Raw genomic sequence first — 57,671 nt, forward strand, 5'->3', positions numbered from 1 at the left:
CTGCGTATTGGGATGGCAGGAATGCTGTAGGAGAGCGCGTAGCGAGTGGTATCTATTTCTACACGCTGCAGACGGCAGACTTTACTGCAACCCGACGGATGGTTATCCTCAAATAGAGGAGACAATAAACACGATTCACATAAACGCCTTGGTGTCACCATCAGGGCGTTTTTTCGGCACGTTTTGTTGTTTTGAAGGGGAATAAAATGATTCGGAATACTATATTGCTCATCATACTGCTTTGTGCTTTTGTCAGCGTAACCGATGCACAGAACTATTATCCCGCGGATGTCGGGAATACTTGGGTGTTGGAGAGTGAGGACGGTGCCGAACGTGTCACTTACGCAATTGAGGCCGCCGACGAATCCATTGACGGCGAAGAGGTCCGTATCCTTAAGCTTACAACAGAAGTCCTTGGTACAAGCACGATCAATACAAACACTTTCCTTGTGCAGGTGACAGAGAACGGAATGAAACTCCATAGAATTGTTGCAGAACTGGGTGATATTTTTGGTGTGGCGCGTGTGGATTTTTCACCGCCTGTCATCTTTTTCCCCGAAACGCTTCAACTTGGAGAGGTTTGGGAGACTCGTGGAGAAACAGAGGTAGATCTAATAGGTGCCGTTACGATTTCCAGTGTGAATGAAGTGGTCGCCGTTGAGAGCGTTATCACATCGGCAGGAACATTCAAGAACTGCTTAAAAATTCGGATGCGCACGAGAACGACTGCTGCGATAGGGACAAGTCGCTCCACAACCTACCAGTGGCTCGCACCAGACCTTGGACCCGTCAAGTTTGAAACAGATCAGGATATCGTCTTTAGATTGGTAAGTTCAAATCTGCTCGCGACCGAGGTGCCTTATGACGTGAATACTGATGGTGTTGTGAATGTCTTGGACCTCGTCTTTGTGGCTTCTCGCTTTGGAGAGGCAGATCCGAAGGCTGATGTAAATGGCGATGGCACCGTTAATATTCTTGATTTAACGCTTGTCGCACAGAATTTTGGAAATTAAGTCAGTAGTAAACAATCTCTAACGCAACGACTTTATCTGTCCCCAAGTGATTGTCAGTTTATCTTGTGGTTCGACAGGACTCGCGTTTAAGTCTGGAATACCGGGACCGGTGATGCGGACGTTATCGTAATGCACAACTTTGTCCTGATTACCCAATGCCACTGTTCCACTTTTGTACAGATTATTCTTTACGTTAATCATTTCTTTACCGTCATAGAAAACCTTGATGGTGGTCCCCTGAAAACTCAATTTGACTTTGTGCCACTTATCCACTTCTGGTTTATAAGCGGCTTCACCGTGGTTTACGAGTCCGGTATTAATGTCCCAGCCTGGATTGCTAAACAGATTCATCTTTGCCGATCCTGGGTATAGCCAGACAACGTAATGTGAACCTGTCTCAAGGTCAACGCGCCCGCGGATGCCACCTGGAAAGTTGGCGACCGCTGTGTGCCGTAAATCAACCTCTACGTCATAGTCTGTCCATTTGCTTGGATCACCGGCGTTTAGTCCTTCGCCGGTAAAATTAAACTGAGAGATTGCCTCGCTCCACACAAGCCCTTGTGGGTCAAAAGTGACAAAAGTTTCCCCTTTCTTTATACCCCAGAAAACCTTGCTATCTGGATTCTGAGGGGAGCGTTCCCATCCTACTGTATCGCCATCTTCAAAGTCATCAAGGATTTCTCCACTAAAGCTAACGGGAACCGATACAAAAATCAAGATTGAAATAGAAATAACAAGTTGAGTGAGCGAAAAATTTTTTGCACGTAACATCTCTATCTCCTTTAATGCTTTCATTATGTCAGGTTGGATTTTGTTGCATTTCGCCTGCGTCGAGTGTTATTGTATCCCATACATCCGCTTTGCCGGTCTGCAATCGCCATGAAAACGTGAGGGGTGAATCACCCCCGTTGTAGAAGACGACCTCTGCCTTCTTTTCTGTTCCGAGAATAGGTCGTACCAGAGAGAGAAGCGTCTGTGGATGGCTTTGCTGATCGCCGTGTCGAACTTCCAGAAGCGGTGTAACTTCACTCTGAACCTCACGCGTGCCGAGAAGCAGAGGACCATAACACGCTGTGACCGCGCCTTGCCCCCAATTCCGTCCGTGTCCCGCTGCAATTGAGCAGACTGCGCCGCCCATATCGGCGTGTTCCCGTCCACCTCGTAACACACGTCTTGCGATACGGAGGCGCGTCGCAGCACTTTGCAATGCTCGCATCGCATAAGCAATCTGTCCCGTAACTTGATAGGCGAGTGTTAAGGTCGCCGTTGAGGGTTCCTGAATCGGTTTCACAGATCCGTCATCTGACCATTCTCCCCAATATGCCATATCCGATCGCTTGCCGACACCGGGTTCCCGACGGCGTGTTTCTTGCGGGAAAATCAACGCCAGCAGCTCGGGCGGTTCATCAGGAAGTTCTACCAATCCTGCACGGATGTCCTCATCAAATTGGGTATCCTCGAATGTCCAACGGTAGTAACTCAGTGCTGCCGCTGCCGGATCGTTATATGGATCGCTCAACGAAGACACTAACGGTTCTACAATCCGTTTCGCCGCCGTTTTGAAAATCTCTTCTCCAGATAGCAGATAGAGATCGCCGAGTGCATAAATAGCACCAGAAGCCAGTAAGACTTCAATGCCAACGAGCGGGTCACCAGGGATGTGGTGCGTACTTGCGGTGAGTCGATTTAAATTCTTCTCATTGACGGCTGCTTCGTCGAGTCCCTCTCCGTCGTGCGTCCAGAGCAGTGGCATCGGGTCCGGTGCCGCAATAAGCTGCTCAGCGCGTTTGCTTCCATACCGTAACGCCCACGTCAGGTAACGTTCTTCACCCGTCACACGATATGCCGCGATTGCAATATGGATAAATCGGAAATGTTCCGCCATTTCATACGCGTTCTTTTCATCGTTCGCTACATCTCGACTACCAATGTTATAGCCGATGAACGTATCTCGGTCGTAATCATACCACGGCGGAATCTCTGGCACCCAATTCCCGATGTGTTCCGCCGCATCCGTCAAAAGCATGATCGCTTCTGTATCTTTCGGCATCAGACCGATGTAACGAGGCAAGAAAAGGAGAAATGGTTCCGGTCCGTGATGTGCTTCCGCCTTCGGTTCGTAGCCGTGAAGGCAATCGCGTTTCACCCAACCGAGCAGTGCTGCCTTCAGTGTATCAAAGTGCTGTAGCACGGTCGCATCACCCGTGATTAAATAGTGTGGAAACCACGCGAGCGCGTAGTTCGCTTCATCTTCGCCACCGTCGTTTGGACCGGGTGGATCGAGCAGCATGCTCTGTTTCAACCACCGTCCCATTTCGTTTCTAAGTGTACTGTATGCCTCGTAGCATTCGTGGATAATGCCGTTCATTGCTCTCTCCTACAGCAGTGATTTCACAAATTCGATGCTTCGTTTCGCTATCGTCTGTGGATCTGGATTGAAGTCGAAAACCTCTGTGGAGACATAGCCACTATAGTCAATCTCTTTCAGTGCCTCGATGATGGGTGGATAGTCTACGTTTCCAGAACCGGGCAGATAGCCGTTATCGTCGTTGGAGTGGAAATGCGCAACGTGCTTCGCGTGGTTACGGATCTGCGTCGGCATATCCAAACCCTCTTTTGCTGTGCTGCAGACATCCAGAATCATCTGGAAATTCGGGTGATTGACAGCGTTCACCATCTCAGCTGCTTTGTCGGGGTTCGTAATGAAGTTCGTCTGGTCGCTTGACAAGGGTTCCATGCACAACATCACGTCTCTTTCGCCTGCGAGTGCCGCGCTTTCTGAGAAAGTCGCACGCGCATATTCCCACGCCTCTTCAAATGAGAGCGGCTCCATCACGTTCCGTTGTTGTGGCGAACCGATCACCATCACTTTACCGCCTAAATCCGCACATAAGTTAATCAGTGCGAGGAAATAGTCCCGCGTTTCCTCACGAATCTCCGCCTCTGGGTGGTTAACATACAGTCCCGGTGGTGAGACAAGCAGCCAGTGGAGTCCGGCAATCTCTATCTTCGCACTTTCTGCTGCTTTGCGGATGCGTGTACGTTCGGCATCACTGATGTCTAAGACCGAGTCTGCTAAGGTGAACGGCGCGATCTCGACCGCCTCGTAACCGAGTTCAGCAGCATAAGTGAAAACATCTTCGATTTTCCAATTTTCAAACATTTCGTTGCATATTGCAATTTTCATTCTGTGTCCTACTTTCATTTTTCTTCTATTCTAAAGGGACGGTGCTTTTTTGTCAAATTTCGCTTCAGGTAGGAGGGAATTCCGATTCCCGACTCTCCTTCTAAAACGTGAGTGCAACCTACAAATGGATCTTTGGTATTGTTCAGAAACGTCGCACCGCCTCAAGGCTCCAGAACCGCGGTTCATTGACATAGCCAGTCAGATTGTTGAAGTCGATACCGCCAGTCGGAGATGTATCGTTGAGGATGTTGCGCCCGATAATTGCCACCTCTACGTCGGCGTGTGGGAGTAGACAGGCGAGCCGGACCCCGCCTTCCAAGAGCCAATCATCGGCATATTCCACAGAATCGTAGAGAAAGAACCGCACGCGGCTGCGATACGCCCAGTCCGTCGATGCGATGAGACGAACACCTGCCGGAAGTTCGAGCATATAGCGCAGCGTCACATCTGCGATCCAACCCGGTGCTTGTGGCAGACCGTTACCGTCGATGGAAAAAGTTCCCTCGGCAGTGCCGCGCGGATCCAATACCGTACACGGTGCTCCACAGCCTTGTATCGCCAAATTCGGATCGTCAATGCGTGTTTGATTGTAACTGAGTCCCGCTGAAACCTCCAGTGCCGTGATGGGTAAGAAAGCTAATTCCACCTCAACACCGCGCCCAATCGTACGCTCAGCGTTCACCAACCGATTGAAGTTTGTCTCTCCACCCACCGCAGTGAGCTGCTGGTCTTGCATGAAGTAGTGGAACGCTGCCATATTCAGGTGCAGCCGCTGCTCCCACAAACGTAACTTTGTGCCACCTTCAAACGAGAGAATGGTCTCTGTGTCCGCCACCGTAACGGTGTCCCCAAACAGTAAGCGTCCCTGAATGCTCGGTGCGCGGAATCCTCTCGCCGCACGTAGATATGTCTGCACGTTAGGAGACACGCTATAACGCAGACTCAGATCACCACTCCACACCGTATCCTCAGGATTCCGGTGGATAGGCGCGAGTGGACCTGCCCCCGTAACCGCAGGTGCTGCTTCTCGCCACGCTGTATAGTCCTTTACATCATGAGACAATCTCAGTCCGGCTCCCAACTCCAAATCCTCAAGCATTTGGAAGGTCAACGCCGCGAATGCCGCTTGTGCTGTGGCTTCCTGCTCTTGACGTGCTACGCCGTCCAATGCACCGCCAGCCAGCGTATTGTAGTTCAAATCTTCCATCTCTACGAACTCACGGAAATAGTACAATCCGAACTGATAGGTGAGACGACGCGCTGCCGGACTCATCAGGCGGACTTCTTGACTCAATTGGCTGAGTGAGGGAATACCGGACGCGGTTTCAGAAGGAAAGGGTATCTCGCCGGGACCACTCGGTGGACTGAACACTGCACCGTAACCGCCATCGATGTCGCCGCGCGAAAAATTAGTAAGGCGTTCCAATCCTGTCAGCGAAATTAGTTGGAAGTCTCCAATGTCGTAGCGCACTTCAGCAGCGAAGCCTTGTGTGCGCAGCGTTTGCTCGTTGCGTCCGTCGTGCGCGATTCGGTCACGGGCAAAATCTTTTACCAAACCGCCTTCACCCGGCGACAAGATATTCGCTCGAAACAGACGTGCAGTCCCGTCGAGATCGCGAGCGTGGAACTTGAGGCGTGCTTCCAATTCCGGCATAGGGGTCCACAACAACTGGATACGACCCGCCAGGTCGCGATGTCCGCCTAAAGCACTTTCCGCGCCTGCGTGTCCGTTGTTTACCCAGTCGTCCCGCCACTGCGCAAGTAGTGAGAGTCGAGCGGAGAGCACAGACGGAACGAGCGGACCTGAAATCGCCCCTTCAAAATTACTCGTGTTAAATCGTCCGTAACCCAACCTGCCGTATCCTTCCAGTGTCTGTGTAGGACGCGCCGATTCAAATTTCACAGTGCCAGCGGGTGTATTGCGTCCGAACAGGGTGCCTTGTGGTCCCCGTAGCACCTCAATCCGATCCAAGTCAAAGGCAGGGAATCCTTTCAACAAAGCATTTTCAAGCACAACGCCATCGTAGAGCACCGAGACTGGCTGCGAAGCGTTGAGGTCGAAGTCCGTATTGCCGAGACCGCGGATATAGAAGCGTGGAAAGATCCGTCCAAACGACGACTCCATCTGAAAACTGGGGGTGCGGTTTGACAAGAAACGCACGTCCATACCCGATGAACGCAAGGTATCGAATCTCTCACCTTGGAGCGTCGAAACGGAGAGCGGGACTTCAAAAGACCGCTGCTCCCGCTTGCGGGCGGTAACCACGACCTCTTCCATTCTAATAACTTCGCCGGTTTCCTCCTCAGCAACAGTTGGTAAAGGTATAGATAGTATCATCAAGAAAGCCAAAGCATAAAAGTGTTTATTAAAGTTCATATTTTCCTCTAAACAGGGTGTGGAGGGTTTTTTGTAGAATAATGATATAGTGGCAGAAAATGCCGTATCTAACATTTGGTTGCGAACAATATTGAAGCATACTGACAAAAAAAAGTCAATCAACGTCTGATACGGGGGTGTGTAAATATTTTGGCAGCGATTCGTCCGTTGATGCGGCTTATGAAATATATCAAAGCCTCTCGGAGCAGGAGAAGAATTTTCTGCTCTTACGAAAACCTTTACGATCGCGTCCCAGACCGCATGGCGACTGATTTGTCTGTCAATTTCGAGATAATCGAGAATTCTTCTCCTTTCTTCTCCTGAATCGTTGTTTCTGTGCCGAGTTGATTGATGAAAAGCATCGTCAAGACAGATAGAGATATTGGCTGTGAAGCCTTTTCTGGGTGTCTCGCCGCGGGGTTGTGCGAACCCTTCTTTGTCCTTTTTTGAAGTTTTCAGCGTTTTCATTTTTTATCCCTTTAGATGTAAAAGGGCGAGGTTACATGAAGATTAAGAATTTAATCGGGTAATTTTTTCCGATGCCCGGTGCGGTTACAAACCGCACCTACCGGGTCTGAGGGAACATAGAATTACCCAAATATTTTATTAAACTTCATCAAACCTCGCCAGCCGTGGTGAGGTGTTTTGTGTTTTCCAAAGTGCCCTCTTATTTTCGGGTTTTACTATAGTTTCAATGAGGCGTGTTTGAAGAATCGTATTGGGTTCTGCAGAGATGGTCTGCTGTGTGCTAACGATTCAAATACGTTATGGGTATATTATAGCATATATATTAACATTTGTAAAGTTAAAACAAATTTAGTTATTAAGTTGGGTTTTAGTAGAACTTGTAATTGCTTATACACCAACGCAAGGGTGCCCCTTCCCGTAAAACACAAATTATGCATTTTTTTTCCCGGCTTTGCCCGCGAACGCCCTAAAAAAAGTCTTTTATATAACGTGAACTTGATAATAAAAATTGGGATATGACCGTAGGTTGGGTTGAGCGGTAAAAGACTAAAAAGTCCCCAGTTATACCGAGAACCCCCATGTGCCATAAACCCTTCCTGGAGATAAATATAGCGAAACCCAACAATCCACTCAAGTGTCGATAATGCGTTGGGTTTCACTGGGTTCTTGGCTGTATGTGCGGATATATGAGGTCTGATGTTCTTTGGGAGACCGGCATCTGATTTTCAACACCGTTCAACCCAACCTACAAGAACCCATCTCTTTTATCAAACTCACGTTTTTATATAGTATGGGATTGTGATTTATGACATTTTTTGCATTTTATGCACGAAAAGGGCTTAAAAAAGGAGTCTATATAAGTATAAAGATGTTCATGTCCAGCAGATGAAAGGGAGATTATGGCGTTACAGACCGAATTTGAGACGAACCATTCCTTTGGTGAAATCATCGGCAAAAGCGAAAAGATGCAGCAGGTGTTCGCCGAGATTCGAGTGGCGGCAACAGGCGATATTAGCGTCCTGATTCAAGGCGAAACCGGGACCGGTAAAGAACTGGTCGCAAAATCAATACACGATAACAGCCCGCGAAAAGCACGCCCTTTCGTTGGGATTAATTGTGCTGCGATACCAGCCGACTTGATTGAAAGTGAGTTATTTGGCCATGAGCACGGAGCTTTCACCGGGACAATTGAGCAGCGGATCGGATATTTTGAACAAGCGAACCCCGGAACGCTTTTTCTTGATGAAATTGGGGATATGCCACACACTTTGCAAAAGAAGTTGCTGCGTGTATTAGAAGAACGCGAATTTCAGAGGCTTGGTTACTGGCTGCTACGAATCAGGATTTAGATAATGCTATGAGAGAGGGACGTTTCCGTCCGGACTTGTACTATCGACTTGCGGCGTTTCGCATCATGGTTCCGCCGCTGAGAGAACGGCGCGAAGATATTCCTATCTTGGCACATCATTTCTTGGAAAAATTTGCCGCAGATGCCAAAAAACCCATGCGCACCATTTCTGATGATGCCTTACACGTGTTGATGCAGCATGACTTCCCCGGCAACGTGCGCGAACTGAAACACGCCATTGAAAGTGCTGTTTTGCGTGAGACGACAGACCAGCTGCAACGAAAGAGTCTCCCACCGCATCTGACACAAGAGGGTTCACAAGCCGCTACAAGCGACCCGACGGATACCACCGATATTCTTACGCTTAAGGAAGCTGAACGGAGAGCCATTATCCAAGCACTCGAAGCGACGGACGGTAATATCCCCGATGCAGCGCGGGCGTTGCGCATCGGTAGATCCACACTTTATCGGAAATTGGAGAAATATAACCTGCGACCGTAAAAATGTTGTCTCAATATGGGATACTGTTTCATATTGAGACAACACGCCGGAACCTGCTTTATCACAGGCTTTGAAACCTACACTGCTTCCAAATGTGTTCCATTTTGGGACACTCGACAAAAAACAACTTTAAGCGATCGCATCACACGGTGTACAGCCCGTATCCCGCGTGCCGCCTTGACGGATAAAGTTATAACAGGGCAATGATAAGAATGGTTTCACCTATTGGCACGATTTTTGCTTACTTAAATAACTTTGTTAAGCCAAACTCTTGAATAGGCGCGTTGCGCGTCTGTCCTGTTAATTGTTTGGATATAATTCGTGGAGACGTGCTATATTGATTCACGTCTCTTTTACATAAAGGAGAATTTTAGGATGATTAGAAATTTTTTCTCAATCCCGAATGTCATCGGTAAACTGATGATTGTCATGTTTTTCGCCGGCGGAGTTGTATTCGCTGGGGCATTTGATGGGTTTGTTGTAGAAACCAAAGCTTCCTGTTGCTGTGGCGGCGAAATGGATACTGCTCTCTTCTCAAGCAGTGAATGCTGCGACACGCGCACAAAAAGTTGTAAGAGCGGTTGTAATGAAGGCGAGGCAGGCAAATGTGGGCCAGACGCTGGTAACTCTCTTTGTGAGACTAAGGGTGATGAATATGAATATACAGGGACAGAAGAGTATTGTTGCGAGCCCGACTATAATGGCACCTGCGATACGTAACTCGAAATATGCGAGGAAACTGTTGTGTATAGAAAACCAGCTGATGGTGCTGATATAACGACCTGGGTGCCCCCTAACGGGGCAACTGCCCGATTAGGTCGCGGCGGAGTAAGTGGTAAAATGGCGTTTTCGCCCGATCGAACTTCTCTTGTCGTTGCAACCACAATCGGGTGCTGGTGGTATGACATCGCTGCAAGGCAACCGGTTGCCTTGTGGGCAACCGAAAGGGGGATGGTCTCTGCCATCTCCTTTTCCCGCGATGGGCGATGGATTGCCACAGGCAACTGGGATGGTATCGTTAAGGTGTGGGATTCACAAACCCTACAGTGCGTCGCTGAAATAGATGTCCCCGAACATCCGGTGGGCAAAGGAAAGGAGATTTCCCGTCTTATCTTTTCGCCGGATGGACAGTATTTTGCCGTATCCGGTCGTCACCGGTGTGCTGTTTATGCCTGGCGAAGGAACCTCAGCATGCCTATCGTATGGTTCACTCTTAGTGAAACCCCCGAGACAGCGTCAGTGGCGGGGTTGCCAATATCGTTTTCTCCTAACAGCAGCCTACTCGCATACAAGTCTGACTATCAAGTGACATCCGTGATGCATGTAGAAACCGGTGAAAACATCGCGGAATTTCCCAATGCATATACTGAACGCTTGGGCTACTACCAACTCGCCTTTTCGCCTTGTGGACAGTATCTTGCCGCCTGCAATAGAAAAGGTACTGTCCATGTCTGGAATGTTCACACTGGCACCCTGGAAATGGAACCAACGGTGTGTGGTAGCATCCAGGTGCTACCTAGCTATACATCGGATGGTACCTTACGGGTTGCTGGTCTCTATGAGAACGAAGTTGTGATCTGGGATGCAGCGCAGGAAAAAAAAGTGGACACCTTTGAATATCGGGCACGGTTCAGAAACCCAGCCTGTTTTTCAGCCGATGGCACGCAATTCGCGATCGCCAGCGAACGCGGTGAAGTTCATGTGTGGACGGAGGGATCCCCATCAACGGTAGTGTCTCTCCCGGGACATATACTCAATACTCATTCGTTGGTTTTTTCTAAGGATGGTAGCACGCTTGTCAGTGGAACTCGTGGACACAGCGGAATCCTATTTTGGAATGTCGCACAGCGGCAGGTAGAACGAATATTTCCAGCCCTACCGTACCACGATCGTCCCAGTTCAAGTCATTTTGCTTTTTCCCCCAGTCAGGAGCTATTAGCCACCAGTGGCCGGAGAAACACTAATGAAGTAGGTGTCATCAAAATCTGGAATCTTGTATCTGGTACCCAGGTTGCAGAACTCGTTGGACATCAAAAGTATGTGTATGTTCTTGCGTTCTCGCCAACAGTTGAATACCTCATCAGCGTCTGCCCAGAAAGTATTATTATATGGGATGCCCTGAGGTGGAAGAAACGACACGTATTCAGCGGGAATATTGATGCAATTAGAGCGACGGCGGTATTCCATCCGAATGGCAAAAACTTTGTCACTGCCTCGTCCGATGGACGTGTTCTCCTTTGGGATGTCGAGCGTGGTGAGCAGCTTTTCTCGTTCTGCACAACAAAACTCTTGGACACGACCTTATATAAAGGGAGGTCGGAGGATATCCAGCGCGTCATTAAACAGCAGGAATCAGATTCTCGGAGTACCAGCGGTTTAACCTTTTCTCCATGTGGTACTCTCCTCGTCGGTGCGATACGAGACGAAGGCGAAATTAGAGTTTGGGATGCAAGGACTTCGGAAACACGTATGGCAATATTGCTACCACAGAGCTGCCAGCGGCAGCACCCGCTTACCTTTTCGCCTTGCGGTGACTATCTCGCCTCCGGGGCATGGTGGCAAGAAGGGCAGGAAAAAGTCTCCATCCGGTTGTGGGAGGTTGCCACGGGTGAAAATATCGCCACTTTCTGCGGACACACTACCGATGTCCATGATCTCGCGTTTTCACCAGATGGCACACTTTTGGCGAGCGCGAGTTTCGACGGCACTATCCTCTTATGGGATATGACTCCTTATCTACAAAATGAAACCCCGTGATGCAACTGTCTCAGGGATAGTGCACCTCACGGAAAATAAACTCCGTGCTGGGTTATCCATCCTCGGTATTCTTATCGGTGTTACCAGTGTGCTGTGCATGATGGCTATCGGTGATGGGGCGAAACTTCTCGTCGCGGATCAAGTTGACAAACTCGGCGGTGCAAATCAATTTCAATTCACTACCCGTTACTCAATCATTCGCGGAGGCCGGCGGGTACGGACAAAAGAACGGTTCAATCTCGGTGATGCCCATGCCATTGAAGCGGTGTGTCCCGGGGTGCTCTATGTGCTGCCGAAAAATGAAAGGTATCGGATGCTCGTCACAAGCCGCCAGGGGAGAGAGACTCGCGCCTTTCTGGAAGGTGTCACAGCCAACTATGCAACCGGCATGCGGTGGCACATCCAAGCAGGCAGATTTCTCACTGAGAACGATATTAACCACGCGCTGCAAGTCTGTGTGTTGGGGAGTGAAGCGGCGACAGATCTGTTTGGTGCAGATTCACCACTCGGGCAAGAGGTAAAGGTGCGGTATTATTGGAGGCAAGTGCCGGTCCGGTTTCGTGTCGTTGGTGTCATGATGCCGCGCGGGCTGAATCTTCGATGGGGCTGGTCTTTGGATAATGCGATGGCAATCCCGTTGACGACCTATCAGGAACGGCTGACGGGGAACGACTACATTGAACGTCTGACAGTTTTTACTGAACCGGGGGCGGATATGACACCGATTATCGCCTCGGCACGCGGAGTGCTTCTTAAGCGGCACCGTAACCAAGATAATTTTTTCCGATATTGGATTCCAACAGGTGTGCACAGTCGGGTTGCCCGTATTGAAAAGGTCATAAAAATCGCGCTGGGCAGCATTGCCGGTTTCTCTCTATTTGTTAGTGGTATCGGTATTATGAATATGTGCCTTGTCTCCGTCGGCGAGAAAACGCGGGAGATAGGACTGCGGAAATCGATTGGTGCGAGACAGATTCACATTTTCTGGCAATTTTTGACGGAATCGATATGTCTCTGTTTCTGTGGCGGAGTTTTTGGCATTGTGGGGGGCTGGTTAGCAGCGCATGGAATGGCACGCCTCGCTGTCCGCATCGTCCCAGTTGTGCCAGAGTGGCCCGTCGTCCTTTCTTTACATTGGATACTCATCTCCGTCATCTTTTCGATTTTTATGGGCGTTGGCTTCGGGGTCTATCCTGCAATGCGGGCGGCGCGACTTTCACCTATTGATGCACTTCGTGCCGAGAACTAAAAAGAAATGAAACTTCTACAAAAACTGATACCGTGGGCACTCTTGGGTGCTATTTTCCTTATCGCCTTCTATATTCGGATTCAAGGCGTTCCGAACATTCCGGAAGGACAATTTACTGGAAACGATCCGTATCTCCACTATTGGCAAGCACAAATTGTGTCTGAACAGGGCAGGCTGCCGGCACGCGATATGCACCGCTGGCTCCCCGTCGGTAGAGACCATGGACAAAGCATGACTGCGTATGCTTACGGTGTCGCTTACACGCACAGAGCAATAACGGTTCTCTTTCCGAATGTCTCACTCTATCAGGTCTCACTGTTTTCGCCTGCTGTCTGTTTTGTGTTCGGGTTGGGGGTGCTTTGCTTCTTCCTTTATCGGACCTTTGGATTGCTTTTTTCAAGCGTCGTTGGTATATTTTTAGCAACGCTCCCGGGTGTCATTGAGCGCAGTGCCGCTGGGTTCAGCGATAGGGACAGTTGGTGTCTGATGTTAGGCATTTTCGCAGTTACAACCTATCTTGCGTCCTTACAAACCCAATCCTCCCGCCGCCGACTACTCTTAGTGCTTACTTCAGGTCTCTCTGTGTTTCTCGGCGGTATGAGTTGGGAAGGCTTCGGCGTGTTTGTTAGTGTCATCCTTGTTGTGGAGCTTTGGAGATTCCTCACATCTGAAAAGGAGGAAGGTTTATGGTTATATGCTCTCTGGGTGTGTACCTTTGTGCCGACGCTTTACCTTGCATTGCCTGCCTATCGGAGTGGAGAGGGTTTCACAACGCACCTCTTTGCCTTTGTGCTGATGCCTCCACTTATCTTATTAGGGATTCGTGCGCTCCGACACGTTTTAATCACAACATCATCGCTTGCAAACAAATTCCGTCCACACGTCAGAAATCTGTCTCTTGGGTTAGTGCTTGCGAGTTTTGTGCTTGCCCTCGGGTACGTTTGGATACAATTGGACACTTTTGCCAGCACCACCGTCCCCCTAAGCCAAAACCAGCTGATGCAGACCGTGGGAGAACTTGAAACGCCAGATTATAGGTATTGGGTGTTCCGATACGGCAGCCTCTTTTTCTTGGGCAGTCTGGGATTCATGAGTGTCGGCATCCATTTCTGGAAGAATAGCGGGACGGTGTTAGCCGTGTTTATATTCTTGTTTATGCTCAGCACCTTTTTTCAAGCGCGACTTGAGACACTTTTAGGCACAATGGGGTGTAGCATCCTCTTTTTCACATCGCTTGCAGGCATTTCTCTTGTGCTCCTCTTCATCGCATGGCGACAGCGAGAATCACCGACATACGAACTCGTTTATGTTGCGATGGCTATCTGGTTTCTGTTGTGGGTGGCACTTTCGCGTGATGCGAAACGGTATGATTTCTTTATTGGACTTCCGATTGCCTTCTTTACCACTGACTTGATACGCCGCGTCGGCACCTACATAACTGAAAACCTCAAAAACGCCCGATTCCTCAGTGCAGATGTCAGAGAACAGTTGCCGTTGCGTGTCATAAAAATCGGCATTGCTGTCGTTATCGTCACCGCTCTCATGTACTGGACACCCGCAGGAGAACACGCAAAACGCTCAGTTGCAGCTGCAACACGGATGCGCGAAGCCGCCCCGGGGGACACACCGGCTGCAAAGGCTTTTGAATGGATGAAAGCGGAACTTCCTCCTACGGCTGTTGTCGCGGCGAGATGGGGGTTCGGCAGTATGCTCAACGTCCTCGGTGGTGTCAAGACCGTTATTGATCAGGATCATTACATCCAGCACTGGATCCACCTCTACAAAGAAAATGTCCGCGATGCGACTGATGCACGAGCGGCGTTGGAATTTCTAAAAACCCACGGTGCGACCCATCTCATGCTAACGCAACAGCAGCCCTCGGAAGTATTTCTACAAGGCGAGTTGAGCGAGGCGTTTGTTCCTGTCTATCCAACGGAGAATTTTACGGAGGCAAGCGTCAAGGTATGGGAGATTCACTATCCATCGGACATCCAGTCGAATCCGAAATATCTCGCAACAGAACCGTAGGAGGGGTTTGTAACCCCGACACATGATTGCAAACACCATAACGCTCTGCCGCTTGTTGTTAACTTTCGTCGTTATTGTCCTATTTGGCACGCATCACACACTGGATATAGGGTTGATTGCAACTATTGCGCTTATCTTCGTGCTTGATGGTGTCGATGGGTATATTGCCCGCAGACGCAACGAGACATCGAAACTCGGCGAAGTTCTTGATACTGTCGCGGATAGAATCATTGAAAACACCTTTTGGATTTACTTTACCGCGACAGGACACCTCCCGTTATGGATGCCTCTCGTTGTTATGGCACGCGGCTTTATCACAGATGCCTTACAACGGCATTTTGGATACCCAGGAAGCGGATGGACACACGCCCTCACGCGCTCACGTATCAGCCGTGCCCTTTCCGGCATCACCAAAATGTTAGCCTTCACAAGTCTTGCGAGCGCGAGTCTTTTGAAAACCCCTACCTTGGCACAAGGAAGTCTCATACTTGCTGTCATTGCCGTTGGGTTCTGTCTCCTCCGTGGATTGCCATTCCTTTTCTTCATTACCAGATAAACTCGTGGCATCGCCGGTGATCTCTGTATTGTTACAGGTATTTCCTCAGCGCGCTTGGACTTTTCGGTGAACTGCACTCGCTTTTCTCACACATAGTTGAATATTTCCTTGACACTCAATCTGATGTCCATATAATAGCCATACAATAGGACGTTGTAAATTTCATAGGACTTACGCAAAATTCCATCATTTGCTTGTGGAATTGGAAGACTGGAAGATTGGAATCGTGGAGGAGGTCCCCATTCTGCCCTGCCTTCCATTCTTTCATCCATCAATATCTACGTTGTGCGTAAGTCCCGTTTCAGATTTTGGAGATGCAAAATATGGCGAAAATACGGATGGCACAATATGGCACGAAACATGGACACGCGCGGGGCAAGCTGCAGGCAATGCTTGTGAATCCTGATGTTGAAGTCGCGGGTGTGTTTGAACCCGACGCACAACAACGCGAGAAACTTCAAAATGGTGAAGGAGCATTTGCCGATGTCCATTGGTTTGCGGATGCGGCAGAAATGCTCAGCGATGACACGATCGTCGCAGTCGCGTCGGAAGGCAATAACGCCGAAAGTTTGGATCAGACCGAACAGATTGTAAATGCTGGCAAACATGTATGGTACGACAAACCCGCTGGCGAGAACTGGGAGCAGTGGCAGCGCGTTATTAGCACCGTCCAAGAAAAATCCTTACACGTACAGATGGGATATATGCTTCGGTATCACTCCGCCTTTAAGCAGGTTGCAGAGTGGGTGAAATCCGGTTTTTTGGGGGACGTTTTTTCCGTTCGCGCGCACATGTCAACCAATATTTCTCACGAGTCGCGCACCCGCATCAGCCAACATATCGGTGGTATCTTTTTCGATCTGGGTGGGCATGTACTTGACCAGGTGCTTTGGCTTCTCGGACGACCGGAAAAGGTGACCTCTTTCCTCCGAAACGACGGCGATTCGGTTGAACCTTTCAAAGATAATACCCTGACTGTGTATGAATTTGAAAAAGCAGTGGCGTTTATCTCGATTTCTGCTTTGGAACCGAGACCGGTTGCGCGCCGTTTTGAAGTCTATGGGAGTGAAGGGAGTGCCATTATCGTTGAACCGTTTGAGCCGGGCTTGAAGATTCGTCTCTGTTTGAACACAGCGAAGGACGGATATTCGGAAGGTGAACAGATCGTAGAGATAGATGGTGAGAGCCGTCAACGCACTTATGAACTTGAACTTGACGCGTTTTTAGGGACGATTGCGGGGGAACAAGCACCTGATCGTCCAGTATCACATGAGTTGCTGGTGCAGGAAACGCTTCTGCGGGCTACGGGTGTTATACCGAGTTAGCGGATGTGAATTGAGTGGGCAGGCACAAGACCTGCCCCTACAATTTTTATGACTGTTTGCTGTGGGTTAGACGGCGGCTAATCTTCCAGTCCGGCTGCCCATTTGATGCAGCCCGTGATGTGTTCGTGGAACCATTTTTCACTCCAGAGCGCGTCGGGGTGCCCCAATGCGGTGTACATCACGCGTCCTTTTCCGTAGGTGTGGCACCAACCGAGTGCGTAATCGTGGTCCTCACGGTTACCGCGGGAGAGATCGATGGAGTCGTTGTCCAAACGCATTAGCACGTGTGTTTTAGAGCGATCCCACTCTTTGAACGTATAGATTTCGTCAACAACTTTAAAGCTGCTCCCCAGCATACGGGTTGATGGATGATCGCTATCTTCAACGATGACGTTCACTTCTTCGTGCCACGGATGTCCGGCGAAATAGCCACCGAGCATCTCGCCGTATTCGGGCCAATCGTAGCATGTATCTGTTGCGTTATGGATGCCGAAAAACGCTTTTCCGTTGCGCACGAAACTCAGTAGTGCTTCTTTTTGGTCATCGTCAAAAGGCAAGTTGCCTGTTGTTGCGAACGCGAGGATGTCTTGATTTTCGAGGTTTTCAGCCGTAATCCGGTCGCATCGGTGTGTTGTGGTGACGTTCCAGCCGTTTGCTGCGCCAATCTCCTTCAGCGTAACCTCTGCATTCGGTAAGTAGGAATGCTCGAAACCAGCGGAATGGCGTAACATCAGAATGTTCATAAAAACTCCTTTGTGATATTGTGGTACGCGAGATCGTATCAGAATTGATTAAGCAACATTGAGAAATAAATTTTCGGTTTTGAAGAGGGATGGAAGGGAAGGAAGACTGGAAGAAACAGCACCCTATCTATCTTCCAACCTTCCAATCCTCCAACGGATATGGAACTTAAAAATCTGAATTTAATATTGAAACTTGCTTAAGTTTTGGAATCGTGCACTTTTTGGTATACGTATTATACAAAATTGTCAGAAAAAATGTTAAACTATTTTGTGTTGTGTTGTAACATCTATAGTAAAATCTGAAAACATATAGACAGTTAGCCAATGAACGAAACCCTCACTACCGCGCGAGGTTTGATGAGGATTAAAAATTCGGTAATTTCTTGGCGAAGTCCGGTGCGGTTGCAAACCGCACCTACCGGGCCTGGGGTGCGGTTGCAAACCGCACCTACCGGGCCTGGGGTGAATTAGAATTACCGATGACGAGATCTCTAACCTTGTCAGTGTCAGTAAAATCGAATCAATTAGGAGCGTAGTTATGCGATTTTTAAAGAAAGGCGAGAAAGAGAAGCCAAAATCTCAGCCCAGTTCTGCAGCGAAGGGACATCCCGAACTTCAAGTTATCAGCGGTTCACAGATTTCTGGGCGACAACCGCGGCAACCGACACCACAGCCACAGCCACAGCAGCAACAACAGAATATAACGTTACCAAATATCAAATATAAAATCGCGGTTGCCAGTGGAAAGGGCGGCGTAGGAAAATCTACTGTCGCCACCAACCTCGCGATCTCCTTGGCGAATGCAGGAAGTGCAGTCGGCTTACTGGATGCGGATGCCTACGGTCCCAGTATTCCGACGATGATGGGTATCCAGGAGCAGCCGAAGACGAGTCCGGAACGTAAGATTATTCCGCTTGTTCGGCACGACATTAAGCTCATGTCAATTGGGTTTATGGTGCCGGAAGAGCAGGCGATGATCTGGCGAGGACCGATGTTACACGGTGCCATTCGCCAACTTCTCGGTGATGTAGACTGGGGTGAACTGGATTATCTGATCATTGATCTCCCGCCGGGGACGGGTGATGTCGCCCTCTCTCTAACGCAGGCACTTCCGCTTACCGGTGCCCTCATTGTTACGACCCCTCAAGATGTCGCGCTCGCCGATGTCCGACGCGGTGTTGCGATGTTTGAACGCCTCGGTGTTCCTATTCTCGGTATTATTGAAAATATGAGTTATTTCCTCTGTCCGCACTGCAATGAAAAGACGGAGATCTTTAGAGCGGATGGTGGTAGAAACACCAGCGAACGATTCGGTGTTGCGTTCTTGGGGCAGATTCCGCTTGACGCTGAGGTCTGTACTGCGGGTGATATCGGTGTGCCGATTGTCGCTGGACATCCAGAATCGCCGCAATCCGAAGCGTTCGGTGCGGTCGCGCAGGAATTAGGGGTTGTTTTAGAAGAGAGCGGTGAAGAAGATGAATTAACAATACTCTAAGCGATAAAAATAGAATAAAGTTTACGCAGCTTTCTTTGTTGACGAAGTTTTATAGTAAAACCCGTAATTATTTATATACCAACACAAGGGCGAAGTTCCAAACCTCGCCAGCGGCGGTGGGGGTTTATTCCGTGATGAATAGATAGGCTCCGACGCTTAGCAGAGAATGGCACCATCTCTACTATCCGAACGCCTGGCGGACAAAGGCGTTATGATGTGCAGGGTTATCTTGATGAACAGACCGGAACAGATATTACTACCGTTGGATATTGCAGGGTTAGTGGAAAAGGACAAGCAGACGATCTTGCGTCCCAAGTCGCCTACTTGCAAAAGCACTATCCGGACGCAGAAATCATCAAAGACTTCGGTAGTGGTATCAACTTCAAACGGAAAGGACTTAGAACCTTACTGGAACGCATCTTGCGAGGTGATAAACTCCGCCTTGTTGTTGCCCATCGGGATCGACTCGCCCGATTCGGAGGAGAAGTCATACAGTTCTTGGTCGAACAAAACGGTGGAGAAGTCGTGGTTCTCAACGAAACTATTTATAGCCCCCAGGAAGAACTTACTGCCGATCTCCTCGCAATTTTGCATGTCTTTTCCTGTAGAATGTCCGGACTCCGGCGATACCGTGACCAGATCAAAGAAGATAGAAATCTTTCCCACGGTAAAACAGAAAGCAATTCTTCATAAATGGTTTGGCACATCCCGGTATGTCTACAATGAATCTGTGTCTGCCTTAGAAGCGAAAGACACGCCTAAAAACTTCAAAGGACTTGTCCCGATTGTTTTTGACCAACTCCCGGAATGGCATGTAGAGACACCGCGTCAGGTCAAAGTGGGCGCGGTGATGGACGCGTGCCAAGCGGTTAGCAATGCGAAGATAAAGGCAAGTGCCACAGGCGAGCGTCAAAATGTTAAGTTTCGGTCAAGAAAGAACCCTCGACAGACGCTGTATCTTCGTGCGGATTCGCTGAAGAAAAACGGGTTCTACGTGCGATTTTTAGGTGAGATGAAGATGTCAGAAGCGTTGCCAGCCAAACCGCAAGGCACAGGCAAGGTGTCAGAACGAGAGACGGATGCGGAAGTCAAGGATTCTCAACTGATAATGGAAAACGGAAGATATTTTCTGTGTGTTTCTTGTGTTGAGAAGAAAAAGACGCGAGAACCAAGCGGTAGAATAGTAGCTCTTGACCCCGGTGTTCGTGATTTTATGACGTTTTTCTCTGAAGATAGTTTCGGTTGGTTAGGTATGCAGTGTATCAACCGTATTCAAAGGCTTTGTCAACACTGCGATAATCTCTATTCACGCGCGACGCAAGAGAAACGCCCGCTACGGCGTGCTTTGCGGAAAGCCGCGAATAGAATAAAGTTAAAAATCCGTAATCTCATTGATGAACTTCACAAGAAGGTTGCACACTTTCTCGTAAACAACTTTGACATCATTCTGCTTCCGACTTTTGAGACGAAACAGATGACGAAACGGGGTGGGAGAAAGTTGCGAAAGCAATCTGTTAGGCAGATGCTGACGCTTTCACACTACCGTTTCAAAGTTTTCTTGAAACAGAAAGCCAAAGAATATGGTGTTCAAGTGATAGATGTGTGTGAAGCGTATACTTCCAAAACGGTGTCTTGGACTGGCGAACTTATCACCAACCTTGGTGGTTCGAGAGTTATCAAGTCATCGGAAGGTCATCGGATGGATAGGGATTTGAACGGCGCACGTGGGATATTTATCAAAAATGTCGCACGTGCTTTGACGGTTCGTCCTTGCACTGCGAACCTTGGTGCAAGCAAGTCGCTTATACCTTCTGCCACGTAGCAGGTTGCGTTGGGTGTAGGCAGGCTAAGACACTGACGGGTGTCGTAACAGGGGATTAAGGACCCTTTAAGAATGCTATGGATTTCTTCAGAAAAACATAGGTTTTTAAGAACAGGCTGTCTCATGGCGAATACAGGTTGGGGAAATGTCTACAAAAAACTCGGCGCACGACCCGTCATTAATGCGACTGGCAACCAGACTGTCCGCGGCGGTTCTACACCCTCTGCAACCGTCCGAGACGCGATGCGCCAAGCAGATGAAAGTTACGTCGAAATGGAAGAATTGCTCGAAAAATCGGGACAATTCATCGCTGAACAGTTGGGAGTTGAAGATGCGTATATCACGTCTGGATGCTATGCTGCACTCGTCTTGGCATCGGCAGCGGTCATGACTGGGGACGACCCTGACAAGTGCGCACAACTTCCAGATACCACCGGACTGAAGGACGAAATCGTTTTTCAGAGGATGCAACACTATTCCTACGACCGGGCGTTTACAATTCCGGGAAGTAAACTCATATCTGTGGGTGACGAAAACGGCTGCACCGCTGAAATGTTGGAGAGTGCCATCGGCGAGAACACAGCCGCAGTCGCGTATCTCATCCAACCCAATCAAGGGAACGCTGTTCCACTAAAGGAGGCGATTGGGATTGCGCATGCGCACGGCTTGCCGCTGATTGCTGATGCTGCCTCTCAAATCTATCCGCTTGAGTACTTCTATCGGAACGCCCAATCTGCCGACCTCGTTTGTTTCGGTGGCAAGTATTTCAACGCGCCGCATTCTGCAGGATTCGTCTGTGGAAGGAAGGATCTCATTGAAGTCGTGCGGAGGCATGGGTTCATCGGACCGAGACCTGTTGGACGGGGTATGAAGGTAGATCGGCAGGAGATTATCGGGTTGGTGACTGCGATTGACATCTGGCTATCGACGAACCATGAGGCGCGGTCGAAGGAGCAGGACGGGCGATATGCTGTGCTTGCGGAAAACCTTGAAAATCTCGACGGTGTGTCGTGCAAGGTTCATTACCAAGAAAAGAGCCATACGTTGTCGAATCTGCACGTGACATTTGATCCCGCCAAGAGTGGCAAAGATGCTGCACAGGTCGCTCAAGAATTGGATGCTGGCACGCCGCGTATCAAGGTGAACACGCAGGGCAAAGAAACCGTTGTGATTAATGCTTACACCCTCAATGCAGGGGAGGAGGATATCATCGCAAACGCGTTGCGGCATCTCCTGCGTGGGTAGTGTTTCCGTTTTCTAAAGTTTACGGGCATCCACAAGGGATGCCCCTACGAAATGTTTTTTATTTTTAGGTTTCACTATAACGGTGAACACGCAGGGCAAAGAAACCGTTGTGATTAATGCTTATACCCTCAATGCAGGGGAGGAGGATATCATCGCAAACGCGTTGCGGCATCTCTTGCGTGGGTAGTGTTTCCGTTTTCTAAAGTTTAGGGGCATCCACAAGGGATGCCCCTACAAAATGTTTTTTATTTTTAGGTTTCACTATAACAATGTAGCGGGTCAATGTCGAGTGTGTGCCTTGTCTGAATCAGGATTCACAGGATTTTGGGATTTTCAGGATTATGTACATGATACAACCATCATTAGTTGAGGCATCGGGAATTGGAGCCGGAAAGAGTCGGGAATCGGAATTACCTCCTACCGATGGGGGAGGCGGTTATTTTTCCAAGGAATCAACACGCTAAATTGACCCCTATTGGGTTTGACGGAAACTGAGATTACCAGACCACAAAATCTGCCCACGGTTTTATCTTAATCATCCCTAATAAGCAGAACACAGTCGCCCCGCCGAGGGCTCCCTTTGCGGCGGCACTCAATCTCAGGTTACGTGAGCTTGCCTTGTAAGCATCTGTGTAAGCACTGACGTATGCTGGCGGTTTGCCAAGGAGCCTCTCTGCAGATGGGACAGGCTGATAAAAGTAAGCCCCACCGACAGCAACAGCACCGAGCGGAAGATTACCCGCCACACCCAAAATCCCACCGGCAGCAAGCCACAACATTGTGTTCACGTCGTCTTCGGCATCGTATTCAGCGTCCGATTTTGCATCCAAAGCTACACTGTTCTGCTGTGCCAAGCAGGGCAAGGACATGTTCAAACTCAGTCCTAACATCAAAACGACTAAGATGTGAAACAGTAGACCTCTTTTCATCACAGCTCCTTTGTCCCTATGGCGGTGGAATTTCAATGGCGCGACGTTCCGTCGTCGCTTTACGCGCTGCTTCAATAATCGCAAGATTGTGATATGCCTTCTCTGCAGGCACCGGCAGTGCTGTCTCCGCCGCAAGTGCATTGAAGGTCTCCTTGAAATAGCGGGCATGTCCACTTGCGTCCTGCTGCTCGGCTTCGTCAAATTCAGGGAGTTCCAACTCCTTCCATCCATCTGCCCTCGTGAAACGACGAAGGGCATTTTCAAGGTTGTGGCGATGGTTGACACGTAGAGAGCCGTTTTCAGCGTGCATCTCACACCAGCCGGAATCCGTCCCTGGCACGCACCACGCCCCTGAAACCGTCGTGACAGCACCGTTTTCATGTTCACATAACAGCATAGCGATGTCGTCAACATCAATGTCGAGCCGTAGCGTTTGTACGCGAGCCTCAACATAACGTACCGGGGATCGCATCAGTGTACAGACGGAATAGATTTCATGGTAACTCGTGTCGATGATACAGCCACCACCTTTCGCTTTACTGGCGCGCCACGCGAATGCAGGCGTAGGGTGATCCGCTGAGAAATCAGCAGGCTTCAATCCCATGCCAACGCTCCGTCCGAAATGCGATTCACCGAGGGCATCCAGTTCTGTCATCGCTGCACGCATCCCGGCAGTGAAGATATAGTTATGCACCACCGTGTAAGGCACGCAGTTGCGGCGGACTGCTTCCATAATAGTATCCGCTTCTTCCAGCGTTGTTGCCATCGGTTTTTCGGAGATAACTGCTACGCCTGCGCTTGCGGCTTCGATGACCTGTTCAGCGTGAAGTGAGTGCGGTGTGGCAATCGTCACGACATCAATTTCCGCGTGTGCTAACATCTCTTGATAACTTGTATATTGCTCTTCCGCGGGGATGTCAAACAGTTCCCCGACTTTTTTCAGGTTTTCGGGAACGACATCTGCAAGGGCGGTTACCTGAACGGTATCTGTGAGTGCACGATAGGCGCGGGCATGCGTAATTTGCACAATCCCACCACAGCCAATCAGTCCTAAGCGAATCGGTTTTTTCATTGTGTGTCTCCTTTGTGCAGAGTTTAGCATATTTTGGGATTATGTCAAGTGCTTTGGGCAATGTGTAAATATTTTGTCATAAAGTAGGACTTGCGCAAAATCCTTTCGTTTCTTGGGGATTGGAAGACTGGAAGATTGGAAGCGTGGAGGGAAGTCTTCCATCCTTCCTTCCGTCTACAATTGTCCCAACGATTGATAGGTGTTATCTACATGTCTTGACAATTCGCTGTGTGATTTTTATCATACCTGTTTTTGCGAAATGTGCTATAATGCGTTCAATGGATCCTAAGGATTGTGTGCTGCTGGCGAGGTTTCAAACCTCGCCAGCAAGGGGACTGCGTAAATCCTGAAAAAATCAGAAAGGGAGTTCAGTATGAGTCAAGAAGAAAAAAAAGAGTCTGAAGAGACTACGGATGAAGAAAAACAACCCGATGTACCTGAAGATAAACTTTCGGTTACACACCACACCGCTACGATTAATGGCGAAGAGATTCGCTATACAGCGACAACGGGGACGCTTGTTCTGAAAGAGGAAATCGACAAGGAAGGGGAAAAGCCGAAAGCCTCCGTTTTCTTTATCGCCTATACGCGTGACGATGTGGAAGATGCGTCTAAACGTCCGATAACCTTCTCCTTTAACGGTGGTCCTGGATCGTCCTCGGTGTGGCTACATTTGGGTGTCCTCGGACCGCGGTGTGTCAAACCGGATGAAGATGGCGAATTGCCGCAACCGCCTTATGCACTAACCAATAATGAATGCTCTATTTTGGACAAAACCGATCTGGTCTTCATTGATCCCGTCAGCACAGGGTTCAGCAGAGCGGTCCCCGGTGAAGAGGCGAAGCAATTCCACGGGTTCAAACGGGATATTGAATCGGTTGGCGATTTTATCCTGCTCTATTTGGGACGCTACAAACGTTGGGGGTCCCCTAAACTTCTCATCGGTGAAAGTTATGGAACGACGCGGGCAAGCGGGCTTGCAGGGTATCTTCAGGGACGACACGGCGCCTACCTTAACGCCATTATGCTTGTTTCGGTTGTGCTGAACTTTCAGACGATTCGGTTTGCACCGGGCAACGATCTCCCGTATATCCTCTACCTACCGACTTATGCAGCGACTGCACTTTATCATGACAGGTTGGACGGAATTGATACCGAATTTGAGGCGTTCATGGACGAAGTGAGAGCGTTCGCCACAGGCGATTACACCATCGCCTTGATGCAGGGGAGTGCCATAACCGCCGATCAACGTGCGAACATCGTTCAACAACTCGCAAAGTATACCGGACTGACACCGGAATACCTTGAACGGACAGACTTGCGGATTAATATTGCGCGATTCTGCAAGGAGCTGCTCCGAGATGAGGGACGCACAGTTGGACGTTTCGATAGCCGCTACAAGGGAATTGACCGCGATTCCGCAGGTGAAAATTATGAATATGACCCAAGTTCGGCAGTCGTCCAAGGGGCATATACCGCTGCACTCAACAATTACGTTCGCGGCGAACTTGAGTTTGCGTCCGATTTACCCTATGAGATTTTAAGTCGGCGTGTTCATCCGTGGGACTACAGCGACCATCAAAACGAATACGTTAACGTCGCCGACACACTTCGTCAGGCGATAACTGTCAATCCTGCTTTGAAGGTTTTTGTGGCAAACGGTTATTACGACTTGGCAACACCGTTTCTGGCATCGGAGTATACCTTCAGTCACCTCGGACTTGATGAATCTTTGCAGGATAACATTACAATGGCTTACTATCAAGCGGGGCACATGATGTACATTGACCAAGCGGAATTGCGAAAAATGAAAGACGATTTGGATGCGTTCCTTGACGATGTACTTTCGTAACCCTATGCCTTAACCGCAAGGTAAATTAAAAATATGAGTTATCAAAGAGAGTTTGAGAAGCGGTTAAATGTTGCTGTCGTTGGTGTTGGTTCACACGGTTATCGCAATATTTTACCGACACTGACGTTTCTTCCGATTCGGCTTAAGGCGTTGTGCGACCTTGATATTGACCGTGCCCGTATCACTGCAGAGCAATATGCTGTTAAGGCGTGTTATCCGAGTATGGCGGAGATGTTTCGCAACGAAGCGTTGGATGCCATCTTTCTCTGCGCGCCGCCGCGTCTTCACCCCGAATTGGCTTGCGAAGCACTGGATGCAGGGATGCATGTCTGGATGGAAAAACCGCCGGGGATGTTCGCTGATGAAGTTAGGGAAATGATTCAGCACCGGAAGGATCGGGTCGTTGTTGTCGGGTTTAAAAAGGCGTTCATGCCCGCTACACAGAAGATTATTGAGATTTTTGCAACTGACGAATACGGTCCCTTGCGGAGTATTTTGGGGGTCTATCCGATGCAGATACCGAGCGATGGAAAGCGTGTGCTGCGCGAGAAAGAGCATACGAATTGGCTCCAAAACGGATGTCATCCATTGTCGCTGTTTGTGGCAGTCGGTGGAAAGGTTTCCGCTGTAACCGTTCGCAGAGGACAACGGGGTGGTGGCGCGTGCATCTTGGAATACGAAAGCGGTGCACTCGGAAACTTTCATCTGGCGGATGGTGCGCGGCATGGACAACCTTCTGAGTTGTATCAGTTTTTCGGGGATGGATGCCACGCCGAAATTCGGAACAATAACCGTGTACTGCTACAGCGCGGGATGCCCTTCAACTATAGCGGCAGCACCAGTTATGTTCCTGAAGGCTTTGATAGCGGTGCTGTCGTCTGGGAACCGCAATACAGTCTTGGTACGCTTGAAAACAAGGGGCTTTTCATCCAAGGTTTCTACCAAGAGATGCGGTATTTCTGTGATTGCATTCTGGAGGGCGAATCGGCAGAGCAAGGATCGCTTGAATTTGCGCTGGAAGTGATGAAGGTCTATGAGGCAGGACTCCGTTCTGAAGGTGAAACCGTACCTGTTTTGTGAGGATGACTACAATCGGAGACCAAGATGCTAACAAAATTGATTTGCCGTAATTTCAAGAACTTTGGAGAGGTTGAGGTTGAATTAGGGAATCCTGTCGTCTTCATCGGACCAAACAACTCCGGGAAAACGACTGCTTTGCAAGCCCTTGCCTTATGGGAAATAGGACTCAAACGGTGGAACGAGAACCGTAAAGGGAGAACAAACCCGGAAAAACGACCAGGTGTTGCTATAAACCGACGTGATCTTATCTCAGTTCCAGTGCCGAGTGCGCGATTACTTTGGCGAGATTTGCAAGTTCGTGATGTGGAAAGGGTTGAAGGTAGACAACTAACCCAGAATGTTCGTATAGATATTATTGTGGAAGGTGTTACGGATGGCAAAGGTTGGCAGTGTGGTTTCGAGTTTGACTATGCCAACCAGGAGTCCTTTTATTGTCGCCCTTTGAGAATATCAGAAACAGATGAGAAAGGAATTGAGAGGATGCCTGTTCCTGATGAAGCGGAAAAACTTTCTGTTGCTTTTCTTCCACCAATGTCTGGACTTGCGTCAAATGAAATACGACTTGATGAGGGGGCAATCAAAGTCCGTATCGGGGAAGGACGGACGGCAGAGGTCCTGCGTAATCTCTGTTATCAGGTTTCACAGGATGAAAAAAAATGGGAAGATCTCTGCAAGAAAATCAGTGATCTGTTCGGTGTCCAACTTGATAGACCCGATTACATTCAGGAGCGCGGGGAGATTGCAATGAATTATCAGGATGAATCTGGTATCTCTCTAGACCTCTCTTCATCAGGACGTGGTTTACAACAAACACTACTGCTACTTGCCTACATTGCTGCACATCCGGGGGCTGTTCTGCTCCTTGACGAACCGGACGCGCATCTTGAGATCCTTCGACAACGCCAGATTTATCAGATTCTTACAGAATCAGCAATCGAACATGGCAGTCAGATTATTGCTGCCAGTCATTCTGAAGTTATCCTCAACGAGGCAGCAGATCGCGATGTCGTTATCGCTTTTCTCGGTAAACCCCATCGAATTGATGGTCGCGGTAGTCAACTTCTCAAATCGCTTCGGACTATTGGCTTTGAACAATATTATCAGGCTGAACAAAATGGATGGGTCCTTTATCTTGAAGGTCCAACGGACCTCGCAATCTTACGCGCATTTGCCGAAAAACTTTCGCATGACGTGTTAACTGTGTTGAAACGTCCTTATGTTCACTATGTTGGTAACCAACCTGGAAAAGCCCGGGACCATTTTTATGGCTTGCGCGAGGCAAAGCCTGATCTTGTGGCATTCTGTCTCTTTGATCGAATCTCCGATGAACTTCGGATGCGCCCCGAATTAATAGAATATGCATGGCAAAGGCGTGAGATTGAGAATTACATTGTATCCAGCAAGCAGGTGCTAATTGATTGGCTACAGGCAAAGGCAGAAGAACGAGCTGAAGGTCCCTTGTTCTCAGCACTCTGGGTGTCTATGATGAAGGAAAGAATACAGGAAATTGAGAAAGCCCGGGAAACGCTCGGTCAAGAATCACCGTGGTCACCAGATATTAAAATAACTGATGATTTCTTAGATCGGCTTTTTGAAACTTTCTTTCAAGAATTGCAAATCCCAAATCTTATGCAAAAAACAAATTATCATACTTTAGTCCGGTACGTGACATCAGACCAAATTGATCCAGAAGTTATCAAGGTGCTGGATGGTATTTTAGAGGTTGCCAATAAAGCAGTGCCATTGAGCGGTAGTGTGTAGTTTATAAATGGAGGAAAAAGCGTGGAATATAGACGATTAGGAAAGAGCGGACTTAAAGTGTCCGAAATCTGCTTAGGGACGATGACCTTTGGGCACGGTGCTGACGAGACAGAATCGAACCGTATGGTGGATATCGCTTTGGATGCCGGTGTAAACTTTTTTGACACGGCGAACTCTTATGCCGAGGGCGAATCCGAAGTGCTCCTCGGCAAGGCACTCAAGGGCAGGCGACGCGACGCGGTCATCGCAACCAAATTTTTCAACCCAATGGGCACCGGTCCCAACGATTCTGGCATGTCTCGCGTCCACATTATGCAGGCGATTGATGATAGCCTTAAACGCCTCCAGATGGATTACGTAGACATCTACTATATTCACCACGTTGACTCGCAAACCCCATTAGAGGAGATGCTGCAAGCACTGGATGATCTCGTCCGACAAGGGAAAGTCCGCTATACGGCGTGTAGTAACTACCAAGCGTGGCGATTATCCGAAGCATTATGGCTCAGCGATACGAACAATTGGGCGCGGTTTGCCTGCTATCAACCGCAATATAGTCTCGTTGTGCGGGATATAGAACAGGAACTCGTTCCGCTCTGCGAACTGAAAGGGTTGGGTGTTGTCGTATGGAGTCCGTTAGCGGGTGGATTTCTTTCTGGTAAATACAAGCCGGGTGAACGCACACACGGTGGAACGCGATCGGAAGAGGGATGGGCATATCCTGAACGCTATTTTGCGGACAACGCCGATGAAACGTTGCAGACACTCCTTGATGTTTCTGATGAACTTGGACATAGTCCTGCGCAAGTTGCGCTCCGTTGGGTGCTTGAGCAACGCGCGATGACTTCAGTGATTGTGGGCGCAAGGCATACGGCGCATTTGCGCGATAACCTCGGTGCGGCGGGGTGGCGACTTGAAGGGGATGCGCTCCAAAAACTCAACGAGGTTTCACATCTACCGGATCGTTACCCTGAAGCAATGGAGAAGAACATGCACGAACGCAGGGATAGTGCTGTCGATATGCCTCAGTTGTAGAAGTCAATTGCAGCAGAAATCCGAACTTTTCTCTTGTGGATTTGACTAACTTAAACAATGAACGCTTTTTAGCGAATAATGGGTGGCGCGAAAGGACATACTGTACCATTTCGGGCTTTAAGCTCAGGAGGGGTCTCCATGATAGGAAAATTAGGAAAATGGAAAATTGTTGCGATTGTCGGCGTAGTGTTACTGGTAGTAGCCGCAGTCGCCGTAGGACGCATCATCTTTACAAATGCAAACGGAACAAACAGTGCTGAGGCAACAGAAATAAAGACAGCAATGGTAGAGCGGGGTAATATTGCGGTAACAATAGACGCAACAGGTACTATCAAACCTTTGAATATTGTCAAGGTTAGTTCTAAGGCGAGTGGAAAAATCTTGGAACTCAAGGTTGATGCCGGTGATTACGTCGAGAAGGATGAAATCATTGCGGTTATTGAAACGACCTACGTGCAGATTAGTTTGGAGCAGGCTGAAGCCGATGTGAGAACCGCGGAAGCGCGCCTGCAGCAGGCGGAGCTTGATATCCAACTCCAGAGGGAGCAATCGGCAGTTCAGATTCGTCAAGCGGAGGAATCTCTCGCTGAAGCCAAGCAAAGACTCGTCCAGTTAAAGGAACAAATTCGCCTTGAAAAGATAGCGAATGCCCGCGGCGTGTTAGATGCTGAAAACAATCTCAAGATTGCCAACATTCGATATAGTTTGCTAACCTCTGATGAGGTCCGGGAGGAAAATAGGCAGCGCGCGAAAAACTCCTTGGAACAGGAAGAAGCAAACTTAGAGTTGGTAACAGCAGAACATGAGAGAAATACGAAACTTTACGAGAAAGAACTCATCTCACAAGCCGCATTGGAGTCTTCACAGGCACAACTTAAATCGGCACAGGCACGGCACCGGTCCGCTGAAGAAAACCTAAAACTGGTAGAGAAGCCTGCTACTGAAGCTGAACTTGAATTGGGTCAAGCCGATATTAGAAAGGCAGAATTCAACCTTGAAGTCGCTAGAGAACGGGTGGAGGCTGAAGCCACCCGAGACATGGATATTAAACTTCAGGAGCAACGGATTGTGCAAGCTGAAGAGTCTTTGAAACTCACAAGGGCGAATCAGAAACAGATTGAGCGTAGGGAACGCGACCTGGAGACCGCTCGCTCATCGGTCAAACGCAGTGAAACGCAGTTGGAACTCCGTCGAATTGAGTATGACGATACGACCATCAAGGCACCCATCTCTGGAACGATTCTTGAAAAACTGGTTGAAGAGGGACAGGTGATTACTTCACGTCTCTCCTCAATCGCCTCAGAAGAAGGACAGACGCTTGTCACGATGGCAGACCTTGACACTGTCTATGTCGTAACAGAGGTCGATGAAACCGACATTGGTAAGGTGGAGATAGGACAACCGGTAACGATTACAGTCGAAGCGTATCCCGATACGCCGTTTCAGGGGGAAGTTTTGAAAATCGCCCCTCTGGGACAAGCAATTCAGAACGTGACGACCTTTGAAGTAACCTCCGAGTTGAAAAATGTCAAGGCTACCGAATCACCACAAGGCTTCGGACGTGGCGGTGGAAGGGGACAAGGCGGCGGGTTCCGTGGCGATATGGCGAATATGACTGATGAACAACGCGAACGTTTCCGGGCAATGCGCCAGCAACGCCAAGCAGAAAACGAAGGTGCTGCGCAAACCCCAACCCCTGCACCTGATACCACCTCCTCGCAACCCTCCGAAGAAACATCTGTTGCGGAGACAGAAGAAACTGATGAAGAAGACGATTGGGGTGGACTTTTCGGCGGATTTTTTGAGGAAGCACCGGCTGTAGAAGCACCGACACAACCTGAACCAACAGAGACTGAGGATATGAAGATACCGTTCCTCAAACCCGGCATGAACGCTTCTGTGCAGATCTCAGCTGTCAACAGAACAGACATTCTCACCCTTCCACCCGAAGCGGTTCTTGATATGCGGGGCAGGAAAATGGTGCGGATTGTTGGTGAAGACGGTCAACCCGGGAGGCCGCAACCTATCGTGACGGGGGTCAGTAGTTTTGAAAAGATTGAGGTTATCTCTGGGCTTGCTGAAGGAGATGTCGTCGCAATCGGCGGCTTTACGGCTGGTGGCGGTGGTGGTCGCAGTGCAGAATGGCGGCAACGCATGATGAATCCAGCCTCCACAATGCGTCGAATGACCGGTGGTGGTCGTGGGCGATAGACTTATCAACCGCTTTATAGGCGCAGTTCATAATTGCGCCAAGGAGAGAGCACCGTGAGTATCTTGGAGAGTCTTACAAATGCATTGAGTGCCTTATTGGCAAATAAACTCCGATCTATGTTGACAATGTTGGGAGTGATCATCGGTGTGGGTGCCATTATAACCACGACCTCAATTGGTGAGGGTGCGAAGGCCGATGTAACCGAACGGATTCAGACATTAGGCGCGAATATTCTCGCTGTTCGTCCAGGGCAAAGCAGGTTTCGAGGACGCGGTTCTGCTGATGCACGCAGAAGTCTCACCGTTAAAGACATAGCAGCGCTACAGGAACACGGAACGACTTTTGGTTATGTTACACCCGAGGTCAGCAGTCGCGCACAAGTGAAGTACCAGAATAAAAATACGAACACAACCATCGTTGGTACATCCCCGGAGTATCTTGTCACCGCTAACTTTACCGTCGAAAAGGGCAGGTTTTTTACAGAGAGTGATATCCGGTACCGTGAACGTGTGTGTGTTCTCGGAAAGAGCGTTGTTGACAATCTCTTTGAAACGATAGAACCGGTCGGCAAGACGGTCAAAATTAAAGGGGTCGGTTTTCATGTCTTGGGTGTTATGAAAGAGAAGGGCGCGAGCGGATGGCGAAACCCGGACGATCAGGTTTTCATTCCGTATTCGACTGCCATGAAACGCGTTTTTGGAAATGATTATCTATCGAGCATCAGTATACAGGCAAATGACGGTAAACTTCTTGAGGCGGCAGAAACTGAGGTAACCGAGCTTCTCCGTAAGCAACACAAGATCCCAATAAACAAGGATCCCGATTTTCACATCCGTAACCAAGCGGAATTCATGGAAACACTCGAAGAATCAAACCAAACCTTTACGAACCTGATTTTAGGGATTGCTGTGGTATCGTTAGTTGTCGGTGGCATTGGTATTATGAACATTATGCTCGTTTCTGTGACGGAGCGGACAAAAGAAATCGGTCTTCGGAAAGCGGTTGGTGCACAACGTTCCGATATCCTCGCTCAGTTCCTTGTAGAATCCACGAGTCTTGCACTCGTAGGCGGTATTATTGGTATCGGTGTTGGCATAGCGGGAGCGGAACTGGTAACGTCGTTCTGGGAATGGCGAACTCTTGTCTCGCCGATGTACGGAATGGTGTCTTTTGTTGTCAGCGCGTTGGTAGGTATCTTTTTCGGTGCTTATCCAGCATGGAAAGCAGCAAAGCTTCATCCGATTGATGCGCTCAGACATGAGTAGACTACACAAGAGGTGCGGTTTCTGGTCGCGTCTCTTTTCGCGAAGAATGTAGGGTGGATTGAACCGCGAGTGAAACCCAATTCCTAAATTTTCGTCTATATAGAGCATATTGTACTCAAGGTAGACCAACTCCCAAATTTTCATAAGTCCTACAAGGAATTACTATGGAAAAAATAGCGGTTATCGCAGGTGTAGGGCCCGGTTTAGGGGCTGCACTCGCCCGTAAATTTGTAGAAGAAGGATGTAACGTAGCACTCCTATCGCGCTCATCCGCCTACATTAAAAACCTATCCACGCGATTGGCAAAATCCGGACGCACAGCCATTCCGATCCCGACGGATATTACCGAACCTGAGCAGGTGGATCAAAGTTTTGATCGTATTCGAGAAGAACTTGGTGATCCTGATATCTTGGTAAATCATGCTGGAAACGCTGCGTGGGGAAGTTTCGCAGACCTCACACCCGAAGCGTTTGAGGGGGCGTGGCGCGTCTGTACCCTCGGCGGGTTCCTCTGTTCAAAACAGGTGGTACCGGGGATGCTTAAGAAGGGCGGTGGAGACATTATATTTACGGGTGCTACCTCTGCTGTCCGTGGGAGGGCAGGGGCGTTGGCGTTTAGTAGTGCCAAGTATGCGACCCGAGGTTTGGCATCGGCACTCGCGCGCGAAGTCGGTCCGCACGGCATCCATGTTGCTCATGTTATCGTTGACGGTGTTATTGATACGCCGGGTGTGCGACAACGCTATAAGCTCAGCGAGAATGAACCGCTCCTTGAACCCGATGCGATTGCGGATACCTATTGGGCTTTAGTGCAGCAGGAACGGAGCGCGTGGACGTTTGAGGTGGATGTCCGTCCTCATAATGAGGAATTTTTCACATAGATTTTCTTATCACATCATGGTAGGCGCGGTTTGGAACCGCGCCGGTCGTCCAACGAGAACGTTGCCTTTCCAGTTAGCGTAGTTTGGAACCTCGCCCTACTTCGTTTGTGAATCTACCGCGACCGAATCTCGACCTAACCTAAAACGTGCTTTCCCTTGAGGTTAGCGGGCACCAGCGCGTCGTTTGAAGGTAGTGGAGCAATGCCTCCTTTGCCGCCGGTGTCCCGATCCGGTAAAGCGCGTGAACCGCATCGCCGCGCACATAGCGATTTTCATCGAACAGCACATTTTGTAGACCTTCAACTGCACCATCGGCATCCTTACCGATCCGCGCCAATGCGAATACTGCATTCCGTCGTGCGCCATCGTGCGGATCTTCCAGTGCCTTCACGAGACCCGGAACTGCAATTGAACTCGATTGGCTTGTTGTGCCTAATGCCTCTATCGTGTGCGAACGTACGGAACCGGATGCATCCTTTAGCATCTCTACCAACGCAGGCACTGCCGGTTCTGCCTTATTTCCTAAATCACCGAGTGCTTCTGCTGCGTTATCCCGCACGTATTCACGAGAATCTTTCAACGCCTCCTGCAACGCCTCAACAGCCGGGGTTCCGACTGCATTGAGCGCATAACAAGCATTTCGCCGCGTCATCTCAGACTCATCTTGCAGGCACCGTACCAAAGCAGACACTGCCTTCTCGCCAAATCCGGGCAAGTCGTAAGCCGCCTGCAGCCCTGTCGATTCCGATGTGCTATTAAGTGCACTGATTAAACCCGACAGTGATTCACCGTTTGATGTTCCGTCCGTGTCGCTATCTTCCACTGCTCGATGCCAGTTCCAAAGGTGTCGGAACATCTCCTGATATTCCGCAGGTCCCACAGGCGTGCCGTTTGCCCAATCGGTTTCCTTATTCGCCCAAGTGGGTTCCTGCGGTTCTGACATCCGAGCGTAGAGGAATTTCATCATATAGCGTTTCTTCTCGCTGCTGTTAGGCATTGCGCGGTGCCACAGGTCATAGTTCGCGAACGCGACTGTTCCCGCTTCACCTATGATAGGTTGTTCCGGTGAGACCCCTGAACCTTCGCTTGTACTAAAGTAGTGACTCATCGGTACCACACCGGTCGGTCCCAATTCAGTGGGTGTGTCTTGTGGATAATAGAAAACCAGCAGCCTGCGTGTATGGTGCGACCACCGTTTCCCCCCGTCTTGATGCATCCCTTGCCCACCGCTACCGGGTGGATTGTAGTGTGGATGGCGGTGTGGTTGCATATAGTGGTCCTCACCGAGCAAACTTGTCAATGCACCGCTAACGTTTGGATCGTCAAAGACCTGCTGAATTTCCGGGATTCGCGGCAAAAGGTTATTGCCGGGATTTCCTTCCTTATCAAAGACACTTACCGTCTTCTCGTAGACGGCATCGTGAAATTGCGTGGGCAACTCAGTCGTGACGGTTACGAAACCGTTCACAATGAACTGCCGCATCTGCGCGTCACTTAAGAGGTGTACTGCCATTTTTAATTCCTTCCTCTTTTCCGAAACTTGCTATAAATCCTATTCACAACACTCAAGTTATCCTATTATTGCATAAAATCAGGCAATTTTTCAAGAAATTCTCCTGTCAAATCCAAAATTATGTTAAAATAGTTAAAATTGGAGCGGATTTAACACACAGCATACCGAAATTGGAGGTTTCTGGATGGGACGGAGTTTTGAAAAATCACTCGCGTGGAAAGAACGCGCGAAAGCAGCATTAGTCGGCGGTGGGCAGCCCCATAAGCAGAGCCAGCCACCGAGACCTGTTATGGTCGCAGGCGCGAAGGGCGCGCATTTTTGGGATGCCGACGGAAACGACTATATTGATTATCTAATGGGATACGGACCTATGATCCTTGGACATGCATATCCCACTGTGATTGATACGGTCACGAAATACCTCGTGGAGCGTGGGAATGTCTATAATTTTGGGCATACGCTTGAGGTGGAACTCGCCGAGAAATTAGTGGAGATTATTCCGTCGGCGGAGAGAGTCGCCTACTTTGTCGGCGGATCGGACGCAACGACTGGCGCGATTAAGTTTGCACGGGCATATACCGGTAGAGAAAAAGTGATTCGATCGGGTTATCACGGATGGCATGATTGGTGTAGCCACGCACGCGGACACCTGTCGGGTGCCGCCGCCGCTACGCTCAGTGTCGATTTCAACGATCTTGAAGGACTTGCTGACCACTTTAAAGCGCACCTTGATGAGATTGCGTGTCTAATTATGGAACCCTCCGGGCATGATCTTCCCAAAGACGGATACCTTGAAGAAGCAAAGAAACTCGTCAATGCCAACGGTGCGTTGATGATTTTCGATGAAGTCAAAACGGGATTCCGCTATTCTTTAGGCGGTGCACAGGAATACTTCGGGGTCACCCCCGATATGTCTGTTTTCGGGAAAGCACTCGCAAACGGTTTCGCGACTGCTGTCGTTGTCGGGAAAAAGGAAATCATGGATGAAGTGAGCGATGTTTGGGTCGCCGCGACCTTCCACGGCGAGGTATCGCTCGTTGCTGCAGCGATCGCTACAATTGAGGAACTCGAAGCGAAAGACGGTGTCGCCTTCATGTGGAAACAGGGACAGAAATTGTTGGATGGTTACAGAGAAATGACTGCGCGTCTCGGCATTGATAACGCCCGCATCGGTGGTATCGGCCCCATGCCCTTCTTCGGTTTAAGTGCCGATAGTGATGACGACAAGCAACAGCGATTCCACAAAACCTTCTATGAAGCGACCTTGGATGGTGGTTTATACCTACCAGAGGGACATATCTGGTTTATGTCCATGTCGCATACCGATGAAGACGTTGCGAAGACGCTCAGTGTTTCTGAAGATGCTCTCAAACGCGCAAAAGCTGCATAGCGATCAGCAGTCGGCAGTCAGCAATCAGCAAAAAGAGACTATTCTTAAACGAAAACCTCTTAAAACTGACCGCCGATGGAAACTGATAACCATTCCTCTGACCGCGATGGCCAATACAAAGGATGTCTATTATGAAAGAAGTTACGAACCACACAAAGCCTTTTATTGTTGATAAAAATCTCGGGGCAGCACTCGACATTGATAACGCACAGCTCACGGAAACAACTTCTGATGGCGCACCCGTCGTCCCACCGACGCAGGAACAGAAATACCTCTTTGATATGCGTGGGTGGCTCTTGGTGCCCGGTGTGCTGTCGGGCGATGAACTCGCAGAGATGCAGGAGTTCGGGTATAAACTCCGACACGAACCGGAGTCGATTCCGGAGCATGAACGCTCACCGCTCGGTGGTCCGATGCAACGCCTTGCTGACCATCCGAATGTCATCGGCTTTCTCAATGAATTTCTCGCACATCCAGCATTGTCGAGCCAAGAGTGCTACGGGTTTAGGATGGAATCGTGTAGCCTGTTTTACCGCACTGTCGGTGATGGAAATTTCGGACCCCACAACGGAAACGGGATGCTCCGTTTTCCCGGCGATTCGCACCTCTATCGGTGTATTCCGGGCAGAGGCTACAGTGGATTGACTCGCATCGTTTGGGAACTGAATCCTGTCAAATATCGGCAGGGAGGGACGCTCTTTATTACAGCAAGCCATAAGGCGGTCTATACAGCCCCCGACACAATCCGAAGTCAAGATTCGCTTATCTGGGATACCTACGAGTGTCCTGCTGGGTCGCTCCTCTTTTTCACGGAGGCGTTGACACATAGTACGCACACGTGGACGAATGAGGAAAACGATCGTCTCGCTATTTTCAGTTGCTACAACACGGTCAATAGTAAGTGGCACGATTGGGATCCGCATCCAAAGCTGCTTGAAGAGATGCCTGCCAAGCGACAGACGCTGTTCCGACCCGTTCGCGCTGCCAATAACCTAATCGGTGAGACATACCGGCATTAGGTAATAGTTGTCGGTTGTCAGTTATCGGACAAGAGGGTGTTGTTAGACGAAAACTGAAAGCCACTGAAAAAGGAGGTGTTTACATGCGTCAAATTGGATCAACCCCTGTGACCGCGCTGGGTTGGACTGCGAAACCGAAAGATGGTATCGCCATTGTTGATTGTGATGTTCACCACAATTTTCGTCACCCTACACAACTGCTGCCTTACCTGTCAAAATTCTATCAAGAACATCTCCTTGACCAAGGGTTGCATCTCGGCGGGTATCCCAACATCCCTATTCGGAGCAATCGTGTAGATCTCAAAGGACGAGTCGAAGATGCTATCGAATCGACACCTAAGAACTCTGGTGGCGATCCGCGGGATTTCAACTTCACATTAGAGTTTCTCCAAGAGGAGCATCTCGATGTCTGGAACATTGATGTCGCGTTGCTCACCGGACCGCCCCCATTTTACGGGTATTCTGGATTACCGGACCCGGATTGGGCGGCTGCGCTTTGCCGTGCCTTTAACGATTGGACAATCGAACATTGGCTTGAGAAGGATGAGCGTGTTGTTAACGCCATTCTCGTTTCGCCATCCGATCCGCCGCAAGCCGTAGAAGAGATTAACAGACTTGCACCTCGTAAGGACACTGCCGCTGTCATGGTGCCGATGGGGACGAGTCGTCCGTTTGGCAACCGTTTCTATCACCCCATTTGGGAAGCGTGTGAAGCGCATGGACTTCCCATCGTGTCTCATATCGGCGGTGGTGGCGGTGCGACCCGAAATACGCCGACCCCTGTCGGGCACCCCACCTACTACATGGAATCTCGGATGAGCCGACCTTACGTCGCCAGTTCACACGCGACCTCTCTGATCTGTGAAGGTGTCTTTGAGAAGTTTCCCAACCTCAAGTTCGCCCTTATTGAAGCACAACAGATGTGGGCGGTGCCGGTAATGTGGCATCTGGATACCGATTGGAAAGCTTTACGCGATCAAACCCCGTGGCTCAAACGTTTACCGAGCGAGTATTTCCGTGAACATATCCGAATTGGATCACAGCCGATGCACGAGCCTGAGAAACCGGAGCAGATGTACCAGATGTTGGAGATGCTGCACGCGGATGAAACGTTGATATTCTGCTCGGATTTCCCGCATTTCGATTGGAACGATCCGGTAACGGTTTTCCCGAAGCTTCCAGAGGACTTGCACCACCGTATCTTTGCCCAGAACGCGCTCGATATCCTTCGATTGGATTTAGAGGAAACCAAAGGATCCGCGAATCCAGTAGCGAATTAACCGAAACACAAAGCGGTAGCCTGCAACAACGGCGCAGGCGACTCATGAGAAAAGCAGTTGAAGTTTCAGATTCCTGTCATTTTTCCGCAAGGTAAGTTAAAAATATGGCACGTGTTGTTGTTGGAAAAGTATCGGAGATTCCACCGGGGAAACGCAAAATCATCGTGCCGTTTCGTGGCAAAGCAGGCATCGGTGTCTTTAACGTTGATGGCAACTTTTACGCGGTTCGCAACATCTGTCCCCATAGGCGTGGACCCCTCTGCACAGGTGAGCTCAGTGGTCGGTTTGCTGCCGATGCGCCGCCTTCAATTCACGGAGTGATGCTCTCTGTTGAGGGTTTAGGTGAAGTGCTACGTTGTCCGTGGCATCAGTGGACATTTGATATTGCGACCGGACAGTGCCTCGTCGATGAAACATTACGGGTAGCGACTTATCCCGTTAAGATTGAGGGTGATGATATTATAGTTGAATACGATGGCTAAGTTATCTGAAAAATCGGTTTCTCTGGAATAGTTAGCAACTTAGGTAAATTAGGGGACTTAACTTGCTGAAAGGCACGCAATATGCCGAAACGGAGGACAAAATGATTAACAGAACTCTGAGACAAGTGTTTGTTTTAGCCGTTATAGCGACCGTTCTAATGGTTACAAACACAGCACACGCGCGTCAGGCGGTTACCGATGGGTTGGTGAGTTACTGGTCCTTTAATAAGGATTCAGTCGCAGGTAAAACGGTTAAAGATATTTTTGGTGCTAACGATGGAACCATGGACGGGAATGTCGCAGTCGTTGACGGTAAAGTTGGTGAGGCGCTCAAGTTTAGTGGGGGGCATGTTGATTGTGGAGCAGACAAGAGCTTAACCGACATTGGCGATCAGATTACATTGGAGGCGTGGATAAAACCTGAAAAACCGGGGTGGGCGATTTTCGCAGGCATCTCGAGGTCGGGAAATAATTCTTATGTGATTGCGTGGTCAGACCAAACTCGGGTTGATTTTAATCTCTGGAACGGTGCCTTAGAGACGTGGCCCTTTCACAGTGTAGGTCAGCCCGATGTGGGTAAATGGCATCACATTGCTGGTGTTTACGACGGTTCCGAAGCCCTCATTTATATCAATGGTGAAGTGGATAATGAGAAGAAATTCGAGGGTGCTCTCAAACATAATGGAGAGAATTTTTGGATGGGTGCCAGAAAATCGGATGGACTCCCTTACCACGGTCTTCTTGACGAGCTTCGCCTCTACAACCGCGGTCTCAGCCAAGAGGAGATTGAACAGAATCTTGAGGCGGAAGGGCTTGCCGTTGAACCGACCCAGAAATTGGCACTCACTTGGGGAATGATAAAGGTTTCAGAGTAGGGACATCCGTTGTGGTTGTCCCTAAAAACTGCGGATGAACGAGCAAACACGCTTTTCCATTGAAGAATTCACGCCCGACCATCCGGATTGGCGGGAGTTTGTCGCGTTTGTCAATGACTTGAACCAAGAGGATTGGGCGTTTAATCCATATTTTGAGCAGTTTTCACGCTATTTCTTGGCGGCGAAACAGGATGGAGCTATCGTTGGATTTCTTATGTTTGTTGTGTGGGACATTGGTCCTCATGACCGTGATCATCCACCCATTCAGATAGACGGAAAAACACTGAGAGAGGCGAAGATCCTCGCGTTTGGTGTGAAGGACGGATACCGACGGCAAGGCATCGGCACTGCACTTCAAGAATATACCATCCAGCAAGCGAAGTTGTTTGGCTGTTACCAAGTGCGGTCTGTCAGCGGCGAGAATCATCCTGAAAACCATCAACTTAAGCTTTCTATGGGATTTGCTGTCGAGCCGATGGAACGCGATGAAAAGTGTTTGGCTTTTGTCATGCCTCTTAAACGACGAAAAAGCAGTAACTTCTCATGAAACAATTAACGGACGCTGAGAAGCAGCAGCTTGAGGGAAAAATTAAAAAAGAACAGGAACGCCAGCAGACACTTCGGGAAACGAATCCGGACCTACCAGAATCTTTTGAAGCGGCATCAACAAAAACGCTTCTTCCAAAGAGATTTGCGACGAAGCATCTCTGGAAATACGGTCTGCTCGGAATTATTCTTTGTCTGCTTGCCTTCAACGTGTTTCAATTTCTCAGGTGGGACGATTTTGGTTCTAACAGGGGTATCAATCTCAACCTTCTGATTGCATTGATGTTACTGTTCAATCATATTGCCATTTTCTTCACAAAAACAGGGTGGAAAAGTCATGTGATGAAAACGGTCGCGTATGCTTGGATAGTATTGGTATTCGTTTACCTATACATCTCTTGGGGAGTTTAGGGATTGGATTGCTTGACAGATCGCCATTTTACGAATTTTTTAGTTAGAACTTACGCAATTTTTTGATAACCACGGACATCCCACACGCCGCTGGCGAGGTTTCAAACCTCGCCAGCGAAGGGAGCTGCGTAAGTCCTATTAGTGTACAAATGGGCTGAATTGGGAAAATATCAGGTTATGCCACTGCTTGTTCTTGTGAAACACGCTTTATCGCAGATTGATCCGAAGGTTCCTGCTAATCAGTGGAGGCTTTCTGAAAGAGGGCAGCACCTTAGCCACATACTTGCTCAGCAGTTAGCACAGTATGAGCTTGATCTCATTTTTAGTAGCGTTGAGCCTAAAGCAATAGAAACGGCGCGTATCGTAGCCACTACTCTTGAAAAGCGGATTGAGATCGTTGAAGGGTTACACGAACATGATCGAAGCAATGTAGGGTTTCTGAAGAAGAAAACGTTTGAAGCATCAGTCGCCCGATTTTTCAATCAGCCGGATCTGTTAACCTTTGGTAGTGAGACCGCAAATCAGGCGCATCACAGATTTTCGCGAGTTGTGACTGAAACAATTAAGAAATGTGACAATAAAAATATTGCCCTGATTACACACGGCACTGTCCTAACGCTTTTTGTAAGTCGCTTGGTCGGTATTGACCCCTTCGCTTTTTGGAAAGATTTAGATTTGCCGTCGTGGGTCGTTTTATCTCATCCAGATTTGGAATTAGTGAACGTATGCAAAAGTATTGACGGTCTTAATCTGGAGGAAGAATGATTAAGGCAATATTCTTTGACCTTGACGGCACACTCTGCGATTCCGATACAGCATGGGACATCGCGCAAAGAGATATGTTTCAACTTTTACGCGAGCATTATCCAGATGTTTCGGAAGAGACTCTTACAGCGGCATGGAGAACGATCCATCAAGAACTTTTTCAGCAACTCAACGCTGGAAAATGCTCTATGGCAGACGTAAGAGATTCACGTTTCCAGTGTTTATTTGAAGAATTGGATCTACCCATAGATAAGGTTATGGAAGAATTAAGCGACTTTTTCTGTTCGCGTTATCTCACAAGTTTGCATCTTTACGAAGATGTCACCGTTCTTGAGGAACTACACGCGTACCATGTCGGTATCATTACGAACGGTGCCCACGATGAGCATACTGACAGTCAACTTTCTAAAGTCCGACACCTTGGACTCAGTGAACGTATTCAATCACTAACAATTTCCGGTGAAGTCGGAATCAGAAAACCGAAGGTTGGAATCTTCAAAGTGGCTTGTGAACGTGCTGATGTTTTACCGGAAGAGGCTATGTTCGTCGGCGATACGGTTGAAAACGACATCATTGGTGCCAACCGGGCAGGTATGACAAGCGTTTTTATCGACCGAGAATCAGATGTGTTGGTGCCGAAAATAACAGGTGAACGACCGGACTACTCAATCTCAAATCTATATGATGTTTTGTCCTGCTTGTAGCACAAAACAGAAAAAAATAAGAGGGGTCTCTAATGGACAAGAGCTACAACGTTGCAATAGTTGGGTGCGGTGGAATTTCTCACATGCACGCTGGATGGTATGTGAATGAACCGAGGGCTTCTCTGACTGCGATTGCTGATATTAATGCAGAGGGGTTGAAAGCTTATGGTGAGCAGTACGGTGTCGAAAAACAGTATACCGATTACATTGAGATGCTCGAAACAGAAGAGATCGATCTGGTTTCCGTGTGTACGCGTCCGAAACTGCATGCCCCGGTTGCAATTGAGGTTGCGAAACGGGGTGTGAAAGGGATTCTATCTGAAAAGCCGATGGCGGAGAACCTCGGACAGGCGCGGGAGATGCTTGAAACCTGTTCGCAACACGGTGTGAAATTAGCGATTGACCATCAAGTCCGGTTTAGCGCGCCCTACGAAGCCGCCAGACAGATGATAGCCGAGGGTGTTATCGGTGATATCTTTCGCATCCATGCTGTTTGTGGTGGTGGTGACCTGAAAGACAATGCCACACATACTGTTGATCTTATGCGATATGTCTATGGTGACCGCGCCGTAAGTTGGGTGATCGGTCAGATTGAACGCATCGGCACACCGACTAAATACGATTTACACTCTGAGGATTTCGCTGTCGGTTACTTCAAGTTTGAAGACAACGTTCGGGCTATCATTGAATCGGGCAGCGATACCGCTCCCGGTTATCACCACATCTACTGCTATGGGACGGAAGGTGAGCTTGAATTGGCTGCTCCGGGCGGTCCCTCTATCCGCTACCGCACCTCAGAATCGGGTGGAGATTGGGTAACACCGGAACTCCCGTCAGAAAGCAATCCTGTGCGAGACATGATTGCGGCTATTGAAGAGGATCGGGAACATCGCTCAAGTGGTCATCAGGGATACGCGACGCACGAGCTGCTCATGGCGATTTATGAGTCGTCTCGGAAGCGGCAGCGTATTCAGTTACCCCTTGAAGAGATGGAATCACCCTTAACGTTGATGATTGAGGATGGATGGATATAGCATAACGTCGGTTTGACTTAAACACTTACATCTACTTCCATTGTTATTTGCTTGACCTGGCTGATGCGAGGTGTCCACATGAAAGCGTTATTTATTGATGACCATGATGTTGAGGAAGTCAACAATCTCGCCCGGAAACTACACCCGCTGCAAAAGTTCGACAAGAACGTTGTGCTTCGACCTGAACACCGTTGGGAAAACTGCGGTATTATGATGTGGACAACCCCGGCGTGGGTTCCGGATGAAGCAATTTTCAAGGTGCTTTACTATGCCAGTTCGGAGTCAGATGATCCGGAGGTTAAACTTGACGTAACGGGTGCCCCGATTGGTGGACGGAGTTTTATCTGTTATGCAACCTCGGAAGACGGTGTGAACTGGGAGAAACCAGCTTTGGGACTTCAGGATTATGATGCCCTCACGTGGAGAGGCACCGCGATTGGCACAGAGAACAACATCCTACCGACGGGAGTACCGCTGGGACCGATCTACGATCCGCATGACTCCAATGAACAACGCCGCTACAAAGGCATGGGATGGGGGAAAGGGGGTGGCGGATTGACACCAGCAGTTTCCCCCGATTGTCTTCACTGGACATACCTTGATACACCAGTTGTTCCAAGTTCAGACGAGGCGCATTTCGGTTATGACGAGGAGGAGGGTCTATTTATCGCGACCGTCAAGCACGCTGGACCCGATGGCAGATCACCTTATGGACGCAGCTTCTGTTTGAGTACCAGCGAGGACTTTGAGAACTGGAGCGGGTTGGAACTTGTTTTTCATGCCGACCAGATTGATCAGGAGAACGGGGAGGAACGGATACGAAAATTTATTGAGGATCCCGATTATCTCACCCCGATATACAACCGACCTGAAGAATGGCGCACCGACGTTTATAATTTTCCGGTGTTTCGCTATGAGGGGTTGTATCTGGGGTTACCTGTGATGCACCACTGGACTGGGAAGCATCCGCCGCTGTATGAAAACGTGGACAGTCGCAAGTCGGTGGAACTGGCTTCGAGTCGAGATTTACGACAGTGGGAGCGGGTCGCGAACCGCACGCCGTTTATTGAATTATCACCTGTAGGAGATGGCAGTGCTTACGATACAGGGCAGATCTCGGTCGTCAACGGACCGATTAGACGTAACAATGAGTTGTGGTTCTACTATCTCGGCGTTCGTCACCGCAGTCAACCTTTGACAGACGTAATGAACAGAAAATACCTCAATAACTTTGCCATGGCACTTGCAAAGCTTCGCGTTGACGGTTTTGTGTCGCTCAAGGGGGGTATTGAATGGGGTTCGGTGCTGACCAAGCCGCTGGTTGTGGAGGGTAGCGAACTGCGCATTAATGTGGACGCTTGGCGCGGGCGGGTTAAAGTAGAGGTGCTCAATGCGGACGATGGACAGTCCTTCCCTGGGTACACCTTCGACGAAAGTATCCCGGCAATGGTCGATAGTATTGACGAACCGGTACGCTGGAGGGAGAAGGCTGACCTCGCTGAGCTACGTGGCAGGACTGTGCGTCTTCGCTTTTCCGTGCTTCAGGCGGAACTTTATGCGTTCTGGTTTACTGGGTGATTTGGTCCGCTAAATATTTGTGGGCAACCACAAGGGTTGCCCCTACAGATACCATAATCCATATTTATGGGCAACGGCAAGGGTTGCCCCTACAGGCATTTCGGGTAAGCACAACCGATGTTTAGGGCAACCACAAGGGTTGCCCCTACAGTTCAATTCTCCTGAAAGGAATAACAGGACTATGAACACAGCCATCGAAAAGACAGAAGCACTTATACATTCTACACGAGTATTGGATGCAATGTATGCGGATGATCCTTATCGACCGTGTTATCACTTCACCCCGCCGTTCGGTTGGATGAACGATATCAACGGTTCGATCTTTTGGAAGGGACGGTACCATATCTTCTATCAGCACAATCCTGAGGGTGGCTATTGGAAATGGATGCAGTGGGGGCACGCGTCGAGTGTTGATCTGGTGCATTGGGTGCATCATCCAATCGCTTTAACGCCTGATCTCGACGGACCGGATCGTAACGGCTGCTTCAGCGGTGGTGCCCTCGTGAATCTGGAGGATGTCCCGACATTCATCTACCATGGAGTCCCGGACGGAACGTGTATCGCAACGAGTGATGATGACTTGCTCATTACGTGGGACAAACATCCAGCCAATCCTGTGATTCCGGTCCCAAAACCCGGTGAGGAAGGGCATGGCGAATATATTGTGTTTGATCCGTGTGCCTGGGTGGAAGGCGATACCTATTATGCGCTCATCGGGAACACGATACCCGGACAGAGTGGAGACGGAACTGCTCTGTTTAAGTCGTCTAATCTTGTGGATTGGGAATTTGTGCGCTCCTTTTATCAATCGCGGCGCGAGTGGACAGATGCAAAAGAGGACTGTGCCGTCCCTGATTTCTATTCATTAGGTGATAAGTACATGCTGCTGTTTTGTAGCCATTGGCAAGGCACGCAGTATTACCTCGGCAGATTTGAAAACGAGCGGTATTATGTCGAAAATTATGGACGGATGAGTTGGGAGGGCGGACTGCTCGGTGGACCGCGTTCGCTGTTGGACGCGCAAGGACGCCGTATCTTTTTCGATTGGATTCGCGAGATTCGCGGGGTTGATCAGGAACGTGCGTCGGGTTGGTCCGGGGTGATGACAGTACCACGAATTCTTTCCCTCGCTACCGATGGCAGTTTGCAGATTAAACCGGTGCCAGAGTTAGAGTGCCTACGGATGAACCCGAAGGCACTTGAAAATATTACCTTGAACACCGATGATGAGATGAATTTAGAAGAGGTTCAGGGGAATTGCCTTGAGTTGGCTGTCGAAATTGACCCCGGCGATGCAACTGAGGTGGGCGTTCAAGTGCTCTGTTCACCAGATCAAGCTGAACGAACCGGAGTTCTGTATGTTCCGGCGGAAAGAACGTTAAAAATTGACATCAGTCGTTCTACCTTAAACGAAGCCATTCAGTATCCACACTACCGAGACGCAGGAGGCAATGCGAGATTGCCAGAATCGGAGCGGTTTGTTGACGCACAGCGTGCACCTTTCGCACTAAAAGACAGCGAAACACTTCAACTCCGCATCTATGTTGATAAGTCTGTGGTTGAGGTATTCGCGAACGGTAGGCAGTGCATTACACAACGCGTCTACCCAACGCGAGCCGACAGCATCGGTGTAAAATTAGTGAGCCGTGGTGGGCAGGCACATTTCCGATCCGTTCAGGCGTGGGAAATGGCACCCGCATTTTGAGACTCCTTATCATCGGGGTTCGTGAGACTTGGTAGGTTGCTGATTTTGCAACTTTTTAGGATATAGAGAAACGTAATGATTGACCCGAAGTTAAGCAGTAAGGTTGCCCTAATTACAGGTGCCAACCACGGCATCGGTGCTGCAACAGCGTTGGCACTCGGCAAACAAGGTGTAAAGATATTCGCATCCTTTTTTCGTCCATCGTGCCAATACAGTGAAGCAGAATTAAAACGCGCCGAAAAAGCAGGAATAGGTGGAGATACCTATTACCGAGCCATGCAACAAAAGCCTATTTCTCAACTTGTCGACGAGTTTAGAGGCACCGGAATGACAATATCTGTTTTAGAGGTGGACCTTGCTGATGAAACAAATATCTCAAAACTTTTCGATGTATGTGAAGAAGAATTGGGTCCTGTTGATATCCTAATTAACAATCATACCCACTGTGTACTGGAGACTTTTGATCCAGAACAAATTTCAACAGATGGAAGCGGTGTTTTCTTATCCACTGCTGCAAACATTGATGCCCACTTCGTTATTAATTCCCGAGCGTATGCATTGATGATGCAAGCATATCTGAATCAATACCTTGAAAATGGGCTGAGTTGGGGACGTATTGTAAATACCAGTACGGATGCTGCACACTGCCACCCCCTGAACATTAGTTACGCTGCCAGCAAACACGCAATTGAATCTTACAGTCGCTCTGCAGCGTGTGAGTTAGGGAAATACGGTATTACGGTAAATGTGATTGCACCAGGACCGGTGCAAACAGGTTACATTGTACCGGCGGATGAAAAGACGATTGCAAAATCTACACCGTTAGGGAGGGTCGGCACACCTGAAGATGTGGCTGATGTTACAGTCTTTCTCTGTTCTGAACAGGCGCGCTGGCTCACAGGACAGTTACTGTATGTTGGCGGTGGTTACCGAATTCCACAATAAATATGTAGCGTATTTTCGGCTGGTAAACTAAAATGTTAATCTGAACTTTTGAGGTAACATAATGGCTTATGAGATTCCGAAAACAGTTTTAGGTCGCACAGGTCTGACGGTTACGCGACTCGGTAGCGGGGGCGCGTATTGTGAATCCGTTGAGGGTTATCGGAAAGCGATTGATGCCGGTATCAATTATATGGATACAGCACGATCCTACAGAGATGGCGAGGATGAGAAGGTCATCGGAGCCGCTATAAAGGGACAACGCGATAAACTCATTCTTGCGACGAAAACCGCTAAACGCGATGCAAAAGGTGCACGGGCAGAACTTGAAACATCGTTATGGATGCTTGGCGTTGACTACATTGATATTTATCAGCTGCATCACCTGAACTCGCAAGGGGAACGAGAGCAGGCGTTGGCACCCGACGGCGCATTGGAAATGGCGCAGAAGGCACGAGATGAGGGACTTATCCGCTTTATCGGTGTTACCGGACACGATTGGATTGAGATACAACACGCCGTTGACACAGGATTCTTTGACACCGTCCTCTGTTGGTATAACTGTGCGATGAAAACGCCAGAGGATACAGTTTTCCCTGCTGCTGACAAGCATAATACCGGTGTCGTCATTATGAATGCTTCGCGCAATGACAGGCTTTTTGGGGACGCAGGCGCGCCATCTCCAGAGCAGTTCTACCGATATGTGCTCAGCCATAAGAGTGTAAATCTGACGATCATGGGATTGAGGGACGTTGAACGATTCCATCGGATTGCAGAGGCACTCTCCGAGCAAGAAACCTTGACATCGGAAGAACAAGCGGTTTTGGAAGAATATGGAGCACGGCGGCTCGAAGAAGGCGCGCTGACATAACTCCGATGCTGAAGTGACGGAACGAGTGAATTTGCTAACAAACGACTGGAATTTCAATGGATAAAAGCGCACCAGATCAGACGAATGAGCGTTCAGAAGAGTCTTATCCGCACGAAAAGCGCAATTTAATTGTATTCGCGCTAAACCAGATTTTGATGCGTCTCGGTTGGATGTTCAAATCCGAGTCTGTGGTCATTCCAGCGTTTATTGATGTCTATACTTCGTCTGGAACCATCCGTGGGCTGCTACCGCTCATTCTGCGAATTGGACAGAGTTTGCCCCAGTTTCTGGTCGCGCAACGTGTCGCCCGAATGCCGAAAAAGCAGGGGTTCTTCATTCTCACAGGATTCGGGTTCGCGATTCAGTGGTTCGTGTTGTCTGGGATATTAAGCCTGACACGCTGGTCAGCAAACGTTATTGTCGTTGTTTTTCTCGTGCTGTGTACCCTGCACTGGCTCGCGGTTGGTTGCAATCATCTGGCTACCGGAACGCTACAGGGCAAACTCATCAGTCCTGAAAAACGGGGGCGGTTACTCGCCTATTCCAATATCATCGGTTGTACACTCGCGATTGGTGTCGCTTTTTACCTCTTACCGCGTTGGCTTTCTGGGGATGCTCCACGTTATGCGATGCTCTTTAGTGCAACAGCCTTTTTCTTTGGGGTCGCAGCAGCAGTCAGTTTCTGGTTTAGAGAACTCCCTTCACGTCCAGAGGGCACGGCACCTTTTTTCAGATTTCTCGGCGACGCGCTCCTATCGTTGCGATACGACAGAAATTTTCGGCGGTTTGCAATCGTTATCCTGCTGTTTTACTCAATCTGGCCCCTTTTCCCACACTATACGGTTTTTGGAAAGCGGACATTAGGGTTAGTTCCTTCTGGTTTCGTCACGTTGATAATTGCACAAAATGCGTCCAATGCTATCGGTGCCGGTATCATGGGCAACATCGCAGACCGCTCAGGGAACCGATTCGTCTTGCGTATTTTGATATTAATCAGTGCCTGTATGCCACTGTTGGCGGTTGGTATTAGTCGAATGCCGTCTGGTGCGCAGTTTTATTGGATTATCTTTGCTCTTATGGGATTCACACCGGTGTCAGCGCGCATTGTCACAAACTATACGCTTGAAATTGCACCACAGGAGAAACACCCGCAATATCTCGGTGTGATGAGTCTTTTTCAGGCGATTCCGTTGTTCGTTTCCCCTTTGATTGGGGCGTTAATCGAGGAGTTCGCTTTTGAACCGGTTTTTATCGGGTGCGGTATCCTTGTTTTGTTAGGGTTTTTGCTAACTTTCCGATTGGCTGAACCGCGATTTAGCCAAAGCTCGTAAGAATCGGTGTTCCGTTGTGGGGATATTGTTGGAACGTAAAGTTTATTTTCCTGGCTGAACGGTTTTATCCAAGTCCCAGAGGAGAATAGTATCATCATGACCGCTGCTGGCGAGGGTTTTTCCATCAGGTGAGAATCGCAATGCCCTGACGGTACTTGTGTGTCCAGTGAGAGTTGCCAGTATCTGTCCACTTGGAATTTCCCACAGACGAATTGCGTCAGAGCGACCTTGCGTGTGATCATACACACTGCCACCCGCGAGGATTTTCCCATCAGGTGAGAATGCCACAGCGAACACTGTGTTTGTATAGGTTTGGAGCGTAAGGATTTCGTTACCGGTGATGGCATTCCATAGCCGGATCGTCATATCGTCGCTGCCACTCGCAAGGGTTTTCCTATCGGGTGAAAACGCGAACGTCCAGATATCGCCTTTATGTTCAGTGATTCGATACATTTCGCGACCAGTTGCGACATCCCGTATCTGAATGTGCTTTCGGTCTTCGTCAATCTTTGCTGAGATTACGCGATTGGGTAAATTCGGGGATCGTTTTCCGAGCGTTTCTTTAAGGTCAGGTGCTGAAATTTGGACACCGGTGATTGTATCCCAAAACAGCAGTTGATCTTCGCTACCATAACGCACAAGCCGACTGCTAAGTGTCTGTCCATCATCAGAAAACGCCAGTACGTCGGCACCTCTGCCGTGCCCTGTGGCGAAAGTAGAGAGATATGTTCCTGTTGCCGTGTCCCACTGGTGAATTGTGCCGTCCCAGCTGCCAGTTAAGATAGTATCACCATCAGGGGAAATCGCTAAGGCTTCATGTTGATCCGTATGTTTTGTGTAAATGGATTGAAGACGTTCACCAGTTTCTGTGTTCCATACGTGGAGGTCTTCGTTTTCTCCTTTCCAAGACCGCCAGTCGAAACTGATGAGTGTTTTGCCATCGGGAGAGAACACCAAGTGTTTCGTGGAATGCTTTATCGTAAGGGGTGCCTGGGGTTTGCCTTTTTGGAGTGTATATAATATGATGTTATCTATTGAAGCACTGGCAAGCGTTTTCCCATCAGGTGAAAATGCCAACTTATCAATGCCGCCCCGTTTGTGATCTCTCAGGGTTGAAAGTTTTCGTCCGTTTTCTGAATCCCAGAGTCGTAGAATTCCATCCCGATGTCCGCTCGCAAAGATTTTCCCATCGGGTGAAAAAGCGAGTGCTCCAATAGCATTTGGATATGTTACGGTTCTATGCTTATCAAAAGAAATTTGGAGTCTGCGCATCAAGTTGTCCGTGTATAGGGTGTGGCGTTCAAGTTGTTCGCCTGTCTCTGTATCCCAGAGGATCAGCGTACTTTTCCATGTGTCGCCACTGACGACGGTTTTTCCGTCGGGAGACACTGCAATGGCTTCAATTCCGCCCAAGTGTCCAGCGAAAACGGCGGTCTGTTTGCCGGTGTCTATGTCCCACAATCGGACTGTTTTATCGGAACTTCCACTTGCGAGGAAACGTCCGTCTGCGGGGAAATCCAATGCGGTAACCCTACCCGTGTGTCCCGTCAGGAGAGCGAGTTCCTTTCCAGTCTGCGCCTCGTATATCCAAATGCCTATATCCGTTGCGACTGCTATGCGGTTACCATCTGGTGTATATTTGATGTCATGCAAGTTGCCTTTTCCGAGCCGAAATTTGACACCTTCGGGAAGTTGCCATTGATTATAATCTTCTGCTGAGAGATTTGGAATGAACTGGAGTGAAATAAAAAATAGTATGAGAGCGATACGTTGTGTCATTTCTTAATTCCTTTTTCTTTTTTGAGGCACTTGTCTGTAGAAGTCTGTTTGGCAATCGAAACGTCTTACAGAAGTATAACATTACCGACTTTAGATTGTCAAACGGCACGGCAAAACGTCCCTGTTTTCCATAGACTTAGCTTCATATCTATGATAACATGTCCACCAAGTGAAAGTTGTTTCGCTGATAGTTGTGTTTGAACCTTGCATTTCATTGAAGAGGACGGACAGAGATGGGTTTAATCTTTTGTAGAAGGGGTTTGCAACCCCGATGAAGGAGGAACACCGCTATGCTAAAAACAATAGCGTGCCCAATTTGTGGTACTCAAGTCGAATACGCTATCGAAAATTCGCCCGATTGGTACCGAGATCCATCCCTACCCGTCTACCGAATTGATTGTCATGAGAAATGCAGACGGTATTGGCTTGCAGCAATTTCTGACCCGCGACCACAAATCGACCCAGCTATTCTGTCCGTCCTTGATGAACTAAATGATAAACAACGGATGTTTATCTCCGAATCAACACAGCGTGTTTGTGACACCGATAGTTGGGTAATTTATGACAGTAGTGAATTCCAACGACTTGTCAACGATTATCACTATGCAAAGGCGGCTATTATGCTGTATGGATGGCGTAATGCCACCTTCCAGGTCAGCGGTACCGGATTGGATGCTGAGAACCGGCTGTTTTTTGTAGAGAGTGAGGGCACACGGTGGACCCTGAGACTCCATCAGCTTGGAACTTCTGTCGATAAAGTCCGCTCTGAAATCTATTGGTTAAAAGCACTGTGGAATAAGGCGAAGGTCAAGACCTTATCCCCGGTGCAGGGATGTGACGGAGAATCGGTTCAATGTCTCTCTGGAAACGCTCTACCGGTGCGATATGCTACCGCCTACAATTGGATTCCCGGCAAGACGCTTAACCTACTCTCCGAGGCTGAAAAAACGCCTGAACTGATTCGGAGTCTTGGGACCATGCTGGGTCGCATGCACGCTCTCTCGGAGACCTTAAAACTGCCGCACTGGTTCACTCGTCCTCGATATGACATTGACTGGATCAATCTGAAAGTTAAGAAGGCATTTGGAACGGATTACAAGCTTTATTCATCAAGGGAGCACGAAAAACTCTCCACCGTTTCTTCGCGCTTCTCGCGGTTTGCCACGGAACATGGGGAAGGTAGACACGTTTTTGGACTCATTAACTTGGATTTTGAACCTCATAATATCGTTATTTCGGAGACACAGCCCTGTCCAATCGACCTGGTCCACTTGGGGTTTGGTTATTACATTTCAGATATTCTGAATGTTTCGCGCTGTTTTGATACGGACGAACAGCCGATTTTCTTCGAGGCGTATCAAGAAATTCGATCACTACCGAAAGATTACCGTCAACAGTTTGCTTTATTTGATGATATAGGCTTACTGTAATCCAGTGGGTAAGTCTACCCCTAACAAGAATAGATGGAATGGTAGACATGCAAAATTGGAAAAAGATGGTGCAGGAGGAAGGCAATCATGACAAGGAAAATGTCATGCCCATTTTGTCAAACCCAAGTTGAATATGCTATTGAGAATTCTCCTGATTGGTATCGCGATCCGTCTCTACCGGTCTACCGGATCGATTGTCATGATAAATGTAGGCAGTACTGGCTTGAAGCAATTTCTGACCCACACCCACAGATTGATCCCACCATTCTTGCCTTCTTGGATTCACTTGATGACGAACAACGAACCTTTATATCTGAATCGACACGGCACGCTTGTGACAACGGCATTTTGATAGTTTATAACGGAAACATTTTACAATACCTTATCACCGATTGGCACTACGCAAAAGCGGCTGTTGTGTCGTATGCGTTGAATAACGTTTCATTCCGAATTAGTGGTCTTGGATTTGATTTTGCGAATATATTGTTTTTCTTAGAGGCTGAGGACGCTCGGTTCACATTGAGACTCCATCGCGCTGGAACCTCTATCCATGAAATTCGATCTAAAATCTATTGGTTAGAGGCTCTTTGGAACAAGGGACGCGTCAAGACCCTCTCCGCTATTCCAGGACGTGATGGCGAAATGCTCCAATGCATCACTCCAAACGACCTACCTTCACGCTATGCAACTTTGTACGATTGGATTTCCGGTGAGACGCTTAGCGCACTCTCTGCAGCGGAAAAAACGCCTGAACTGATTCGCGGTCTTGGGAACATGGTTGGTCGCATGCACTTTGTGTCGAAAACGTTGGAATTACCGCACTGGTTTACCCGTCCTCGGTACGACATAGACTGGATTATCTCTAAGGTTGAAAAGGCACTTGAAAGTGATCACACAGACGCTTCAGCGGAGGAGTTTGCAAAACTCTCCTCACTTTCTTCGCGCTTCTCACGGTTTGTTGCGGAACACGGAGAAGGACGGGACGTTTTTGGGCTGATTCACTCGGATCTGGAACCCCATAATATCGTTGTTTCGGATGGACAGCCCTGCCCAATTGACGTGCGCGAATTTGGGTTCGGTTATTATCTCTCAGATATTCTGACGCTTTCACACCATTTTAGTGAAGATGAACAACTGATTTTCTTTGAGGGGTACCAAGAAATCCGCGCACTTCCGACAGATTATCGTCAACATTTAGCTCTATTTGAAGAGTTGCACACACTGTAACCCAACGGGTAAGTCTGATACTTTGTCAAGTTCACATTATAGATGATCCTGTTTGTAGTAGGGCAATTCATTGTCCGTTGTTGACCTTTGTGAACATCTTTAGAAAAGAACCACTGATCAGATAAATTACGGCCCTGACGGCTGATTATTGACGGCTGAAAACTGAATGTGTTACACTGGCAAAACCATTTTTTGACAATTTAACTTTTTTGTGGTACACTTTAATTTACTCTTGGGTAATTTATGTTAAGTACAACTTTGCTGTTATAATCTGTCCACCCATAAGTACTCGGAGTCTAACATTGTGCAATCTGAAAGCATTGAAATAAACGATTTTACGACGAACCAGTTAGTAGGTTCGCGGGGATATGGATCATGGCTAAGTCCGTTAAAGCACTCATCACGCCAGAAGTTCTCAAGTGGGCGCGTGAAAGACGCATTAGATTAGAGATTGATTACGCGGCAAAAAGATTGAAGATTAAGTCCGAAGACCTTGAAGCATGGGAAAACGGGACCGAACAACCCACTTTCGCGCAGCTAAAGAAAATTGCGAAACTCTATAAAACCCATATTTCTATATTCTATCTGTCGGAACCGCCTACCGATTTTCAGCCACTCACAGATTATCGAGTACTGCCCGAACAACTTGTCACGGATGAAGAGCAGGTCTATAGATTGAATGCTAACATCATTGAAGCGTTTGAAAGGCGCGAGACCCTTATTGAACTGTACGAATTGTTAGAGGCACCGCCTCCGGAGGTTACACTAAATGTTAACAAGTATGAAAATCCGGGGCAAGCAGCGCGAAAAATAACAGAATTTCTTGAGCTCAATAGGGTACAACTACAAAGAGCGAATGACCAATATGCTGCGTTGAAATTTTGGAAACAGATTATTGAAGCAAAAGGCATCCTCGTCTGTCAAACATCTGTGAACACACATCTTTCTGTTGAACTGAAAACAGTACGTGGATTTTGCATTGCCCAGAGACCTTTCCCCATAATCGTGGTGAACCCCAAAGATAGTCCGTACGGTCGTATTTTCACACTCATTCACGAGTTAGTCCACATTGCACTCGGGGAAAGTGTCATCCAGAATACTGGATTTGAAGAGGTAAATACCCTGAATCTGGATCCTATTGAAGTTTTTTGCAATCAGGTGGCCGCCGATTTTTTAGTTCCAGAGAGTGAATTGCTTGAGATCGTAAATTTGGAGACGTTCCAAGAAGATTTACCTGGAATCTCCAAATTCTTCCATGTCAGTCCTGAAGTTATTATGCGGCGATTACTAACACTCGAAAAAATCTCGCGACGTAACTACCAAATGTACAGAAATCGTCAATTGGCAAAGTATAGGGACGCTCCAAGACAAACGGGTGGATCTGCCCCTTACCATAATCGGCTTCTCAATACTTCCGGTGAACATTTCGCACGAACTGCTTTTACAGCTTATTACGAACAGAAAATTACACGCGCTGAACTCGCCTCCGTTCTTTCTAATTCTGACACAAAACATCTTGCTAAAATCGAGAGTGCTATCTTTGTATGAATTCGTTGCTTAACCAAGGCCAGGTAATTTACAGTCTTGATACGAGCGCGCTGATCGCCGCTTTTCATGAACGATACCCCATCGAAAACTTTCCTTCTTTTTGGCGTAAAATTGAGGCTCTGATAAAAAACGGTCAACTGAAAATGTCGCAAATTGTTTTTGACGAAGCGATGAGAGATACAGAGATCAAGCAATGGTGCGATGAGAATCAATTAAAGCCAGACTTTCAAGTGGTTATTGATGAATCAGTGCAGGAGCAAGTCAGTGAAGTCCTATCGGAATTTCCAAGATTGGTGGACAATCGGACAGGGAAATCAGGTGCCGACCCGTGGGTTATTGCGTTGGCACTCACTATTGAGAACTGTGTTGTCGTAACAGAAGAAAACCCTACACATAGCCAAAATAGACCGAAAATTCCTGATGTTTGCGTTCATTTTAATCTTCAGTGTTTCAAAATAGTAGACTTGATAGAAAAAGAAAACTGGATCTTTTAATCCCGAAAAAAAGTAAAGTAATTCGACCAAATTTACAGAAGCATTGAGTTTTCGATTCTTTAGTCTGGTTTTCATCCAGCCGCTGGATGCTAATTGCTATGGTCTCTTGGTCGGTCCAGTTTCCTAACCTCACCAGATTGTTAAAAAAGACATTAAACCAGGCAATTTCAAACTGAATGGCTCTGTGAAACACGCCCGTTGTGATTGACTTGTGTTCACGTTTATGATAACATGTCTGCCCAAAGGACACGGAATATCTAAGGAGCCGACACATGGAACACCGCTATCTTTTCCTTGACCTGCAGTACATCACCCGCATCGAGGGGTTGTATCGGCGGATGCACCAACCGCAACGGCATCCCGATAACCCGGTTTTGCGCGGTGAGCATCCGTGGGAGAGTGTCGCATCCCTCTACGGCACGGTGCTTTACGACCCGCAGGATTCACTCTTCAAAATGTGGTATCTCACAGGACCTTACGCGGATGGTATGGTGAAAGTCCGTCAACGGGACGCGCTCGGCAATATAACGCTCCTTGCTTATGCGA

Annotated in this window: 49 protein-coding genes (1 of these 49 running past the window's edge); 40 read left to right on the forward strand and 9 right to left on the reverse strand. The window is 48.7% G+C overall.

Features of this window, described 5'->3' with window-relative positions; translation table 11 throughout:
• The first annotated feature begins 206 nt into the window (after positions 1–206).
• A complete protein-coding gene (locus OXH39_09970; protein MCY3550770.1) occupies positions 207–1,013 on the forward strand; it encodes a dockerin type I domain-containing protein in 807 nt (268 codons plus the stop codon).
• An 18-nt stretch (positions 1,014–1,031) separates the two neighbouring features.
• Here the strand turns inward: OXH39_09970 and OXH39_09975 are convergent, their stop codons facing one another.
• From OXH39_09975 to OXH39_09990, 4 genes are all read right to left on the reverse strand, one after another.
• Positions 1,032–1,784, reverse strand: a complete 753-nt coding sequence (locus OXH39_09975; GenBank protein ID MCY3550771.1) for a hypothetical protein — start codon at positions 1,782–1,784, stop codon at positions 1,032–1,034.
• 28 nt (positions 1,785–1,812) lie between these two features.
• Complete coding sequence (locus OXH39_09980; GenBank protein ID MCY3550772.1) at positions 1,813–3,381, reverse strand: hypothetical protein; 1,569 nt, start codon at positions 3,379–3,381, stop codon at positions 1,813–1,815.
• A gap of 9 nt (positions 3,382–3,390) precedes the next feature.
• Positions 3,391–4,200: a sugar phosphate isomerase/epimerase gene (locus tag OXH39_09985; GenBank protein ID MCY3550773.1), complete on the reverse strand. Its 810-nt coding sequence runs from the start codon at positions 4,198–4,200 to the stop codon at positions 3,391–3,393.
• A 142-nt stretch (positions 4,201–4,342) separates the two neighbouring features.
• Positions 4,343–7,045 (reverse strand): TonB-dependent receptor, encoded by a 2,703-nt coding sequence (locus OXH39_09990; GenBank protein MCY3550774.1) that lies wholly within the window; start codon positions 7,043–7,045, stop codon positions 4,343–4,345.
• Between the two features lie 899 nt (positions 7,046–7,944).
• Here OXH39_09990 and OXH39_09995 point away from each other — a divergent pair.
• The 8 genes from OXH39_09995 to OXH39_10030 all read left to right on the forward strand — a co-directional run bounded on the left by OXH39_09995 (position 7,945) and on the right by OXH39_10030 (position 16,809).
• The gene (locus OXH39_09995) at positions 7,945–8,394 is read left to right on the forward strand and encodes a sigma-54 factor interaction domain-containing protein (protein ID MCY3550775.1); all 450 of its coding nucleotides are present in this window, start codon (positions 7,945–7,947) and stop codon (positions 8,392–8,394) included.
• An 8-nt stretch (positions 8,395–8,402) separates the two neighbouring features.
• On the forward strand, positions 8,403–8,894 hold the full coding sequence (locus OXH39_10000; protein ID MCY3550776.1) for a hypothetical protein: 492 nt from the start codon (positions 8,403–8,405) through the stop codon (positions 8,892–8,894).
• Positions 8,895–9,269: 375 nt separating this feature from the next.
• Complete coding sequence (locus OXH39_10005) at positions 9,270–9,614, forward strand: hypothetical protein (GenBank protein ID MCY3550777.1); 345 nt, start codon at positions 9,270–9,272, stop codon at positions 9,612–9,614.
• Positions 9,615–9,638: 24 nt separating this feature from the next.
• Positions 9,639–11,651 (forward strand): WD40 repeat domain-containing protein, encoded by a 2,013-nt coding sequence (locus OXH39_10010; protein ID MCY3550778.1) that lies wholly within the window; start codon positions 9,639–9,641, stop codon positions 11,649–11,651.
• Entirely contained in the window at positions 11,638–12,900 is a 1,263-nt protein-coding gene (locus OXH39_10015; protein MCY3550779.1) for an ABC transporter permease, read from the forward strand. The genes OXH39_10010 and OXH39_10015 overlap by 14 nt, the downstream gene beginning before the upstream one ends.
• A 6-nt stretch (positions 12,901–12,906) precedes the next feature.
• Complete coding sequence (locus OXH39_10020; GenBank protein ID MCY3550780.1) at positions 12,907–14,928, forward strand: hypothetical protein; 2,022 nt, start codon at positions 12,907–12,909, stop codon at positions 14,926–14,928.
• 22 nt (positions 14,929–14,950) lie between these two features.
• Positions 14,951–15,484 (forward strand): CDP-alcohol phosphatidyltransferase family protein, encoded by a 534-nt coding sequence (locus OXH39_10025; protein MCY3550781.1) that lies wholly within the window; start codon positions 14,951–14,953, stop codon positions 15,482–15,484.
• A gap of 323 nt (positions 15,485–15,807) precedes the next feature.
• Positions 15,808–16,809, forward strand: a complete 1,002-nt coding sequence (locus OXH39_10030) for a Gfo/Idh/MocA family oxidoreductase (GenBank protein ID MCY3550782.1) — start codon at positions 15,808–15,810, stop codon at positions 16,807–16,809.
• A 77-nt stretch (positions 16,810–16,886) separates the two neighbouring features.
• Here the strand turns inward: OXH39_10030 and OXH39_10035 are convergent, their stop codons facing one another.
• Positions 16,887–17,552 (reverse strand): ThuA domain-containing protein, encoded by a 666-nt coding sequence (locus OXH39_10035; GenBank protein MCY3550783.1) that lies wholly within the window; start codon positions 17,550–17,552, stop codon positions 16,887–16,889.
• A 538-nt stretch (positions 17,553–18,090) separates the two neighbouring features.
• On the opposite strand from OXH39_10035, the gene OXH39_10040 reads away from it, so the two are divergent.
• From OXH39_10040 to OXH39_10055, 4 genes are all read left to right on the forward strand, one after another.
• The gene (locus tag OXH39_10040) at positions 18,091–19,047 is read left to right on the forward strand and encodes an Mrp/NBP35 family ATP-binding protein (GenBank protein ID MCY3550784.1); all 957 of its coding nucleotides are present in this window, start codon (positions 18,091–18,093) and stop codon (positions 19,045–19,047) included.
• 138 nt (positions 19,048–19,185) lie between these two features.
• Entirely contained in the window at positions 19,186–19,740 is a 555-nt protein-coding gene (locus OXH39_10045; GenBank protein ID MCY3550785.1) for an IS607 family transposase, read from the forward strand.
• Complete coding sequence (locus OXH39_10050) at positions 19,679–20,869, forward strand: transposase (protein ID MCY3550786.1); 1,191 nt, start codon at positions 19,679–19,681, stop codon at positions 20,867–20,869. The genes OXH39_10045 and OXH39_10050 overlap by 62 nt, the downstream gene beginning before the upstream one ends.
• A 123-nt stretch (positions 20,870–20,992) precedes the next feature.
• Positions 20,993–22,114 carry an aminotransferase class V-fold PLP-dependent enzyme gene (locus OXH39_10055; GenBank protein MCY3550787.1) on the forward strand — a complete coding sequence of 374 codons (1,122 nt, stop codon included), beginning with the start codon at positions 20,993–20,995 and terminating at the stop codon, positions 22,112–22,114.
• A gap of 497 nt (positions 22,115–22,611) precedes the next feature.
• Here OXH39_10055 and OXH39_10060 read toward each other — a convergent pair whose 3' ends face one another.
• Both OXH39_10060 and OXH39_10065 read right to left on the reverse strand, forming a co-directional pair.
• Positions 22,612–23,043 carry a hypothetical protein gene (locus OXH39_10060; GenBank protein MCY3550788.1) on the reverse strand — a complete coding sequence of 144 codons (432 nt, stop codon included), beginning with the start codon at positions 23,041–23,043 and terminating at the stop codon, positions 22,612–22,614.
• A 16-nt stretch (positions 23,044–23,059) separates the two neighbouring features.
• Positions 23,060–24,115 (reverse strand): Gfo/Idh/MocA family oxidoreductase, encoded by a 1,056-nt coding sequence (locus tag OXH39_10065; protein ID MCY3550789.1) that lies wholly within the window; start codon positions 24,113–24,115, stop codon positions 23,060–23,062.
• Positions 24,116–24,488: 373 nt separating this feature from the next.
• On the opposite strand from OXH39_10065, the gene OXH39_10070 reads away from it, so the two are divergent.
• The 7 genes from OXH39_10070 to OXH39_10100 all read left to right on the forward strand — a co-directional run bounded on the left by OXH39_10070 (position 24,489) and on the right by OXH39_10100 (position 34,201).
• A complete protein-coding gene (locus OXH39_10070; protein ID MCY3550790.1) occupies positions 24,489–25,967 on the forward strand; it encodes a peptidase S10 in 1,479 nt (492 codons plus the stop codon).
• 33 nt (positions 25,968–26,000) lie between these two features.
• Entirely contained in the window at positions 26,001–27,047 is a 1,047-nt protein-coding gene (locus OXH39_10075; GenBank protein ID MCY3550791.1) for a Gfo/Idh/MocA family oxidoreductase, read from the forward strand.
• 24 nt (positions 27,048–27,071) lie between these two features.
• The gene (locus tag OXH39_10080; protein ID MCY3550792.1) at positions 27,072–28,808 is read left to right on the forward strand and encodes an AAA family ATPase; all 1,737 of its coding nucleotides are present in this window, start codon (positions 27,072–27,074) and stop codon (positions 28,806–28,808) included.
• A gap of 21 nt (positions 28,809–28,829) precedes the next feature.
• Positions 28,830–29,843: an aldo/keto reductase gene (locus OXH39_10085; GenBank protein MCY3550793.1), complete on the forward strand. Its 1,014-nt coding sequence runs from the start codon at positions 28,830–28,832 to the stop codon at positions 29,841–29,843.
• A 138-nt stretch (positions 29,844–29,981) separates the two neighbouring features.
• Positions 29,982–32,054 carry an efflux RND transporter periplasmic adaptor subunit gene (locus OXH39_10090; protein ID MCY3550794.1) on the forward strand — a complete coding sequence of 691 codons (2,073 nt, stop codon included), beginning with the start codon at positions 29,982–29,984 and terminating at the stop codon, positions 32,052–32,054.
• 54 nt (positions 32,055–32,108) lie between these two features.
• The gene (locus OXH39_10095) at positions 32,109–33,320 is read left to right on the forward strand and encodes an ABC transporter permease (protein MCY3550795.1); all 1,212 of its coding nucleotides are present in this window, start codon (positions 32,109–32,111) and stop codon (positions 33,318–33,320) included.
• A gap of 164 nt (positions 33,321–33,484) precedes the next feature.
• A complete protein-coding gene (locus tag OXH39_10100; protein ID MCY3550796.1) occupies positions 33,485–34,201 on the forward strand; it encodes an SDR family NAD(P)-dependent oxidoreductase in 717 nt (238 codons plus the stop codon).
• A 139-nt stretch (positions 34,202–34,340) separates the two neighbouring features.
• Here OXH39_10100 and OXH39_10105 read toward each other — a convergent pair whose 3' ends face one another.
• Positions 34,341–35,714: a HEAT repeat domain-containing protein gene (locus tag OXH39_10105; protein ID MCY3550797.1), complete on the reverse strand. Its 1,374-nt coding sequence runs from the start codon at positions 35,712–35,714 to the stop codon at positions 34,341–34,343.
• A gap of 184 nt (positions 35,715–35,898) precedes the next feature.
• Here OXH39_10105 and OXH39_10110 point away from each other — a divergent pair, with 184 nt between their 5' ends.
• The 15 genes from OXH39_10110 to OXH39_10180 all read left to right on the forward strand — a co-directional run bounded on the left by OXH39_10110 (position 35,899) and on the right by OXH39_10180 (position 50,647).
• A complete protein-coding gene (locus OXH39_10110; GenBank protein ID MCY3550798.1) occupies positions 35,899–37,104 on the forward strand; it encodes an aminotransferase class III-fold pyridoxal phosphate-dependent enzyme in 1,206 nt (401 codons plus the stop codon).
• A gap of 131 nt (positions 37,105–37,235) precedes the next feature.
• On the forward strand, positions 37,236–38,123 hold the full coding sequence (locus OXH39_10115) for a phytanoyl-CoA dioxygenase family protein (protein MCY3550799.1): 888 nt from the start codon (positions 37,236–37,238) through the stop codon (positions 38,121–38,123).
• 83 nt (positions 38,124–38,206) lie between these two features.
• A complete protein-coding gene (locus tag OXH39_10120; protein MCY3550800.1) occupies positions 38,207–39,403 on the forward strand; it encodes an amidohydrolase family protein in 1,197 nt (398 codons plus the stop codon).
• A gap of 104 nt (positions 39,404–39,507) precedes the next feature.
• Entirely contained in the window at positions 39,508–39,885 is a 378-nt protein-coding gene (locus OXH39_10125; GenBank protein ID MCY3550801.1) for a Rieske (2Fe-2S) protein, read from the forward strand.
• 101 nt (positions 39,886–39,986) lie between these two features.
• Positions 39,987–40,760, forward strand: coding sequence for a LamG domain-containing protein (locus tag OXH39_10130; protein MCY3550802.1), 774 nt, complete (start codon positions 39,987–39,989; stop codon positions 40,758–40,760).
• 34 nt (positions 40,761–40,794) lie between these two features.
• Positions 40,795–41,307: a GNAT family N-acetyltransferase gene (locus OXH39_10135; GenBank protein MCY3550803.1), complete on the forward strand. Its 513-nt coding sequence runs from the start codon at positions 40,795–40,797 to the stop codon at positions 41,305–41,307.
• The gene (locus OXH39_10140) at positions 41,304–41,717 is read left to right on the forward strand and encodes a hypothetical protein (protein ID MCY3550804.1); all 414 of its coding nucleotides are present in this window, start codon (positions 41,304–41,306) and stop codon (positions 41,715–41,717) included. The genes OXH39_10135 and OXH39_10140 overlap by 4 nt, the downstream gene beginning before the upstream one ends.
• Before the next feature lie 177 nt (positions 41,718–41,894).
• Positions 41,895–42,482, forward strand: coding sequence for a phosphoglycerate mutase family protein (locus tag OXH39_10145; GenBank protein ID MCY3550805.1), 588 nt, complete (start codon positions 41,895–41,897; stop codon positions 42,480–42,482).
• On the forward strand, positions 42,479–43,186 hold the full coding sequence (locus tag OXH39_10150) for an HAD family hydrolase (GenBank protein ID MCY3550806.1): 708 nt from the start codon (positions 42,479–42,481) through the stop codon (positions 43,184–43,186). The genes OXH39_10145 and OXH39_10150 overlap by 4 nt, the downstream gene beginning before the upstream one ends.
• Positions 43,187–43,218: 32 nt before the next feature.
• A complete protein-coding gene (locus tag OXH39_10155; GenBank protein MCY3550807.1) occupies positions 43,219–44,220 on the forward strand; it encodes a Gfo/Idh/MocA family oxidoreductase in 1,002 nt (333 codons plus the stop codon).
• Between the two features lie 78 nt (positions 44,221–44,298).
• Positions 44,299–45,798 (forward strand): hypothetical protein, encoded by a 1,500-nt coding sequence (locus tag OXH39_10160; protein MCY3550808.1) that lies wholly within the window; start codon positions 44,299–44,301, stop codon positions 45,796–45,798.
• A gap of 181 nt (positions 45,799–45,979) precedes the next feature.
• Positions 45,980–47,503 (forward strand): glycoside hydrolase family 32 protein, encoded by a 1,524-nt coding sequence (locus tag OXH39_10165; protein ID MCY3550809.1) that lies wholly within the window; start codon positions 45,980–45,982, stop codon positions 47,501–47,503.
• Positions 47,504–47,578: 75 nt separating this feature from the next.
• Positions 47,579–48,448, forward strand: a complete 870-nt coding sequence (locus OXH39_10170; protein MCY3550810.1) for an SDR family oxidoreductase — start codon at positions 47,579–47,581, stop codon at positions 48,446–48,448.
• 61 nt (positions 48,449–48,509) lie between these two features.
• Positions 48,510–49,316 (forward strand): aldo/keto reductase, encoded by an 807-nt coding sequence (locus tag OXH39_10175; protein MCY3550811.1) that lies wholly within the window; start codon positions 48,510–48,512, stop codon positions 49,314–49,316.
• Positions 49,317–49,372: 56 nt separating this feature from the next.
• Entirely contained in the window at positions 49,373–50,647 is a 1,275-nt protein-coding gene (locus tag OXH39_10180; protein ID MCY3550812.1) for an MFS transporter, read from the forward strand.
• Between the two features lie 42 nt (positions 50,648–50,689).
• Here the strand turns inward: OXH39_10180 and OXH39_10185 are convergent, their stop codons facing one another.
• The gene (locus OXH39_10185) at positions 50,690–52,426 is read right to left on the reverse strand and encodes a WD40 repeat domain-containing protein (protein ID MCY3550813.1); all 1,737 of its coding nucleotides are present in this window, start codon (positions 52,424–52,426) and stop codon (positions 50,690–50,692) included.
• A 290-nt stretch (positions 52,427–52,716) separates the two neighbouring features.
• On the opposite strand from OXH39_10185, the gene OXH39_10190 reads away from it, so the two are divergent.
• The 5 genes from OXH39_10190 to OXH39_10210 all read left to right on the forward strand — a co-directional run.
• Entirely contained in the window at positions 52,717–53,856 is a 1,140-nt protein-coding gene (locus OXH39_10190) for a phosphotransferase (GenBank protein MCY3550814.1), read from the forward strand.
• Between the two features lie 87 nt (positions 53,857–53,943).
• Positions 53,944–55,083, forward strand: a complete 1,140-nt coding sequence (locus tag OXH39_10195) for a phosphotransferase (protein MCY3550815.1) — start codon at positions 53,944–53,946, stop codon at positions 55,081–55,083.
• Between the two features lie 375 nt (positions 55,084–55,458).
• Positions 55,459–56,631, forward strand: coding sequence for an XRE family transcriptional regulator (locus OXH39_10200; GenBank protein MCY3550816.1), 1,173 nt, complete (start codon positions 55,459–55,461; stop codon positions 56,629–56,631).
• A complete protein-coding gene (locus OXH39_10205; protein ID MCY3550817.1) occupies positions 56,628–57,125 on the forward strand; it encodes a DUF4411 family protein in 498 nt (165 codons plus the stop codon). The genes OXH39_10200 and OXH39_10205 overlap by 4 nt, the downstream gene beginning before the upstream one ends.
• 272 nt (positions 57,126–57,397) lie before the next feature.
• On the forward strand, positions 57,398–57,671 hold the 5' end (the start) of the coding sequence (locus OXH39_10210; protein MCY3550818.1) for a hypothetical protein. The gene runs 1,118 nt beyond the window's last position; only the first 274 of its 1,392 coding nucleotides appear in the window; it begins with the start codon at positions 57,398–57,400; its stop codon lies off the right edge, out of view.

This window comes from Candidatus Poribacteria bacterium (assembly GCA_026702755.1).
GTDB lineage: Bacteria > Poribacteria > WGA-4E > WGA-4E > WGA-3G > WGA-3G.

Excerpts from the sequence above, each read along its gene's own strand:
- OXH39_09970 (MCY3550770.1), top strand. The coding sequence starts at position 207 with ATGATTCGGAATACTATATTGCTCATCATACTGCTTTGTGCTTTTGTC.
- OXH39_09975 (MCY3550771.1), bottom strand. The coding sequence starts at position 1,784 with ATGTTACGTGCAAAAAATTTTTCGCTCACTCAACTTGTTATTTCTATT.
- OXH39_09980 (MCY3550772.1), bottom strand. The coding sequence starts at position 3,381 with ATGAACGGCATTATCCACGAATGCTACGAGGCATACAGTACACTTAGA.
- OXH39_09985 (MCY3550773.1), bottom strand. The coding sequence starts at position 4,200 with ATGAAAATTGCAATATGCAACGAAATGTTTGAAAATTGGAAAATCGAA.
- OXH39_09990 (MCY3550774.1), bottom strand. The coding sequence starts at position 7,045 with ATGAAAACGCTGAAAACTTCAAAAAAGGACAAAGAAGGGTTCGCACAA.
- OXH39_09995 (MCY3550775.1), top strand. The coding sequence starts at position 7,945 with ATGGCGTTACAGACCGAATTTGAGACGAACCATTCCTTTGGTGAAATC.
- OXH39_10000 (MCY3550776.1), top strand. The coding sequence starts at position 8,403 with ATGAGAGAGGGACGTTTCCGTCCGGACTTGTACTATCGACTTGCGGCG.
- OXH39_10005 (MCY3550777.1), top strand. The coding sequence starts at position 9,270 with ATGATTAGAAATTTTTTCTCAATCCCGAATGTCATCGGTAAACTGATG.
- OXH39_10015 (MCY3550779.1), top strand. The coding sequence starts at position 11,638 with ATGAAACCCCGTGATGCAACTGTCTCAGGGATAGTGCACCTCACGGAA.
- OXH39_10020 (MCY3550780.1), top strand. The coding sequence starts at position 12,907 with ATGAAACTTCTACAAAAACTGATACCGTGGGCACTCTTGGGTGCTATT.
- OXH39_10025 (MCY3550781.1), top strand. The coding sequence starts at position 14,951 with ATGATTGCAAACACCATAACGCTCTGCCGCTTGTTGTTAACTTTCGTC.
- OXH39_10030 (MCY3550782.1), top strand. The coding sequence starts at position 15,808 with ATGGCGAAAATACGGATGGCACAATATGGCACGAAACATGGACACGCG.
- OXH39_10035 (MCY3550783.1), bottom strand. The coding sequence starts at position 17,552 with ATGAACATTCTGATGTTACGCCATTCCGCTGGTTTCGAGCATTCCTAC.
- OXH39_10040 (MCY3550784.1), top strand. The coding sequence starts at position 18,091 with ATGCGATTTTTAAAGAAAGGCGAGAAAGAGAAGCCAAAATCTCAGCCC.
- OXH39_10055 (MCY3550787.1), top strand. The coding sequence starts at position 20,993 with ATGGCGAATACAGGTTGGGGAAATGTCTACAAAAAACTCGGCGCACGA.
- OXH39_10060 (MCY3550788.1), bottom strand. The coding sequence starts at position 23,043 with ATGAAAAGAGGTCTACTGTTTCACATCTTAGTCGTTTTGATGTTAGGA.
- OXH39_10065 (MCY3550789.1), bottom strand. The coding sequence starts at position 24,115 with ATGAAAAAACCGATTCGCTTAGGACTGATTGGCTGTGGTGGGATTGTG.
- OXH39_10070 (MCY3550790.1), top strand. The coding sequence starts at position 24,489 with ATGAGTCAAGAAGAAAAAAAAGAGTCTGAAGAGACTACGGATGAAGAA.
- OXH39_10075 (MCY3550791.1), top strand. The coding sequence starts at position 26,001 with ATGAGTTATCAAAGAGAGTTTGAGAAGCGGTTAAATGTTGCTGTCGTT.
- OXH39_10080 (MCY3550792.1), top strand. The coding sequence starts at position 27,072 with ATGCTAACAAAATTGATTTGCCGTAATTTCAAGAACTTTGGAGAGGTT.
- OXH39_10090 (MCY3550794.1), top strand. The coding sequence starts at position 29,982 with ATGATAGGAAAATTAGGAAAATGGAAAATTGTTGCGATTGTCGGCGTA.
- OXH39_10100 (MCY3550796.1), top strand. The coding sequence starts at position 33,485 with ATGGAAAAAATAGCGGTTATCGCAGGTGTAGGGCCCGGTTTAGGGGCT.
- OXH39_10105 (MCY3550797.1), bottom strand. The coding sequence starts at position 35,714 with ATGGCAGTACACCTCTTAAGTGACGCGCAGATGCGGCAGTTCATTGTG.
- OXH39_10110 (MCY3550798.1), top strand. The coding sequence starts at position 35,899 with ATGGGACGGAGTTTTGAAAAATCACTCGCGTGGAAAGAACGCGCGAAA.
- OXH39_10115 (MCY3550799.1), top strand. The coding sequence starts at position 37,236 with ATGAAAGAAGTTACGAACCACACAAAGCCTTTTATTGTTGATAAAAAT.
- OXH39_10120 (MCY3550800.1), top strand. The coding sequence starts at position 38,207 with ATGCGTCAAATTGGATCAACCCCTGTGACCGCGCTGGGTTGGACTGCG.
- OXH39_10125 (MCY3550801.1), top strand. The coding sequence starts at position 39,508 with ATGGCACGTGTTGTTGTTGGAAAAGTATCGGAGATTCCACCGGGGAAA.
- OXH39_10130 (MCY3550802.1), top strand. The coding sequence starts at position 39,987 with ATGATTAACAGAACTCTGAGACAAGTGTTTGTTTTAGCCGTTATAGCG.
- OXH39_10135 (MCY3550803.1), top strand. The coding sequence starts at position 40,795 with ATGAACGAGCAAACACGCTTTTCCATTGAAGAATTCACGCCCGACCAT.
- OXH39_10140 (MCY3550804.1), top strand. The coding sequence starts at position 41,304 with ATGAAACAATTAACGGACGCTGAGAAGCAGCAGCTTGAGGGAAAAATT.
- OXH39_10145 (MCY3550805.1), top strand. The coding sequence starts at position 41,895 with ATGCCACTGCTTGTTCTTGTGAAACACGCTTTATCGCAGATTGATCCG.
- OXH39_10150 (MCY3550806.1), top strand. The coding sequence starts at position 42,479 with ATGATTAAGGCAATATTCTTTGACCTTGACGGCACACTCTGCGATTCC.
- OXH39_10155 (MCY3550807.1), top strand. The coding sequence starts at position 43,219 with ATGGACAAGAGCTACAACGTTGCAATAGTTGGGTGCGGTGGAATTTCT.
- OXH39_10160 (MCY3550808.1), top strand. The coding sequence starts at position 44,299 with ATGAAAGCGTTATTTATTGATGACCATGATGTTGAGGAAGTCAACAAT.
- OXH39_10165 (MCY3550809.1), top strand. The coding sequence starts at position 45,980 with ATGAACACAGCCATCGAAAAGACAGAAGCACTTATACATTCTACACGA.
- OXH39_10170 (MCY3550810.1), top strand. The coding sequence starts at position 47,579 with ATGATTGACCCGAAGTTAAGCAGTAAGGTTGCCCTAATTACAGGTGCC.
- OXH39_10175 (MCY3550811.1), top strand. The coding sequence starts at position 48,510 with ATGGCTTATGAGATTCCGAAAACAGTTTTAGGTCGCACAGGTCTGACG.
- OXH39_10180 (MCY3550812.1), top strand. The coding sequence starts at position 49,373 with ATGGATAAAAGCGCACCAGATCAGACGAATGAGCGTTCAGAAGAGTCT.
- OXH39_10185 (MCY3550813.1), bottom strand. The coding sequence starts at position 52,426 with ATGACACAACGTATCGCTCTCATACTATTTTTTATTTCACTCCAGTTC.
- OXH39_10190 (MCY3550814.1), top strand. The coding sequence starts at position 52,717 with ATGCTAAAAACAATAGCGTGCCCAATTTGTGGTACTCAAGTCGAATAC.
- OXH39_10195 (MCY3550815.1), top strand. The coding sequence starts at position 53,944 with ATGACAAGGAAAATGTCATGCCCATTTTGTCAAACCCAAGTTGAATAT.
- OXH39_10200 (MCY3550816.1), top strand. The coding sequence starts at position 55,459 with ATGGCTAAGTCCGTTAAAGCACTCATCACGCCAGAAGTTCTCAAGTGG.
- OXH39_10205 (MCY3550817.1), top strand. The coding sequence starts at position 56,628 with ATGAATTCGTTGCTTAACCAAGGCCAGGTAATTTACAGTCTTGATACG.